Raw genomic sequence first — 56,251 nt, 5'->3', positions numbered from 1 at the left:
ACAGCGGGACATGGTCAAAGTCTTGGTCCCTCTCGAACCGAAGCAGCGGAAATTCTTCATGAAAACCTTTTCGATCTTCATTGCCTGAATTTCTCATCCTTTCCAGTCCACCTTATTTTAAGGCTTAATAATTCGACCTCCCCATTATAGACATAATTATATAATAAATTCTGGAAAACTTGTTGAAAGACTTTTATTTGACTAATTTTTCAGAATATTATTTGCGCTTTCCCTGACAAGCTATACCCCCATATTTGTCAAAGAAAATCCAGTCAGGCAAGTAATGCTTTTCTGGTTTATCTTATAAAAGTAAAAACCCGATCATTTTAAAAATAACCGAGTTTTTATCATCGTTTTTACCCCTCAAAAACTGCTCTTCAAAACTGCCGGAAAGCCTTATCCCATGCGGCTTTCGGCACGTTTTATCAGAACTACGCACTCCACATGACTAAAGTGTGCATTTATAAAAAAAGCCCGCTTTCGCAGGCTTATTTCATCGCTCCGACTGGTTCGACCACTACGATCGGACCTTCTCCACGCTTGAGCATCTTGGGGTAGGCTTTCTCCGGTTTCAGGACCGAGATCATGTAATCCATCGCAATTTGAGGATCCACGGTCTCTCCGCAGGTGTAGCAATCCAATGCCGCAAAACCTTTCTCCGGGTAGGTGTGGATTGAGATGTGGCTCTCCGAAAGCAAAACCAGAACGGTTGCTCCTTGAGGCTCAAATTGTTTGGATTGAACGGATAGAACCGTTGCACCGCACTTCTCAGCAGCCTTTACCATCATTTCTTCCAAAAATTTGGCGTCATTGAGCATGTTAAAGTCAGCACCCCACGTGTCGACAGCAACATGTCTCCCATAAGTTGAATACACCTCTTGGGTCATGAGCTTTCGGCCCCCTTCCTAAACGAAAAATTGGTGTTGCTCGATTTTTCGCATAGGACCTACGTCATTCACCACGGGGGAAAGTTAGTCCGGAGAGGTCCTAACCCTTTAAGTGAATCCTGGTTCCTAATCCGATTTCGTTTGCTTCGATTTATTTTTAACGAAGATTAAAATATCACAGATTGAATATGGTTTCAATACTTTTTGCAAGTTTTTTGTGAAACCTCTCAGAAACCTGGTAGAATCGATCAACAGCAAACCCGCTGACTGTTACCGGCGGCTGCTCTTGTAACCAACCCCATAGGGTCCTTCATACGATATGTTCTTCGTGGTTATTTGGTACCTGTCAAAACACCCAAACAGCAAGGCTCAATGAACCAACAACGCCTTCCACCGCAACTTCATGACAGTCTTCCGGCTTTGACTCCTTCCAGAAATTCTTCCAACCATGCCAGTTCGGTCTCACTGTGCATCAAAGCGTTCTTGATGAGCATTACCACGCCATAAGGATGTCCGCAAGATTTGCAGCGATAAAGTTCACGAAGAAACTCCACATTCTTGCGGGCAATCTGCAGCCGCCATTCCATAGCCGCAGCCACTTCTTCAGTATTCGCCAGGTGACCGTTCATCAAAGCGGGATATAGCGGGTGAAATATCTTGGCCTCACTGCGAAAGGCTTTGTGAAGTAGTTTTCGGAATTCCTCCCGTCCTGTTTCGGTGATGCGGTAGACCCTTTTTTCCGGGCGCTTCTCCTCCTGGATCACTTCCTTTACTGCGATCCAGCCATTCTTCTCCATCTGGTCGAAAGCATAATACAGAGTTCCATAATTGACCTTAATGTAATCGTGTACTTGGCGTGTTTTCAGAATCTGCAGGACCTCATAAGGATGCAGGTCATGTTCAGACAGTAACCCCAAGATCAGAAGCCGCAATTCCATTCCGGGTTCCTCCTAGGCCGTGCCGTCGGGTATGGCTTTGGTCTGAACGGGTTTTCTATGAATTTCCAGTTTCGACTTGCCAAGAAACGCCGAAATCACCAACCCCGCAAGTGCTGCTCCCAGGCTGAAGAGGAATACATTGGAGATTGCTTGTGCCAGGCTGTTTTGCAAAATTGTCAAAACCGGTGCGGGAATCGCCATTCTTGCTGCCGGTTCCAGCAGAACCTGAGGGTCCTTCAGCAACGCCTCATTCACAGGCAAACCTGTGATCTGTTGAGCCAGGGAATGGGTCATGGTCATAGTGACGATGGTGCCCATAATGGCCACCCCGACCGTTCCCCCAATGGAGCGGAAGAAAGTGACACTTGATGTGGCAACCCCCCGTTGTGTCGGTTCCACCACTCCCTGCACCGCTGTGGTGGTAACCGGCATCAAGGGTCCGGTCCCCAAACCGAAGATGATCATATACAGGATCACTTCAAATGACGATGAAGTCATGTTGAGACGGGTCAACAGGAAAGCGCCCAGCGACATGACGGCCATGGCTGTCAAAGTGATGGTCCGATAGGTATACTTCCGCATGACCAATCCGCCAACCGTGGAGCCCACCACCAGCGACAGCATCATCGGGGTCAGGATGTTACCCGCATTCGCTGCACTTCCGCCGAGAACACCCTGCACAAACAGAGGAATATAGGTGGCTCCCCCCATCATCGCGGCCCCCTGCAGAAAAGTAACAGCACTGACAACTGCAATCACCCGTTTCCTGAACAGGGAAAGAGGCAGCATGGGTTCTTTGGCTCTTCGTTCCACCTGCAGGAAAAACCCTAGAAACAGCAGTGAGATCGCAAATAGCCCCAACACTTGCCATGAAGACCATTCGTATTCCTTGCCTCCCAACACAAGCGCCAGAAGCAAGGTAATTACCGACACCGCCATCGTGCCGGCTCCCAGGTAATCCACCTTCGGCGAATGGCCGGCCGCTTTGGTTTCCACCAGTGAGAACATAAGAATACCAAAGGAAACAATACCCAGTGGCAAATTAATGTAGAAAATCCATTCCCAGGAGAAGAATTCGGTAATGTAGGCACCAAGCGATGGTCCAAACACTGACGAAATTCCGAACACGGTACCGAAAATCCCTTGCATGCGGCCTCTTTTTTCCGGCGGGAAAATCTCAAAGATAATTGTGAAAGCGGTCGGCATGATGGATCCTGCGCCCAGCCCCTGAAGGCCCCGGTAAATCACCAGCTCAAACATGGAATCGGCTGTACCGCAAAGGGCTGACCCTGCCATAAAGACTCCCAGCCCCAACAGGAAAAAGAGTTTACGCCCATACATGTCAGATAACTTCCCGACAATAGGCATGATGGTGGTCATCGTCAACATATAGGAAGTGAAAACCCATGAATAAATCTCCATTCCCTTCAATTCCGCAACAATTGTCGGCATCGCGGTCGCCACAATCGTTTGGTCAAGCGATGCAAGAAGGAGTGCCAGCATCATGGCGGCTACTGTCCATTTCACATTTGTTTGCTTCATAGATCCTCCTTGGACAATATATTCAAATTGTAGTACACAAATTATAGTACTCAAATTGAAGCTGAAATGCAATCCATATTCAGCATAACTTTTGTTTGATTTTGCAGATAATTTCTGCTAGACTCAAGGCATACCTTGGAAAAAGGTAAGTTTGTCAGCTTTCCAAAGCTCTAGGAGGTATTCTTTAATGCAAGGGATTGTTAAGTGGTTCAGTGCGGAAAAAGGCTACGGATTTATCCAGCGCGAAGACGGCGGCGACGTGTTCGTCCACTTCTCCGCTATCCAGACAGATGGTTTCAAAACCTTGGAAGAAGGCCAAAAAGTTGAATTTGACATTGTAGAAGGTGCACGTGGACCACAGGCTGCCAACGTTGTAAGAATCTAACCCTGGTGATATTCCCCGGATGAAGCTGCTGCTTTGACCGGGGTTTTTATTTTCCTGCAGACTCACCGGGCCAAACAAAAAGCCGCGCGGCTTCCGCCACACGGTTTTTTGTCGGAATCAAATGTTTGTCCGGTTTATTCCATTTCCTTTTCCTCAAGTGATCTCAACGGTACTTCAAACATCTTCACTGCCAACTTGTTGTCCTCTCTGGCTCCTATGGCAAACAGGTAAAGGGTGCCATTGGATCCGATGGCATGCTCAATATTCTTTACATTATATCCCTTGTGCAAATCCAAGTGAATCCCGTAAGTCTTTCCTTTTGCTGTCTTATCGCCTTTTGCTGCGATCACTTTCAGATTGATCGCCTGGTCAAGGCGGGGTTCAATTTCAAACAAGTGAGTCCCGTAAGCAAAATCCGCCTTTTCATAGAACTTTTTCTTCGATTTTCCACTGAGCAGGTACTCGTGATTCTTGATGTCAAATATATAACCTTCCTGCGTATAGATGAATCCGTCCTGCGAATGAACGGGAGTCTCTTTCCCCGGCAGCTTGAATTCGTCCAGTACAACCCGTGCCCTTTCCATTTCAGACTTGTCCACTTCCGAATAATGGAAACTGTCCACGTTTAGTTTGATCACCGAATTGCCCTTGTATCCTATGTAAAGAATCTTGTTGTTGAGAATCGCTTTTTTCAAGTCGTATCCCTGGAAAGATTCCTGTTTGACAGTTCCGTCTTTGTTTACAATCAGCAGCTTAACCGTGCCATCACTTTCCTCATATACGAAAACCGGCCTGTCATCGTCTGTCACAAACGCGAATCGATTGGCATCAGGATCGAAAACACCTTTTATCTCAGCCAGGACTTTGCCCTCAAGAGGATCTCCTTGCGTGTGCTTCAAAACATCCTCAAATGTTTTTTGCTGCTGCTGTTTTTTTTCCGGCTGAGCCTGCTTCAGAAAATTAGGGGTCCATGCCGCGTTCGATTGACAACCGACAGTGACTGCCGCCAACGCAATCATTATTACAAACTTTCCAAGGTTCACACGATCACCTCAAAGTCTACTCTCTATTTACTCTAGCATAAGAAGTGAAAGGGAACCACAAAAATAGCTTTTTTTCAACACAGGAAAAGTTTAGGGATCCCACTAGAAACCATGCGTGGCTGTTATTTGCCTGGACCGGCGTCTGCGGAAAAAGGGACCGGAGACGGCAAACAGGGCCAACATGCCCCCCATGACGGCAAACATCGAGCCGGGCCAAGCGGAATCAAGCAAGACACCGTTCAGGTTGGGTGCCAAAATGCTGGCCAAGCTGAAGTTCATGCTCGCAATGATTCCGGCTGTGGGAACCATGCCCTGTGGCAAGATGTCTGCCACAAACGCCAGACCCAATGAGTAGAAAGAGCCCACCGTCGCCCCGGCAAGAGCCAGAAGCGCCATCATGGCCCACACATTGTCCCCCGCAAAGGGAAACGCCACAAAAGCGGCAGCTCCTGTCACCGCACAAAGCGTCATGACCTTTTGCCGGCCTGTTTTATCACTCCACTTGCCAAGAGGCATTTGCAAAGCCAGACTACCCACGACAAAAGCCGGAAGAATGACTGACACCCATTCCAGAGCAATGCCGTTTCGAACCGCATATACCGGAAAGTTAACATTCAAAGACGCTTCCATGTATCCGAACAGAAAAGACGGGATTAAACTCCTTACAGGAGCGCTGCAAGTACCAACTGCTCGTGAAATATTGTCCGTTAAGGTTCGTTAGATATATATGTTACACTTTCAAATGCTGCTTGACGATGGCTTTCGGATGAATCGTGATCGATTCTTTATATTCCACCAGTTCGATTTTACACTTAGGGCCGATTGTTACCTTGTCTCCCCTTACGGTCTTGGCGTTTGTATGTTCCAATGAAATCGTCGTGCCCTCGATCAGTTCTGCCGTAAGCTGATTGTACCCTCGTTTGAACAAACGAAGTACAGGTTTGACCAACAGATTCCCGAACAGTCCAAAAATGTTGGAATCGGAAAATGAGACTTGAATCTCCTCACCACCCAGTTCCTTCGTAAAACACATCCCCTTGATTTTTATTTTGATACGGTGTCCATTCAGCAAGCCGCCGACTTTCAGCGAACCGTAAGAGTCGAACTCCTCTGTTTCAACGCCTCCTCCAACTACCAGCCTCCCGACAGACCGTATCCGTTCCGCTTTCAGATGTCCGCGGACTAACGAACTTCCGCTGTTTGTAAACTCCATTGCCCGGGACTCTCCTACAACCTTCAGTCGCCCATTGTTTCTTACAATCCCGCCTTCCAGATTCCCGCGAACTGACCCGAACCCGTTAACAATATACCTTCCGGATTTCACGTTTCCGCTCATCGTTGCTGACCCGGAGATCTTAATGGCGTTCGCTTCAATGTCACCGTTGATCTTGCAGGATCCGGAAATATTGACATTGTTGAATCTGCCTCCGTTCGTGGAACCACTTCCCGAAATTGTCAAATCATCAACATACATTGCAGGGTTCATCAGTCTCCCCCTCTCACACTTATTAATCCTTTACTTCAATAGCGAGTGGCTGCTTCCCTTCTCTCGCAGCGTTTCCCGTCGGCTGTAAGCCTTTCCCGAACACTTGCAGGCGTTCATTGCTCATCAAGAACACAAACGCAAGGGTTAACAGGGCGGGTATCATCGCCCAAATAAAGGTATCGGCAATCGAAGTCGACAAGGATCCAGTGATCTTGTCAAGTACCGGCTGAGGAATCCTGGAGCGGGTTTCCGGCGCAAGGATCATGCGCGGATCATGAAGCGCTCCGCCCTGGGGTACCTGCCCCATACCCGCAAACGCTTCAGTCAATCTATTGGCAAAGAGATTCCTTTGGATGATACCGAAAATGGTGATTCCCAACGTCATGCCCAATGCCCGCAGGAAAGAACTTGTGGAGCTGGCTGAACCGCGCTGTCTTTCGTCGAAATGGTGAATGACCGCCATGCCCAGCACCGAGAAAGAAGCTCCTACACCCAATCCGACTATAATCATGTAAATCGTCACCATGTAACGCGTTGTGTCAGTCGACAATGTACTGAGGAGGAAAATTCCGATTACCATAAGTACGGTGAAAATCGCCATGACGTTGCGATAGCTGGTTTTGGCGGACAAGAATCCCCCCAGTTGTGCGGATACCACGGTGCCAAGCATCATCGGCAGCAAGACTAACCCCGAGTTGGTCGCGGTTCCACCCAGGACCCCCTGAACAAAGATCGGAATGTACACTGTCGCGACAATAAAAGTGGCTCCTGAAAACAGCCCGACCAGATTGCTTGCGGCAAACAGACGCTTTTTAAACATCTGATACGAAATAATCGGTTCAACCGCTTTTGTTTCCGCGTAAAGAAATGCAGCAAATAAAAAGCCAAACGCGGCAAACAAGCCGAGAATAATCCCGGAATCCCACTCGTATTTGTTGCCTCCAAGCTCAAGGGCGAACAACAAACTTGCTACGGCAGGGACAAGTGTAACCGTTCCCCACCAATCGATTTTTTGCCTGGCGTGCTGCAGCGATTCCCGATAGAAATACGCAACAAACGCAAATGCCAGCACCCCTAAAGGCAAGTTGATGTAAAACACCCAGCGCCAGTCGATAGAATCGGTGATATACGCCCCCAACAGAGGCCCGAAAATACTTGAAAGCCCAAACACCGCGCCGAACAAACCACCCATTTTGCCTCTCTGTTCCGGGGGAAAAATATCGTACATGATGGTAAACGCAATCGGCATGAGCGCACCTCCGCCAATCCCCTGAATCGCCCGGTAGATACTGAGTTGTTCAATGCTTTGCGCGGTGCCGCACAAAACAGACCCCAACAAAAACATAGACAGGCCAAAAATAAAAAACCGTTTCCGTCCATACATATCGGACAGTTTCCCGAAAATCGGCATGCCTGCCATTTCAGTTACCATGTAGGCGGAGGTAACCCAAACGAACTTGTCGAGTCCCCCAAGATCTGCGACGATCGTACCCATTGCGGTAGCGACAATTGTATTGTCCATAGCGGCGATCAAAATCCCCAACAACAGTCCGGCAACAACAAAACCCAACTTACTTCCGTCAGATCTTTTTGCTTTCATGAACCTTGACCCCCTTTGCCTGATGAAATGTCTCTTTGTATTCGACCAACCCGATTTCACACCCGGGCCCAATGATCACTCTGTTCCCGCGAACCACCTCGGCTTTTGTGTATTCCAGATGGATGTCGTCTCCTTCAATCGTTTCGGAAGAGAGATGATTATATCCGACAAACAATCGGAATCGAGATCGAACATGTATGGTTTCTCCTCCAATTTCCTTGACCTCGCAAGGACCGTACGGACTGATGTCAATCTTCCCGGCGTTCAACAACCCGTCAATTGTAAACCCCCCCTTTGCAACAAAGGATTCCGCATTGCAGTCTCCATTGACCGTTAAAGCGCCCAGAATCTTGATTTCGTCTCCGCTAATGCTGCCATCAACATCTGCGTTCCCGGCAATCCGGAAAAGTTTAGCCTTTACATTTCCATGAAACGTACAGTTCCCGTTGATCTTTAAGTGGGTGCAATCCAAATCCCCGGCAATTTCCGCTTCTCCGTTCACACTCACTTTTTCGTATACTCCTCCGGCTGCTGTTCCGGTGCCATAGATTTTCAAATTCCGATTCCCCCGGGCCAGATTCTCCATTTTGTTTTTCCCCCATTTACGCAAGTTTCAATTTCAATTCTTCTATGCAGTTGGCGAGGTTGAACTGAGCGACCAGCTTGGCGCCGCTCTCGAAATACACTTCACTGGGGCTGGAAACCATACAACAAATCGCAACTCCCAGTTTCCTAACAAAAATCAAATCACAGTTTTTGCCATGAAATTTTGGGTAATGATCTGCCAACGCCTGCACTATGATTTTTGTTTCATCCAGACTGATTTCCCCTGTCTGAAGCATCTTTTCAAGAATATAGACGTATAGGAGTTGTTCAAAATCAAAAACTTCAGTTTCCCCCTGATATTTCTCATACATTGCGAGGACTTCTTTCGAAACAATGTTTCGTTTCAGAAGTTCGTCTTTGGTTAAAGAAGCTTCCGCAGGATTTGGAGAGAACATATCGGCCAGTTCGTTCAAAGACAAACCTTCTTTCATGTTCAGAATCTTGTCGATCCTGTCCAAGATTTTGGCTTTTGGAAAAAAAGTCTCCTGTCCGGTGAAAGTGGACTTTCTTATAAACCAGTCTTCGGGGATCAAGTTCTTCCTTTTCCATCTGTATAACTGGCCGTAAGAAATCCCCGTCAGTTCCAGGAGTTCTTTTTTTGAGATCAGATTCTGGTCCATCCAAACACACCCTTTCTCAAGCAACAGTGTAACATAACAATGTTACGTTGTAAACAAATAATGTCATACAACGGCGGACCACAAAAAACAAATATCCCGTACCACTTATATCGTGATACGGGATAATTTTTGTCCGGCAAGATTAGTGCCAGCCACCCCCAACGGATAACGGCTGCATATCTGTTCTTTTCTTTGACGGTTCCGAAATCAGCATGGTTCCTTCGGTTGCGTATTGTATATGCCAGGACAGAGCCTTTTCCAAAACATGCGGAGTGTGTCCGCCGCGCGACAGAGCTTCCTGATAATATTCATAGAGTTGTGGTCGATACGACGGATGCGTACACTTTTCAATAATTACCGGTGCCCGTTCTCTGGGAGCCAGTCCACGCAGATCGGCCAGACCCTGCTCGGTTACGATTACATCCACATCATGCTCAGTATGGTCAATATGGGTAACAAAAGGAACTATACTTGATATATTTCCGTTTTTTGCGATTGACTTAGTTACGAAAACTGCCAAACGTGAATTCCGTGCAAAATCTCCAGATCCGCCAATTCCGTTCATCATTCGGGTTCCAAGTACATTTGTTGAATTCACATTCCCGTAGATGTCTGCTTCCAGCGCCGTATTAATGGAGATTAGTCCCAGTCTGCGAACAATCTCCGGGTGATTCGATATTTCTTGCGGGCGCAATACAATCTTGTCGCGATATTTTTCAAAACTGTTTAGCACAGAATCCATTTTTCGGGGTGACAAGGTTATGGAACATCCGGAAGCAAACCTGATTTTTCCGGCATCCAATAAATCAAATACCGCGTCCTGTAAAACTTCCGAATACACCTCAAGGTTTGAAAACTCGGAAGTCATGAATCCGTTGAATACCGCATTTGCTACAGAGCCAATACCTGATTGCAACGGTGCAAGATGGGCGGGCAGTCTGCCCATTTTCACTTCATGACGCAAAAAATCAATCAAATGACCAGCCATCAACGCCGTTTCCTCATCCGGCTGCTCAATGGTGGAAGGTGAATCTGGTTGATTGGTTATGACAATCCCTTTTATTTTATCGATATCGACCGCAATCCCGATGCTGCCTATACGCTGTTCTACGGACGTTAAAGGAATCGGCAGACGCTGGCCTTGCAAACCCGGATCATAGATATCATGTATTCCTGCAAGAGAAGATGGCTGAGCGACGTTTAATTCAACAATGACTTGTTTTGCACGTTGCACAAATATACTGGAATTCCCGACAGATGTTGCGGGTATGATTTGTCCGTCTTCTGTAATTGAAACCGCTTCCACTATGGCGAAATCAATAGGATCCAGTATGTTTCCCCGAATGGCTTCGGCAGTATGCGACAAATGTTGATCAACAAACAAGATTTCCCCACTGTTAATTTTTTGCCGCATCAACTTATCTGCCTGAAATGGCAGGCGCTTGTTGACAATTCCTGCTTCCGCCATAATCGCATCTACGTCAGAGCCCAAAGAAGCTCCGGTATAGACATTGATTTTGAAAGGTTTGTTCTCCTTTTTTGCCCGATCGGCCAGAGCTATTGGTACGACTTTGGCATCGCCCGCACGCGTAAATCCGCTTAATGCTATTGTCATGCCATCCCGGATCCAACCGGCAGCCTCTTCGGCGGACACAATCTTCTGATACAAACTTTTATCTCGTAACCGTTCGGATAACATTTACCCCCACCTACCATTCGTTTTGTTTTCTAAACTAGCACAGTTCAAAAAACTCCACATCCGATCCCAAACAAAACAGCAGATTCAGGAATAAAACAGAATTTTTCCATCTGAATCCATAAAAACAGCGATCCCTCTCCCGTTGAATTCAAAGGGAGGAATCGCCTCAAAATGCAATTCTGTTGCCCTAAAACCCAAGCAATTTCCGGAAATGACTCGCATATTTTTGACTGACAGGAATTCGAGTCCGGTTTTGATCCTTCAGCACCAGCACAAAAGTTGAGTGAAAATCGGGATGTATTTCGGCGATCGCATTCACGTTCACAAAGAAAGCGCGATGGCAGCGGACAAAATATTCTTGCGGCAGAATCTTATGCAGTTCAACGAGACTGTATTTGTTAAGATAAACATCTTTCTCTGTATGAAGCAACGTTTTTCCATTATGGGACTCTATAAAGAAGATATTCGGAAAGGAGACGGGTATCCAGCGATCTTCTTTTTTCCCTATCAAAAAATGGTGCCTGGGCAGCTTTTCACTTTCTTTTCCCAAAAAACGCGGAAAGATAACTGTAAAACATCCCTCTGTATTCCCACGGTTGATAAGGGGAATGGACATTCCGTAATAAGGAACGCCAAATACATCACTTTCTACATATTGTGAAACCTTTTGTCTGATTTTTAATGCCTTGTGTGTTACAGTGCCTTCCCTAATGGCGTCACCAGGTTTAATTTTCAAATCAACGCTATGGCTAGGCTGGTAATAGATATACCTTGAATGATCGGCAATCGCAAAAGACACCTCTTCCGGAAACACTTCGCTTATGGCCTTTAAAATCATGGGAACCGAAGCATTCTCCATCTCTCTCACTCCACCAGACAGTCTCTATTGTTATTAAAACAATTTCCGTGAATAAATTCTATCCAATCTTGCATGATATCCTGGTACAGACCCGTTCACCAAAAAAAACAATTATCCCGTACCACTTATATCGTGATACGGGATAATTTTTGTTCGACAAGAAAGGCAATCAATCAACCAAACTTGTAAGTGATGCCGTATCCGCCCTTGGGGTACACCCACTCGATGTTGTAAGTGGGGCAGCCGATACGGCAGGTTCCGCATTCAATGCAGTTCTCGAAAGCGACCGAGGTGAAGTTGCCCTCCCATGCATACACATCCGCAGGACAGAAATGCGTGCACTCCTTGGTGGTGCACTTCATGCACACATCCTGGTCTTTGATGATCAGATGCGACTGGTGATCGACTTTGTACCGGATCGTAAACAGTTTTTCTTCAATTGTAGCGCTCATCCGTTGATCGCCCTCCATCCCTTGTATCCGAGTTTCAAGAGATCCCATGTTCCGCCGGTAGCTTCCTTCAGACGCTTGATCGCGTAGCGCTGCTTCTCAGCTTTGGAGACACCATCCACAAGCAACATCTGGAAAGCGGCATCATTCAGTGCACGCGGCAAGTTTTCAAACAACACCTTCGGATCTACTTCATTCAAGAGCGAATGCAGCCCTTGGTACTTCTTCAGATCTTTATGGATAAACGACTCTTTCACTTTTGCATCATAGAGGCTCAAAGACTGGCGGGAAAAGTCGCCGCTCTTGGTCGCTTCAATGATCGCTTCCGCAGCATAGCGCCCTGAAGTCATAGCCAGGTTGGTACCTTCCCTGTGAACGAAGTTCACCAGCTGGGCAGCATCCCCGCAGATTACCCAACCGTTGCCGGACAGCGGGGGAACTGCTTTCAATCCGCCTTCCGGGATCAGGTGACCCGCGTATTCTTTGGTTTCGCCGCCCTGAATCAGCTTGCGAATGGTCGGGTGCTGCTTCACACCTTCCAGCAGCTCATAGGGCTTGACGTTGTTTTTCTTCAGATCGGACACCATCACACCGATTCCAAGGGAGATCGATTCCTTATTGGTGTAAAGGAAGCCAAGACCCGTCATGCCACGGGAGGTTTCGCCGACAAACTCGATCGTGACCCCTTCGTCGCCTTCCAGGTTGAAACGGTCCAAGATTTTCTCTTTCGGCAGGAAAATCTGTTCTTTCACTGCCAGTGACACTTGATCCGGCAGCCATTCCTTGTGCACGCCAAGTTGTTTTCCCAACAGGGAGTTAACGCCATCTGCAATGACAACAACGTTCGCGTACAGATCGCCTTGCTCACGGTCTGTTTTGACGCCGACAACTTTGTCCCCTTCACGGATCAGGTCTGTCACGACCGTTTCATATACAGGGATGGCTCCTGCCTCTTCCGCTTTCTTCGCAAACCACTCGTCGAATTTTACACGCATGCCCGTCCAGCAGTTATAAGGCTCCTTGAATGCTTCATTCCGGTGACCGAAGGTTACCACCGACTCGGGACCCAGGATCCAGAGTCTTTGTTCCACAATATGACGTTCCAGCGGCGCTTCTTTCCAGAATTCAGGAATGATGTCCTCCAACTGTTTCCGGTAGAGTACTCCCCCGAACACGTTCTTGGCCCCCGGGAATTCCCCGCGCTCCAGCAATACAACGGAAAGCCCCGCTTTGGCCATCGTCAATGCTGCTGCCGCGCCGGCCGGACCGGCTCCCACAACGATTGCGTCAAATTTGTTCGTCATACCCGGACTCCCCCTTCCTCATTGGCTGCAGATGAATTCGAACTGTTGCTGAGAAAAGAGGCGCCCTTTCTGCTGCGTACCTCTTCCGTTATGGCAGGCACAATCTGGAACAAGTCCCCTACTATACCATAATGCGCCACTTTAAAAATCGGTGCATCCGGATCGCGGTTGATGGCAATGATCAAGTCGGAATTCTGCATGCCGACAGTGTGCTGAACGGCGCCGGAGATCCCAATGGCAAAGTACAGCTTCGGGCGAACCGTATACCCGGTCTGGCCCACCTGATGTTCATGCTTGATCCAGCCGGCATCGACCGCAGCGCGGGAAGCACCTACAACGCCACCGAGCGCATCCGCCAACTCCTGAAGCATCTTGAACGGTTCCGGGCCACCAAGACCCCGGCCGCCCGCCACAATGATTTCCGCTTCTTCCAGGTTGATTTTGGATTGATCCTGGATAAAATCCAGAACTTTCGCCGCAATTTCGCTTTCTTGAATTTGAAAATCGATCTGGACGATTTCCCCCTTGCGGGACGGATCCTTTGGCAGCGCTTCAAATACGCCGGCTCGGGCAGTTGCCATTTGCGGCCGATACTGTTTGCAAAGGATGGTGGCCATCATTTTTTCCGAAAAAGCGGGACGGGAAGCCTGCAGTAAACGGCTGGGATGCGGTTCCACATCCAGTTCCGTTGTATCTGCAGTCAAACCGGTTGGTAAGTGGGTTGCAATGGCACCGGCAAGATCGCGGCCGGTAGCTGTTGCACCAAACAGCACAATCTCCGGTTTTACTTCATGAATGACTTTCATGGAAGCACGGGAATATGGATAAGTCCTATAATCTTTCAGTTCCGGCGCATCAACCAGAAACACCCGGTCTGCACCGTAAGTGATCGCCTCTTCTGCCAGTTGACCCACATTATGGCCGATTACCAGTGCCATCACTTCAACTTCCAGCTTGTCGGCCAGCCTTTTGCCTTGGCCCAGCAGCTGCCAGCCTACTTTCTTGGCAATTCCTTCGCGGTGTTCAATATAAACCAGCACTCCGCGGTACGCCGACCAATCCGGCATGTCATCGACAGCTGTTACTTTTTGTTCTTCCGTCATCGGTATGCCCCCCTACCCTTGTGCCTTCTGATCCCAACCAAAACGTGCCGGGAGATCCGTTTGCCAAAGCTTGTCAACCAATGTGCGAGCTTTCACTTTCACATCGTCGCCCTCGATCATTTCGGTGTTAGCCGCCTTCTGTTCGGGAACCCACGATCTGCCCACAATGGTCGGGGATCCTTTCAGACCGATTTTGCTCCGGTCAAGATTGGGGAAGTCCTGGGTAGTCCAAACCACCGGCTTGAACTGTGCCGCTCTCAACATGCCCGGCATGGAAGCACGACGGACTGTGTTCAGTTCTTTGAGAGCCGTCAACAGCACGGGAAGTTTCGTTTCCACCACTTCCACCCCATCTTCCAGATGACGATGGACCGTGATGCGCCTGGTTTCCATGTTAATGCCTACCACTTTCTGGACGTAGGTTAATTGTTCCAGGTCCAGGCGGCATGCAATACCCGGCCCTACTTGACCTGTATCCCCGTCAAGAGTCTGCTTTCCCGTGAAGACAATGTCAACCGGTCCCCATGTTTCTGCTATCTTCTTTATAGATTCGGCAAGGACGTAAGATGTTGCCAACGTGTCCGCACCCGCGAACCCTCTGTCGGTAACAAGAACCGCGTCATCCGCACCGAGTGAAATGCACTGCTTCAACGCCTTCTCCGCAGGAGGCGGACCCATACAAACGACAGTAATCCGGCCGCCGTATTTCTCCCTCAGCACCAGGGCTTCTTCCAAACCATGCAGATCGTAAAAGTTCACGATCGCAGGAACACCAATACGAATCAGGGTGTTGGTCTTGGGGTCGATACGGATTTCCCGGCTGTCCGGAACTTGCTTGACACACACCACAATGTGCAACATCTCTTTCTCCCTCTCCTTCCCTATACAAAGAAATCGTTCACTGCTTCTATCTCTATATTTGTGAAATTATGAACTTTTGTCAACTGATAATTCCACCTATTTTTAATTATAAAAAAATAATTGCTATTATGATTAAATAATTCTATTCTCAATGCCAATATATGCCTTTCTGTCGTTTTTGAAAATCAGGGAGTTCCCTGATTTTCGACGAAATTTTTTGCTTCCTCGCACAACCGGATCAAAAATTCGTCCCGGACCGTCTGCCAGAATGGGCTTGCCGCACCGGACATTTTGTCATTAAGCACCTCCAGTGAGAAAGACAACTGTTGGATTCGGGTATTGAGCAGTTCCCCCAGATCTTCCAGGTTGCAGCTGTAGGTTTCGCATAAGAAGGCGGCTTCGCTGCTGTCCGGCATTGACAGCACGTAGGGCCAGACGGACCGGACTTCCTGATGCATCTGCAGTTCGACCGCGAGATACTTCACGGCGCAAATCAGTTTCTCTTCTTGGGGTGCGGCCAGCAATTCTCTTGCGTACCAAACTTTTTCCAGCTTCTTCTGTTTTAGTGCCTCTGCCACTTCCTGACAGCGGGATGCAAGTGACCCGTTCATCAAGCTCACCCGACTTTCTCTCTCCTATGTAAACAAAAGCGCAGGGAAAATCCCTACGCTTTTATTTATTGCATATTTGTCATACTGCGGGAAGATGCGGTTTTGCTCCAGGCACGTCTTTATCCTTCTTAAAGATTCGCTTTGCCAGTCCCCGCATCCAAGGCACCACCCAGTAGTCTCCGCCGAAACGGCCTGCGTTGAACCCGGCAGCCAGAATGAAGAACCCAAGAAGAGCCATGAATGGATTGGAAGAAACAGTGCCGGCAAACATGAACGCGAAGTTCATCACCATTCCAAAGAATGCGGCGGCGGTGGTCAGGGTTCCGAGCAGCAGGCCGAGTCCCACCAGAAATTCTCCCCATGGAATCAGGAAGTTGAACAGATCCACATTTGGCAGCGCAAAACTTTTAAGAAAGGCTACATAATTAGGATACAATGCCTCGGTAGTGCCGGTTTCCAGAACCGGTTTGTTAACAGCGTTTTGCAAGAACTTGCTGGCGTCAAACGGCTTGTCGCCCGCAAGTTTGTGCCAGCCTGCGCTCATCCATTCCCAGCCAAGATAGATCCTCAGCAAAGCCAATACAACAGAAGCGTATACATTAGTTCTGAGCCAGTTCAACATAAGAACCACTCCTGTAATAGTATTGTAACTCCGGAGTTCGAAAGAGTTTTTGCTCTTTCTAGTTCCTATTATAAATTCAGTATCTGAAAAAACTATGGGCAACGCCACTTGTTCACTTTTTATTCCAGACTTTTAAAACAAAATGTGTCATTTGTCGGGAGCAAGTAGGAGGTGTGTCAGCATTTACTAAAGGAGAAAGCGCAAAGGGGGATTGAAGTGAACAGACAAACCGCCCTGATGATTCGCTGGCTGATTGCGTTTCTGATAATTTTTCTGCTGATCATGCTGTTGGTTTTTTCGTTAATGGCAAGAAAGACGCCCGTTCTGAACTAGTGGAACGGGCCTTTTTCTGCGGGAAACCCGATGATGAAGACGGCGCCTCCATTCTGCCCGTTGTCCGCGCGGATGGCAGCGCCGCTTTTTTCGATGATGGCTTTGGTGATGGCCAACCCCAATCCGGTATCCCCTTTATCCCCACGGAAAAACCGATCAAAAATACGGTCTTTGTCCCCTGATTGAAAACCCGGCCCGTCGTCCTGCAGGATCAGCCGGATCGCTTCCGAATCCGAGACAATTCGAATGGTCACTTTGCTTTGGGCGTGCCGGATTCCGTTTGCCAATAGATTAAGCAGCGCCTGAATCATTTTGTCGGGGTCAAGCAACAGCTTGGGTACGTCCGCATCCGCCTGCACGACGATCTCTATGCCCTTCTGGCGGGCAAGGCTTTCCACCCGGAGAATGCTCTCCTCCACTATCATCTTTAGATCTACCAAAGACGGTTCATAGATGTCTTCCATTGTCTCCAATTTGGACAGATAAATCAGTTCATCCACCAGTTTCTTGAGACGAATGCTTTCTGCCGAGATTACATCCAGCACACGCTCCGCATCCGCACCCGAGAAGATTCCATCCCGGATTCCTTCCGCATATCCCTGAATGGCCATCAGGGGGGTTTTCAGTTCGTGGGATGCATTTTGCAGGAACCTTCGCTGCCCTTCATCATAGCGTTTCAACTCGATCGTCATTTGTTGAAAGGCGTGGGAAAGATCCTCCAGTTCGTCGCCTGTTTTGATCACTTCAGGCGGAGTGAAATCCCGTCTTGCCAGTCTTCCGACCGCGTGTTGCAGCACCTTTACGGGACGGGTCAGCGATCTCATCATTACGAATGCAACCAACAGCATGATGGCCCCTGTAATCAGGAATCCCCTGACAATTACCCAGGCAACCGCTTTTGTCACATTTCTCACCTGATTGAGATCGGTAAAGAGGATCATGGCATGGGTTACCTGTTTTGACTTGTTGGCATGGACCGGGAGAGCCACATAAAGAATGTCCTTGCCCTTGAACTCTACTTGTCCGTCCGTCGGTTTCCCCTCAAGGAACACCGCCTGTACGGGAAACGGGGTACGGTTCCCCTTGTTGATCTCTCCCGTGCTTGAGTGGATCACTTCCTGATCCCCCTTTTGCACAACAATGTAATCACTTTCGATCATGCGCAGGGCCAGTTTGGTCATGACCAGCCTTTTCAACGGCAGGCTGCCGTTATTTTCTTCCGCAAGTTGGATCAGATGTTTCGCCTCTGCGGCAAGACCCCTTTTGGCTTCAGCGATCATGTATTTTTTCATGGAGGCATAAAACAACGCCCCCGACACAGTCAAAGTAATGACAATCAGGAGCAAATATGAAGAGATGAGTTTCTTCCCAATCGAGCGCTTAGCCATGATTATCCTTCCAGTTTGTAGCCGTATCCCCAAACGGTTGTGATGTCCACCGAAGATTCAACAGACTTAAGTTTTTTGCGGATCCGTTTGACCAAATCGTCAATTGCCCTTTCGTCTCCCGGATATTCATATCCCCACACCTGATTCAGCAATTGTTCGCGAGTGTATGCCTTGTTCAGGTTCGTGACAAGGAAGGAGAACAGTTCAAACTCTTTGGTGGTGAAGGGAATGTCGGTGCCGTTCCTGGTAACACGCCGTTCTTCGGACAGGATTTGGAGATCCGCCAGGCGGACACCCTGCCGGCTGTTTTCATTCGGCAAGGTGTCCTGCGCCTGCATCGCATCGATTCGGCGAAACATTGTCTTTACCCGCGCCACCAACTCACGGGGGGAGAAAGGTTTGGACAGATAATCGTCAGACCCCAACTCCAGACCCACAATCTTGTCCACCTCATCGTCCCTGGCCGATACCATAATAATCGGTACCATGCTCTGCGCCCGGATTCGCCGGCAGAATTCATAGCCATCCATGCCGGGCATCATGATATCCAGAATGAACATGTCGGGAGGTTCCTGTGTCCAGGCTTCCAAAGCGGCCGCCGCCCGATGAAAGATGCGCACCTGATACCCTTCCGTCTGCAAATAACGCGCAATAATCTCACATATTTTCTCATCGTCATCCACAACATAGATCTTTCTCGGATGGTCATTCATTTGCGATCTCGCCTTCCTGTCAGACAAATCTCAGGTTCTCGAAAGTTCCCCCAAGGATTTCCGGAGACGGTGCGTTCAGCCACTGGTCAAGCAGTGTGGAATAAAGGGAGGTGTTGAGCCCTGTTCCGATAAATTCGCCAATCAGGTTCATCTGACCTGCAAATTTGGCAACATTGCCCGTTTCGGTTTCTGCTGGTTCTGTGGAAAGTTCCTGTACCACATTATTTGCGGTAAGGGATATATCGGGGGCTGGAACAGCCCCCGGGGAACGGGATTCATGTTGTTTTCAGAGTGCTGTTACCGGTTGGATTGCAGCAATTCCTGCTTGGCCTGGATAATTTGCTTCTCCAGTTCGATTGCCTTGTCCAGCACGGTCATCAACTCCGTTTCCTTTCCTTGCTGCTTGAGTTCTTTGGCTTGCTGGATCAACTCATGTTTCTCCTGTTTCATCTGCTTCAGGGCTTTCAGCTTGTCTTTCAACCCCGGATGATTTTCTTTGAAATCCCCGATTCTGTCTTTGAACTTGGCGCGAACTTCCTTGATCTTCGCCAGATCCTCCCGGATCGGTTCTTTCTTGGCCTCAATCTGCTCATGGATGGATTTGAGCTTTGCTTTCAATGCTTCTACTTTTTCTTTTTCGTGGTTTTGTTTGGCCTGCTGCAATTCCTGCTTAATTTGCTGGACCTGCTGGTGCAGAGCCTTGATTTCCTCCAGCACGGGCTTTACCCTGTCATGGACATCCTGCCCGATTTCAGCCCGTTTGTCTTTGGCCGCTGCCCGATGTTCCTGAAACTTCTCTTTAAACTGCTGGTTCAATTGTTTTTCCTGCTGCACCAGTTCCTTCAGGGTTTGAAATTTGTCTTTGGCAGCATTGCCTTCGGTTGCAGCAAATGCGGAACCTGTGAGCAGGAGAGAAGCGATTCCTAAGCATGCGATGACCGGCTTCAGTTTCATCTTTCACACACTCCTTTAAAATGTTGTTGGGAACTCTTTACAAGTCCAAGTGTAGCCAACAATTACGGAATAATTGTGGAAAAGCTTCGGGAATTTGCGGAAATCTTCTTGACCATATCCCTACTGGCGCAGGTTATTCCACAAAGCCTATAATAATATTGGTAATTCAACTTCAATCTTGAACCTGAAGGTGGCTCCACATGTCTTTATATACCCATCTGCGCTTCAACTCCCACATCGGGCGGCAGAAGCCTGAAAGCATTCGGAACAGGTATACTCAATGCCCCTTTTGTGCCCGCGAACAACTCGATGCAGACGGGATTCTCGCGGAACAGGGGCCGATTTTGCTGGTCAAAAACAAATATCCGACGCTGCAGGATACGTTTCAGACTGTTCTGATTGAAACGGACGAGTGTGAATCGGAACTTTCCCTTTACTCCAAAGAACATTTGTACAAGTTGCTGCGGTTTGGCGTAGAAAAGTGGCTGGAAATGGATGCGACTAACGATTACAAGTCCGTGATCTTCTACAAAAACCACGGTCCCAATTCGGGCGGGTCGATACGCCATCCGCACATGCAAATCGTCGGGCTAAAGCATATCGATTACAGGGAGCATGTAAAAGAGGAACACTTTGAAGGCGTTGTGATTGATCGGCAGGACGGGGTGGAATTTAACCTTTCCACAAAGCCACGAATCGGATTTTTTGAGTTTAACGTGATCTTTGAAAGAAATGGCCCGCTTGAAAGAATGGCGGATTATGTCCAGACGGCAGCCCATTACGTTCTGAACCATTTTCACAAGGATTGCAACAGTTACAACCTGTTCTTTTATCAGGTCGGCAAAATGCTGGCTGTAAAGGCGGTTCCCCGGTTTGTCACAACGCCTTTGTATGTTGGATTTTCGATTCCTCAAGTATCCAACCGGCTCGAAGATGTGGTGAAGCAAGTTCAAGACCTCTACTTCAAATAGGGTTTGTACTATTATAAATCAGTAAAGGAGCCCTGCCTCCAATGAGGCAGGCCTCTTCTTTAAACGGTCTTCTTCCCGTGCTCTGCGGTAACGGTTGTGTAAATTCCGCCGCGGACGTTAAATTTGCCGATCACTTGCATGTAACGCGGTTCCAACGCTTTTACCAGATCATTCAAAATCACGTTGGTGACATCTTCATGGAAGTGCCCCTCATCCCGGAAGCTCCACAGATACAGCTTCAAGGATTTCAATTCCACAATCGAGGGACCGGGTATGTATTTAATCGTAATCGTCGCAAAATCAGGCTGACCGGTTTTCGGACAAAGCGCAGTAAACTCCGGGCTCTCGATTTCCACCAGGTAGTCCCGATCCGGGTGCGGATTCGGAACGATCTCCAATTCCTTTGAAGGACGTGTTGACATGAAATACCCCTCCTGAGCACACCCCATATTGATAAAAATAATGCATAATCCAGAATACCCCAGGAAAGTATGCTGGTCAAGCGATCCGGGATTGTTAATAGAGACGCTGCATGGGGTCTCTTAACCCTTGGGAATAAGGATCTGACATGACTGTAGAATTGGGACTTGGGCGGTTGGTTTGCAACATGCTGGACAGATGATCCACATGCTGTTTCAGTTGGTTTCCAATCTGCTTCATTTGTTCCAGTTGCTGCACAGCCGATTGCTCGTTGGGCATCAATTGGCCGACAGGACCGAAGGTTTGAGGACTCGTCTGTCCCCGCAGACGATCTACGTTAGATTGTTCCGCACGATGCAAAGAACCCATCATTTGCCGCAGCATGCTGACTTCCAACTGCAGCTTTGCCATTTCGCCTCGCAGTTCATTCAATCTTGCGTCCATCGTATGGCTTCCTCCAAAATATAGAATTTGTGTGTTTCAAAATAACTGTCAAGATTCTATTCTAATCATGCATATTTTGGCAGACCGTACTAAAAAATATGTGCGAAAAGGGGGATTACGCCAATGCAAAACACCAACCCGAATCAATTGGACACCGGTATCGAGACTTTGGTCAACGAACTGCAAACCATTCGCCAGGAAATCAACGAATTGAAGTCTATGACGGAGAAATTGGGTCTTCAGGAAAAGAAGAACTACGATCAGCTTGCTGCCATGCAGGGGAAACCGAATGATCTCAACGAAATGGCGGCAGGAGAACAACAGGCGGCCATACTGTTGACTCAAATGAGAGATTTGTGCAACCATATGAACCAGCACATTGCAACCATTGGCAGGCACCTCCAGATCCAGAACGGATACCCAACACAGTCACCCATGCACCCCCCCGCGCAATACCCAATGCCGGACAACATGCTGCCGCAAGGGTTTGCGCAGAATGCCAACCTGAACGAATTCCGTCCGGACCCTCAATTTGTCCGATATCCGTATAATCGTTTCACCACCTAAGAAATACCGGATTGTGCCGTGGAGAAACACGAAGCCGCCCCAGACGGGACGGCTTCGTTATATGATCACACCGGGGGAACCGGTATGTATCATTACGGTATGCACTATAAGTTTTTAACGTTCTGGAAAAAAGCTCTTATAGGCTGACAGCCGCTTGGTAACAATGGTACAATGGGAAACGGATTTTGGAAGGGTACAGGAAAGAGGGTTATCTATGAAGTTCAACATCGACGATATGGGAATCAAGGAAATTCAAAACCTTGCCAAACAGCTTCGGATTCCACCGTCCTACAAAGAAGGCGGAGTCCGGTTTCGCAAAAATAAAGCCCAACTGGTGAGAGACATCAAGCGCGCCATGCGCAAACAAGGTGAGTTGGCACAGTAAGCAAAAGACCCGATCTGCAAATAAGGTATTTTCAGGGACTTATTTCGGGATTTCTGGAGGGGCGGCGGCTGAAGAAACCCCGAATAAGCCCCCAGAATCCTTTATGTTTAAAATAGAGGCTTCCATTTACCACCTGGCCTCTTTTGTGAAAGAAGGTGTGGAGATGACCTCTCGTTCCTCCGGATTAAAGCCGATGTTACCAAAGTTTCGGAGTGCCAGATGATAACCAACATTGCGAATGATATTCCACCACAATCCGGTCTTTGATTTCCACATTCGCTCTATAATCGAAGGAATCGAATAAAATTGACGAGCCGCCCATTCAGTCCCCATTAGTAATTCTTCCGGTGACATTAGGGCTGGCTGGAAGACCACATCTTTTTTCCCATTGTATTTGGACCAGTCTTTTGTCAGAATTCTCCCTTCTGCCTCCAGTCTGCGGAAAAGCGGTGTGTTCGGAAACGGAATCAAAACGCTGATTGTAGCCGAATCAAGACCAATCTCACGGTAAAATTCCACCGTCGAACGGAAAATGGATCTGTCGTCATGATCAAATCCAAAGACGGTCCCTGCCTGAATTGCAATTCCATAGTAGTGGAATCGCTCGATAATCTCCTGATACTTTCCCACTTGATTGTGGGCTTTGTTGGCGGAGTTCAAGCTGTTCTGGGAGATCGTTTCCCATCCCAGGAAAAGTGCCTTACATCCACTCTTGGCGGCGAGCTCCATGAATTCGTCGTCGAAAGCGACTTCCGATGTTGCCTGGCTGGTCCACCATCTTTTGTAAGGGGCTATGGCCTTGAACAGTTCCTTAGCATAGACCTTATTGGCACCAATATTATCATCCCAGAAGATAAGTGCCTTTCCCGGCATATGCTGTAGCTCCTCTACAATATCAGCGATCGGTCGATATCGCATCTTCCTCTGATACATTTGCGGGATTGTACAATATTCACAAGCGAATGGGCAACCACGTGTGGCTATTGTCACTCCTTTCCCATAGGTTCGCCCCTTGATTAAATCCCATCGGGGATGTGGCATGTTTTGTAGGTCAGGTACTTCACAGGATTTATAAATGGATTGCAAGCAACCGTTCTCAAAGTCAGCCAATAGCTTAGGCCAGACCAACTCCCCTTCTCCGACCACCACCGAATCCGCATGATCCTGTACTTCATCGGGCATAAGTGTCGCATGGGGACCGCCGATCACTACTTTAATCCCTCTTTTGCGGTACTCGGCTGCGATCCAATACGCATGTGGAGCAGCAGCTGTATTTGCAGTTATTCCAACCAAATCCACCTTTTTATTAAAATCGACTTTCTGTACAATTTCATCAGTATGTGTGACCTCCCAATGGGGAGGTGTATAGGCAGCCAAAAGTGGCATTGTAAGCTGAGGAAAACGAATGATCCGCCTATATCTAATAAATCTCGAGGCTTCCGATTCAGCGGTGATAAGTTCAACCCTGTATTTCTTCTTCACTTTGTGTCTCCTATTATTTGGATGTATGTTCATTTTATCAGAACTACTTAAGTTATGGGGCAGCCCCTTCTTTATTTATGTTGGAATTCTACGGACCTTTACTTCTTGACCAAAGGGATTGATAACCAGTGGCTCACCATTAGCCACTGTTCCGGCTCCCCCGGTTTCTTCGCCATTCTCCGCAACTCCTTCAGCAGCCGCGAACTCCTGCTCCTGCTCCTCCTCGTCCTCGCTTTCCACTGAAGCGGCAAGCTGGGGCATGGTGATCGAGGAAAACAAAGCAGATCCCCTCCGGTTGAAGAGAATGATCATCCGATTCAGCACCTCCTTTTGCGTGAAACCTTCCTGTTCGCAACGCTTGGCAAATTGAAAAGCAACTTCCGCCCTGATTCTGGTCTGAATCGCCTTCTCCCTGATTTCCGTTTGCAACCCGATTCCCCCCCGGCATAACGATATACCCTGTATTTCAACGCGGCATGGAATCTGTTCCTTCGGGAAATTCGTTGTTTTTATGGAAGTTTTGTCGAACGGATGTTACCGCCTCAGGATCTGCGATCCAATAGTAGAGTCTGTCCCCTGCCAACGGGTCAAACAAAGTCTCCCCCCGGCCAGGGATTTGCATATAATTCACCTGTTTCCCTGTCATCCCTTTAAAGAGCCAGGCAAGGCTCAGCAGATCACTGTCACTGAAGTTTGTGTCCACAATGTCTTGTCTTACTTGTTCGAGCAGACCCGGCAGCTTGGGGAGAGATTCTGGCTGCAGCAGTTTCTGTGCAACCGCCTTGAGAACTTGTGCCTGGTCCGCCTGTCTCCCAAATTCCCCGTTTGGGCGGGAATACCGTTCCCTTACCACTTCCAGGGCCATCTCACCATTCAAGTGCTGCCGTCCAGCCGGGACTGTGGTATTCAGGTCGGGAAGTTCCACTGATTCCGGCAGCTCCACATCAACTCCGCCAATCGTGTCTATAAAATTTTTGAATCCCTGAAAATCGGTTTTGACATAATAGTTGACGGAAATTCCGAGAAAATCGCTGACCGCCTGCAAGGCCGCCTTCGTTCCTTCCCGGTTGCCGCCGCGCATTTCCCCCAGAATATGCGCATGATTAATCTTTGTATAGCCAATGTCCGGTATATGCACACGCAAATCACGTGGGATTGACAAAAGATTGACAGTTTTGTCACGGGGATTTACCCGGGCAACCATTATCACATCGGTACGGGAGAATTCTTCGTTCCTCGAATCAGTCCCAAGTATAAGCACGTTGAAGGCAGCCTTATTTTCCTGATGTTTCGATTCGTCAGGCGGTTCGGAAGGTTGAACCAGAACAGGATGCTTCGCTTGTTCAAAATGGTGGGACGGTTCCAGCTTCCAGAACATCCAGCCCCCTGCGCCCAAAGCGAGCAATACGAAAAACAGCGCTGAAAGGAGCAGCCATCTTCTTAATGAATTTCTTTGTCCTCCACATTTAACCGCCATTCCTACCGCACCTTATAACCGTCTGCAATGCTTCAGTATGTCCATGATCCCTGCCCGCAGGGACACTGTGGGTGTCCATCCGGTCTTATGTTGAATCTTTGAAATGTCATGCCATATCTCGATCGCTTCTTTTGCCGGTTCCCCTTCAAATTGAATCCCGCTTCCCGGGAAACCGAGTTCCGCTGCACACTCGGAGAACATCCGGGCAATGTCTATTACGGAAGTGGCACCTCCGGAAGCTAGATTGTAAGTTTCATTCCAAATACCAGCATCGGCAAAAAGCAACCCTTCAATACAAACAGCAGCGTCATGGATGTGCAGAAAGTCAAACTTGCTGGAGCCGCCGCCATGTACGGGCAGAGCATATCCCGAGATGCATGCCTGAGGATACTTGCTGGTAATAAAATTGTCTTCGTTCATGAACAAACCGGTCCCATACAACCTGGACAATCTCAATACAAGATAATTTACATGGTGCTGTAAAATACTGGAGGTCAGGATTTCACCAATATATTTTGTCAGGGCATAAACACCGGACGGGTTGCATGGCATATCTTCGCGTAAAGGCATTCGATCCTGCTTTCCGTAGACCGACTGGGAGGAGACATAGACAAATCTATTCACGTCGGCTCTTCTTGCCAGTTCCAACAAGCGCCTGGTTCCTTCCACATTGACTTTCGCGGCATATGTTGCATTCATCTCGCAGCTGGCAATGTTTCGCGCAGCAGCACAGTGAATGACAGCAGTGATGTCAGTGAGCGCCAAGTCAAGATCCAACAAATTGCCGATTACAGGCTGCACTTTGTCCGGGTCTGGGATGGTTTGCATTAGCATATCCGCTTTCGTCCGATCACGCGTCAGAAACTTTACTTGTTCGACCCGGTTGTTTTCGGCCAGTTTTTGCACCAATCTACTGCCAAGAAACCCCGCACCTCCCGTTACAAACACTTTCATAGACTTAAGGCCTTTCCTTTCGCTTCGGTTTCTCCGGAAATCCCCAGCTGTTCCACATCTGCTTTGCGCATCATCACTTCCGTCACATAACGGGCACACAACCACCCATCCTCATATTGAAGACTCTTTCTGACGGTTTGTTCGTCTTCTTCCAGCACCAGGCGCTTCACCATTGCCTCACATTCATTAAACCCCATGGCTGCCCGCATGCCTGTGATACCGGTGAATCGGGTGTTGATCTCGAAAAACACAGGCCCGTCCTCCGTCATTCTGCACTGCAAATTGCAGGGTCCGACCAGCCCGATATGTGCCAACACCAACGCCATCTTTACCCCAAGATCCTCCAGGTCATCATCCCGGAAAGGAACGACTTTCATGGGAAACCCGGCCTTCAATTCGTTCTTGCTCATAAAGACCCCTAAAACTTCTGCATTCCTGCCCAACACGATCTGAATGGAAATCTCATCCTGCTGGTTGAGCAATCCGCCTTTGTAAATGTCGTGAAGGGTTACTTCTTCCGGCCGCTTGTTCCAGCTTTGGGGAACAAGGAATTGCTGGGCGATGAACTCTTCCTGTTCCTCCTCAAAAACGCCCAGCTCTTCCAGCTTGGTAATTACGCTTACGCCCGAAGAACCTGAGCCGCCTGTGGGTTTGACGATAATCGGAAACCCGATCCGATCATGCAAAAGCTTGATATCCCTTACGTACACGGTCGGAACAAAAGGAAACCCCCGTTCCCTGAAAAAAGCGGCGCACTCCATTTTGTTGCGGACAACCCGGATGCTTTCGGCGCTTCCAATGACCGACTTGCAGCCAAGTTGTTCGAATGTATCCTTCATGTCTGCCAAATAAGGCAATTCCGTATCGGTTCCGGGAAAGAGAATATCAATTTTTTCCTTATCGATAATTTGCAGCAGCCTTTCGCCATATTCCGGGCTGTCTGCCCGAGGGACCAGATAGCCTTTGTCACAGGCATAAAGCCCGGCATTAAAAGGGGTCATGTCAACCCCGACAATCTGTATGTCCAAACCGGACATCCGCAAGGATTTGATGACGGATTGTCCGACCCCGCTTCCCACACCGGTAATAAGTGCTTGCATTGGCATTTCCTCCGCATTATTAGTAAGGTAAATCCATTTTCCCAAACCCGCTGACCGCTATTTTCATCTTTACCGGCTGTGATTCGGGCAACGGCAAGTAATCTTCCAAATCTCCGTCTGAGACAGCGGGAATTTCTCCGTATATTGGGAGGTATTGGTACGTCGGCACCAAGTTTCGCAGGAATACTTTAATCTCGTTTGCCCGTTTCTCCGCATCCAAACTGGTTGAGATTTTTTCCAAAGAAAGAATGGCGCCGCGAAGTTTCTCCCAATGGATCGGAACTGGTTTTCCGACAAAAATCCGGTTATGTTTGGTGGCGGAAATGCCCTCTTCACTGGTGAGGATTTCTTCAAACAGTTTTTCGCCCGGCCGGATGCCCGTGTATTGAATCTTGATGTCCTGGTCAGGGACAAATCCGGATAAGCGAATGAGATCTCTTGCCAGGTCTGCGATCTTTACCGGATCTCCCATGTCCAGCACAAAGACTTCCCCGCCTCGCGCCAAAGCCCCGGCTTGAATCACCAATTGCACCGCTTCCGGAATCGTCATAAAGTAACGCACCATATCCGGGTGGGTCACGGTGACAGGGCCTCCCGCCTGAATCTGCCGCTTGAAGACCGGAATCACACTCCCCCGGCTTCCCAGGACATTCCCGAAACGAACCGCTGAAAATCTGGTTGAACCGTAACTGTTCAATCCCTGAACGATCATTTCCGCTACCCGTTTGGTGGCCCCCATGGCGCTTGTGGGATTCACCGCTTTATCGGTGGAGATCAGCACAAAATGGGACGCGCCGTATTCCTGGGCAGATTCGGCTACGTTTAACGTTCCAATGATGTTGTTCTTTACCGCTTCAGCCGGATTGCGTTCCATCAACGGAACGTGCTTGTGGGCAGCTGCATGAAAGACCAACGATGGCCGGTAGGTCTCAAACACCTCCCTGATTCGAATCCTGTCCTGAATATCCGCAACAATGGTTTCAATACGTTGTGGATAATTCTTTCCCAACTCAAGTTCGATTTCGTACAGGCTGTTCTCTCCATGCCCAAGCAACAGCAGAAGCTTAGGTTCAAATGTGGAAAGCTGCCGGCACAGTTCCGATCCTATGGACCCGCCGGCACCTGTGACCAAAACCACTTGGTCCTTCAGGTAGCCCGCGGTTTCAGCCAGGTCCAACTGAACGGTTTCCCTGCCAAGCAGGTCTTCGACCCGCACTTCCCGAATTGATTTGGCGGAAACTTTCCCGTTAATCAAATCTGTGACACTGGGTAGTATTTTGATAGATGCTCTGGTGTTTTTCGAGATTTCAATGATCTTTGCAATCTCGGATTTTGGAGCGGAAGGAATGGCAAAATCATAATATCCTGGATGTTAAATTTCTCAACCACTTCAGGGATTTTCTCGCGTCCTCCCAAAACCGGAAGTCCCATAATTTCCAAATCATATTTCATTGAATCGTCATCGACAAAAGCAACCGGCAAAAAATCGGAACTCGGAGATTGTTTCAACTCCTTAACAACAAGTACTCCGGCGTTCCCGGCGCCAACAATCAGCGTATTTCTTTGATGATAACGATGGGTTCCATTCAGATCCCTTAAAATTCTCCATGTAAAACGAGATCCACCGACTCCCAAGATGATCAACGCCCAAGAAATGGGAAAAATAGAGAGAGGAACCGGCAGTTCGGGAACTATCTGGTTGATTGCCGAATGAAGGACAAAAAAGCAAATTTCAGCGACTGTTGCAGCCTTAACCACGGAAATGAGTTCCCTAACGCTGGCAAATTCCCAGACCTGCCGATACATTTTATACGCATTTAGTACGACAAGCGTAATAACCGCATGCAACAGGACTACATATGGCAACGTTTTATAGAACGCATTCGGAACTTGAAAATCAAACCGTAAAATATAAGCAAATAAAACTGCCGCCATGATAATACAGGTGTCCAGCAAGCCAAATACAAACAGCCGCTGCCCGTAATTCACATTATCACCCTCTCTCCAAGGAGAACTTAAGCCTCCTTTTTTATTCCCCATTGCACAATGGCTTTGTTTACCTAAAACACCTATTAATACAATCTACAACGCGGCTTTGTTCTTCTTCCGTCAGATTGGAGCCTGATGGCACACAAATACCTCTTTCGAATAAATCTTCGGAAACGCTGGCAGTTGCTTGATGAGGATAGTACTTACAGTTTTTGAATAATGGTTGCAGGTGCAGAGGTTTCCAAACCGGCCGGGCTTCTATATTTTCCTCGGCCAAAGCCCTGATTATATCATCTCTCGTAACTCCGCATTGGCTTGGATTCACCGTGAAAGCAGTTAACCATCGAGTAGAATCTCCATACGCTGCTTCAGGCATAAATTCGATTCCGTTGATATTTGAAAGTGCTGCATAATACCGATTAAAAACCGCACGACGAGCGGCTATTCGTTCGTTCAACACGAGTAGCTGCCCTCTCCCGATTCCGGCTAATACATTGCTTAAACGATAGTTATATCCCATCGCACTGTGCTGGTAATGTACTGCCGCATCTCGGGCCTGAGCGGATAAAAAGCGTGCTTGTTCCAAGCAGCCAATATCATTGGAAACCAACATGCCTCCGCCGGATATGGTAATTATCTTATTTCCGTTAAAGGAATAGACCCCAAATTTTCCTATCGTGCCGCTGAACTTCCCCTGATACGTCGCTCCCAAAGACTCAGCCGCATCTTCAATAATCGGAACACCGTAACGGTTACATATCTCGATCAAAGGATCCATATCCGCGCTTTGTCCGTACAAATGTACAACAATTACTGCTTTTGGCAATTGACCATCTTTCTCCGCATCGATAAATGCCTTTTCCAACGCGATAGGAGACATATTCCAGGACTGGGGCTCAGAATCGATAAAGACTGGTTCTGCCCCTTGATATAAGATGGGATTTGCACTTGCCACAAAGGTTAGGGACGAACAAAACACTTTATGACCGGGGCCGACACCGAGAATTCGAAGCGCCAAATGAATGGCCGCAGTACCGGAACTTACGGCGACTGCCCCTTCACTCCCCACATAATTGGCCAATTCACGTTCGAATGCGTCCACATTCGGACCAAGGGGTGCAATCCAATTGGTCGCAAACGCATCCGCAACAAACCGGGTCTCCAGTCTGCTCATATGAGGAGCCGAGAGATAAATGGGCGTCATTACATTTTCATCTCCTTACTCTCCCGAACACAATTTGTTTTCTTTACATAGATATCCCCGCTGCCCACAACCACCTTGATCGTTTTAAGTAAAATGATCAGGTCGAGCCATATAGACCAATTCGCTACGTACCAAAGATCAAGTTCTATTTTTTCTGGCCAACTGAGTGAGTTCCGTCCATTTATCTGCGCCCACCCGGTGATGCCAGGTTTCATATCGAGTCGCTTTCGCTTCCGGTTATCATATTTCTCCACTTGGTCCATTAATGTGGGTCTTGGACCAATCAGACTCATTTCTCCTCTAAGTACATTAATCAGTTGAGGCAATTCGTCCAAACTTGATTTTCTGAGGAACCTTCCCAGTTTCGTGATCCGGGGATCCTGTTCAAACGCAGCATACCCTCCATCCATCTTCTCCGCATTGACAAGCATTGTCCGAAACTTGTAAATCAAAAACGGTTTTCCATTCAGGCCTGCCCGTTCTTGTCGAAAAAAGACCGGTCCTCGTGAAGTCAGTTTGATTAACATCCCGATTATCAAAAGGAAACCTGACAGACAAACCAGCAGTATGAAAGCGGCAAAACGATCAATAATTTCCTTAACTAACATGAGTCACCACAACCTACAGAGGATAAGACCAACTTCTGATACACTGTATCCATTTTGGTTAAGATCTTCTCCAGAGCGTATTCATCTTCGATGATCTCTCGCGATCTGTCACCAAAGCTTTGGCGGATTTCGTCCTCCAATAACAACTTCATACAATAATCAGCCAGTTGGGCAGGATTTTTGATCGGAACGAGATAGCCATTCACTCCATGTCTGACAAGATCACGGTTTCCCCGTATATCTGTCAAAACAACCGGGATTTTCATCGCCATCATTTCCATAACCGACCGGGGAAGGCCTTCCCTCAATGACACCAAAACGCCGATATCGGTAATACTTAACAATCGGTCAATATCGCTTCGATACCCCAAAAGCCGAATATGACTATCCAAATTTCTTTTGGCAACCTCATTCCGAACGAGGGGAAAATTGGGACCGCTGCCTATAAGCAATACTACGAAATCCTGATATTTTTCTTTGATTCGTTCGCATGCCTTTACAAGATCGATTTGCCTCTTATTTTCATTAAACTCCGCAATCTGGGTTATAACCTTTTTCTCTGGCGGTAAATTTAATGCCCGTTTGAACAGAACTTTATCCTCGTCGGAAAAGCGGCTCGGACTGTACTTTTCGGTATCTACTCCTACTCCCTTCACAAAGAAAATTTTTTCCTCCGGAACCAATTTCGCCGCCGTAAGCCGATCCTCTTGATTGATTACAATTAATCCATCCGTTTTTAACCCCGCCAATTTTTCTGCTATAAAAAATAGCCTGTTTGAGAGAAAGCCGGCGTTTTCGTTTACATGAAACCCGTGCGCCGTATACAAAACCTTACAGTCGCGAGGCGCTGCAAACCTTGTAAGAAAAGACGCTATTGGGGTGTGTGCGTGAATTGCATCATACTTGTTTTCCACCAATAGCTTTCTGATTTTTCCAAACGCAACAACATTGGAAATATCGTATATCTTGCGGCTAAAAGGGATATGATGGAATTCCGCCTGATTGATTTCCTCTTGCAAATATTGCAAATCAGTAATATTTGTGGCCACTTCAACGCGATACTCCTGTTCCATCAATCGCTTGATATGCGGGATCAAAAAGGCTTTAATCGTATTCTGAATTGTCGTAACAATAAGTACTTTCTTCATCTCACCTCTCCTCGTTCAGCAATCAATAATCGGGAAAATTCGTTATTCTTAACAATTGAATAACCGGAAGCGATAAAAGCAAAAATGAGCCACCAATGACGCTGATAAAGAGCCTCGATTCCCATAGAAACCCCCAGCATCCCTATATGTCCGATGATAAAACTCAGAATCAGAAATTTTTCGCTTTCATGCACTGATTTATAGGCGTAAAATCCCTTAAGCAAAAACCATAGAAAAAAACCGATGAAGACGCTTACTCCCAATATTCCAAACTCAGCCAAAAACCAGATCAGGGTATTATGGATGATCCATCCGTACTCCAAAGCAAAAGTACCAAGTCCGACACCGAATAACGGACTATCCGAAAATCGGTCAAGGGCAGTTTGGATAAAATCCAGACGGTAATCGATTTGATCCTGTCGGGATGCCATAGAGACAATCACCTGCCAAAATTGGTTTCCGGCCAACAGCAGTACCCCTGCGATGGAAGCCCCTCCTAATATGGCGATTTTTAAGGTGATTTTCGGTTTGAAGACTGAGGCACTTACCATCAGGAAAGCCAAACCAATCCAGGCCGATCTGGAAAAAGTCAATAATATTCCGGTTATCAATGAAAGAGCTGAAAGAAGTCCCCATACTCCCTTAACCAAAGGATACTTGCCGACGGAGGTTACAATTTGAAGTGTGAATGCCAATACCAATAACCCGCCATATGCATTTGGATCCATTAACATGCCCGCCAATCGGATACCATAATTGATCCAGGTAAAATCGTAGTAGAACAGCCTCGCAATGAAATAGGTTACTATGGCAATCAGGTTATGAATCACCACCCCCCAAAAAAACACCTTTACCAACCATCTGATATGCTGCCAATCGTTACAAAACGTTGTAATGGTGCCGTAAGTACAGAAAAGCAAAAGCAAACCCAAAAGCTTTTGCACCAGAACGTATTGAGTCAGCTGTCCATGTGTTACCACCGCCACAAACGTACCCATGACAAAAACGGTAAATATGCAATAATGCCAAATGCTCCAGGCGGATTTGATCAGTCTGATACGTCCGATGCCTACGAAAAGAACAATCAGTAAAAAGAGATCCGAAGGAGCCAATCGAAAGCCAAAACCAGTAGGAAACTGCACTGGAAGGAAAAAAACGTAACCAGCCAACAACCAGCCTGCTAGCCCCCTTTTTTTCTCAGGAATCTTTACGTTCAGTTGATTCATGATATTGTGAATCATCACATTTCTCCCTAATCCGATACAGTTTAAAGACTGCCTAATTTCCATGAAATATTATCGCGAAAAGACAGGGGCTTTATTGAGTGATCCGCGAAATCTCCCATTTCTGTATTACCCCGCCTGTTTATTTCGATTTTCTTCTAGCAACCGATCGGCTATTTGTTCCATATTGAGGCTGTTCATACCGTACTCCATTCTTAATTTCCCGTAATGGGCAAGTATTTTTTTTAGAAAGGACAGATTTTTCTCTAAATTCACCCCAAAATTATACGGATGCCACCATAAGTGATAGACAAGACCGTTTTTTGCCGCATAGGTTAAATCCGATTGAATTCTTTTAAGCCTTAGGGATTCAAACATATCTAACCTGCTCCAGTAGGGTCGCAGAAATCGGCTGGCAGGGATATCAAATGGATATGCAGACTTGATCTTTTCGAATGAATGGCAATTATGTCCGGAAATATTTATATATGCATCACAAAAGCGAGCCAGTCTTTTCAACAAAGATGGATCTTCCTGGTTATTTGCCCGATAAATCCAACTGGAAGGATTTCCTCTGTAACATTTGATTCCCAGTTCCTCACAAATGGATAGATACTCCCCGTTAAATTGGTTTCTCGGAAAAACCAGACTCTCCAATCTCACGTTATATGTACTTGCGATTTGTATGGCCGATAACAGGTCGTCCCGGAAGGTTTCCATATTTTGCCCTTTTTCTAAACAGTAGTAATGGGAGAAGGTATGAGTTCCAATTGTTTGGTTTGGATAGGACAAAATTTTTTCAATCAGTGAAGGAGCAAAATGGAACGGATCCTCCTGTTCATTCATTCCAATCTCGTGTAAAGTGTGATAGGGCGAAAGGTATGGATTCACATAACGCGGTTTCTTTAAAGGGATTGCTCTGAATAATTCCTCTTTTGTACGAGCGAACAGAAAACCTACAACAGACCAAGTTGCGTGTATTTGATACTCCTGAAATAAATCCAATAGAGCCGGAACCGCCTGTCGTACTCCCAATAAGTTGTCTTTATACTCATCTATCGTTGTTTTGTCCCTAACCCCCCAATATAGTTCAAAATCCAAAGAGATGACGAACGTACCCGGTTTCGACACTTCCAACGGCCTCCTTCATCCCCTTTTTGAAGAGGTTTGACTGCTGTAAAAGTCAAATGTCTCTTCCAATCCTTCTTTTAAATTGAATTTTGGTTTCCACTCCAGATATTTCAATGCTTTATTATTATTTAAGTAACTATGTCTTATATCTCCGGCTCTTTCGGGAAGGTACACCGGTTCAATATCCGTTCCATTTATTTCATTCATCAATTGCAGGAGTTCGTTGATCGAAGTAGGTTGATTTGTGCCAATGTTGAGGATTTCACCATCTGCTGATGTGAGGGCGGCAATATTTGCGGCTGCAATATCTTCCACATAGATGAAATCTCGGGTTTGATTTCCATCTCCGTAAATGAGGGGACGTTTATTCTTCAACAAACAATCTGCAAATATTGATATAACTCCCCCTTCCCCTTTCGAATCTTGCCGGATCCCATACACATTTGCGTAGCGAAGAATGGTGTATTTTAGACCATATAAGGCTGCATAAGCTTGAACGTAATGTTCCGGAGCATATTTGGAAATCCCATAAAAGGAAGACGGCTGAATCGGGTGATGTTCGTCAATTCCCAAGTACTTCGGGTCTCCATACACCGCTGCTGAAGAGGCGTAAATCATTTTTTTTACCCTATGCCTGCAGCAATTTTCGAGCAGATTAATGGTTCCCATTATATTGATACTTGCATCCAACAGCGGATCTTTTACGGATCTTTGAACCAGGCATTGAGCCGCCAAATGAATCACACAATCAGGCTGTTCCATCAGGAAGATCTCCTGCAGTTTTTTATCAAGGATATCCTGCAAGTAAAAAGTTGCACCTTCACTTACGTTCCCTCTATTTCCCGTCACCAAGTTATCTACAACAACTACCTCATGGTTGTGATCTACAAGTCTGCCAACTAATATGGATCCTATAAAACCTGCCCCACCGGTAACGAGAATTTTCATGTATTCACCCCATCCGGATTCGTGGTGTCTGTCCATTCCTGTCGATGCGCACCCCTTTTCAGAACCTCCGACTTGTGCAAACGTGTTTTTTTTTGGTTGTTGAATCGCAGCAATTACCCCAAGCACCGGAATTCCCAATAATTCTTCAATTTGTTCCTCTGTCTTTACACTTTTATCGAGAACCTCAAGCAAAAATGCAATTCGCAACCAACCACCAACGCAAGAAAAACTGACCAATCCGGTTGTCACAACGAAAACGGCCACCAACGAAACAATCAAGGTCATTCGTTGTCTGATAATCCGCAAGAGATAAGAGATTTCGATTGTTTCCATTAAACTGTTCATTCCGCCTTCATGCCTGATACTGGTGATAAACTGTCAACAAACACCGGAACTGCCCCCTTTTATATCGTCTGCCCCCATAAAACATCAGTCTTCTGCGTAATACCTGTAATGATAGGAATTTCTTCCTTTCTCTTTCTTGTTGTTTAACACCGAGCCGATCACATTGGCGCCCACATGCTTCAGCAGCGCTATCGCTTTTCTGGCATGGTCGATTTGAACTTTGTTGCACCCCAGAACGAGAAGCACCCCGTCAATGTAACTGGCCAATAACTGACCGTCGGTAACCGGAAGAATCGGGGGTGTATCAACCAGGACCATCTCGTATTCCTCGCGCAGGGAAGCAATCAGTCTTTGCATCGGCTGGCTGCCCAAAAAATCAGCCGGATTTGGGGGAATGGATCCTGCCGGTATAACATCCAGCGGCAACTCCGGAATTCGGTGAACCACCTTGACAAATTCGGCTTGCCCTGTCAGCAGATTGGTCAATCCCAGCCTGTTTGAAATGTAAAATGTGTTATGAATGGTCGGTTTGCGTAAATCTCCGTCTACCAGAATCACTTTCTTTCCTGACTGTGCCATTGCAATTGCAAGATTTGTAACCGTCGTCGTTTTGCCTTCACCCGGACCGGCGCTTGTAACCATAAGAGTCTTGATTTGTCTGTCAACGCCTGCAAACTGGATGTTTGTTCGCAGCGTTCGATAAGCCTCTGCAACAGTTGATTTCGGATCATACAGGCAGATTAGTTTGACCTGCAATTGTTTGGATCTCACCCTGTACACCTCCTGCCGCCACAACCGGTTTCCTTTTGTTTCTCCTTACCTTTCTGTCCATCTTCGTAATGACGCCAAGCACCGGCAGCCCCAACAGCTCTTCAACCTGCTTTTCGGTTCTTACTGTTTTGTTGAGTGCTTCAAGCAGTATGGCAAATGCTGAACCCGTTGCCATACCTAGAAAAAATGCCACCGCCATGTTAAAGTATGGCTTGGGGCGAGCCGGAGACAGGATATGGCTCACCTTTGCCTCATCCAGGATGGAAACATTATCCACCTTCATGATGGAATTCAGGTTGGCTGAAAAAGACTGGGCAAATCCGTTTGCAATGGCAACGGCTGTTCGAGGGTCTTGGTCGATAACGGTGATAGTGGTAATCAGGGATTCGTTTGCCGATCTTACCTTTACTTTCTCCAGCAATTGTTCGTTTGAGATTCCCAGGTTCAGCCTGTTGATCACATCATCCGCTATCTTCCGGCTTCTGAGAATTTCCGTGTAGGTTTTGATCAATTTTTGATTGGCCATGAGTTCGGTATATGCCACCTGATTGTTGGTTTGTGGGGTTTGGACAAGGAGGATGGTGGTCGCTTCATACTCCGGTTTCAGTACGTAAAAGCTGAGAAACCCGCTGACTCCGAGAGATCCAATTGCTGCCGAAAGGATCAAAAGCCATCTCTTCCGGAGGATCTTCCAAAGCTCCAAAATACCGATTTCCTGCATATCTTTCAGAGCCCCTTTAGAATGATTAGTACTACATATTACTCAGAAACAAGCCTGATAGAACAAAACAGGTCGAGAAATGTAGAATTCAGAAGAACCAAAAATACTTCTTCCAGTCAGTTGACACCCTGGGGGTCAAAACCGTACACGTCTCTCCCCTGAGAACAGCCGATGCATTCGATTGAAACAGCGACACCCCTTCTTTCGGGACCAGCCTTGATATCACCTGATAGGCTCCTGTCAAACCAGGAGGTCTTCTGTGTGTACTATGCGCATCACTGGCAACCAGCTGAACCAGCCAGTTACGAACCATATACTCTGCCGATTGCCTGATTCGCTTCCCTATTGCACCTGTTAAACTTCCCGCAGTTATTTGAGCAATTGCTCCCAGACGGATGAGTTGTGCGAGTCGGACAGGCTGCTCTCGCAGCAATGCATTTCTTTCCGGATGGGCAATAATGGGGGTAAGCCCGTTGGCCCGCAAATCGTGTATCAGATCTTCAGTGAATGGGGGAATGGTTTGAACGGGAAGCTCCAGCAGAATATATCTGCCCATGTTTTTCAGGGTAAGCACTCTGGAAAAACATATGTTTTCCAGAAGATTGATATGAACATGGACCTCCGAACCCGGATGAATTCTCACGGGAATGTTGTGAATGTCAACCGCTTGCTGCAGGATTTTTACAGAATTGATCACTTCGAAAGCTGAATTGGAGTAGACACCATCCTCGGTATGCGGTGTGGCCACAATGTCGGTGATTCCTTCCTCAGCGGCCATCCGGACCATCGCCAGTGACTCTTCCAATGTTGCCGCCCCGTCATCAACACCTGGCAAAACATGACAATGGATATCAATCATGGCATCCTCCGGCTACCCCCCCTGTTTAATCAGACATTATGAGAAATATGACAGGTTTATGTTTTTTCACGTTGTCTTTTATCATTTGATTAAATATAATTTACTTGTTGATAAGGAATTGGGGGAATTGTGATGCCATTGCCTGATATAGGACAATTCGTATACATAAGTGTTCCCGATGGTCCGTTCAAAGGATCGTACGATTCGCGGTTGCAGGAAATTCATCAGGATCACCTTGTATTTGACTTACCGACCGCTTTAAACACCCACACCCCTAAAGTCTTCCATGAAGGCACCAGAATGGTAATTACCTATAACGATTTGGATGAAAAAGTTCCTTATTCGTTTGAAACTTTAGTGCAGTCAATTCGACCAAATCAGATGCTTGTAAAATCACCCTCGGAGATCCTAAGAAACCAGCGCCGGGATTATGTGCGGATTCAGGTCTCCCTGCCCGTTCAAGTCTTGTATGTCGACAGTGCCGCCCAGCAAATATTCAAATTCTCGGGAAAAACCGAAGATCTTTCAGGTGGAGGCATGTCGCTCTTGGTGGATGAAGGAAGTCCCCTCCAATCCGGCAGTTTTGTCGGCCTGGATTTTCCCATAAGCATGGATGGCCAAACCTATCCAATCTCATTGAAAGCACAAGTGCTCCGTATGCAACCCTCCATCAAATTCCCTGGAAAAAAAAGATGTGCGATCAAGTTTGTCGAAATCAGGGAGCAGGACCGGAAGCTGATTATGCGTTTTGTATTCAAGAAACAAATTGAACTTCGCAATCGATTAAAAGGCAAATAACTCAATTCTTTTAAAACAGGCGGGGAATCCCCGCCTTCTTTAGTGTCGTAACACTGGATTCAAATGTTTTGCATCTGCAGAATTTCCGAATTCAGGATTTTGTATTGGCCGTCTTCCTTGACCAGCGTATGAATTATTTCTACCTGATTGTCCTGGAATTCCGGACCATTCAACTTCTTTATGGTCTGCCAAACTTTGACCTTAACCGAGGTTTCCTTCACTTCGTGAAGTTGAATTTTATCAATGGACACCTTCAAATCGAACGTGCTGAACATCTCAAGGATAGCCAACCTGGTTTGTTCATAGGCTTCGGAATTTTTGGAGATGGTGGACATGTAAGATTCGAGGTCTTCCTTGTTGATGCTATCTGCGTTTCTGTAAATGACATCAAAATACTGTTTATTACGGTTCTTCTTGCGATCCCTGTCCCGGTTTTCGTTGGATGGCTCAAACATGACTTCCAGACTGCTGGTCATCCGGGTCTTCAGACTGTCCATAACTTCCTGGGCCTTCACCGAAATGGTTGCCTTCACTGTGCCCCAACTGAATTTCCTGTTTGCGGTTTCCTCCAAATCGACTTTTCCATTGTCGCCAACGGTGTAATCCCAGCTAACTACACGGGTTTCGTTTTTCCCCACAAAGAGTTTGTGGATGATTTTCAGTATAAAATTGGAATCCTTCTTCTGAACCTGCAAAGAATTGTCAACCAAAACATTTGCTTCGCCTTGAATTGGCGCTTGACCGGGTTGAACCTTTTCCCCACCTAACTCAGCCGTTTGAACTTGGACCATTTCAGCGGACCCAGCCGTCGTAACATCTTGAGTCTGTATCGCATTCACGGCTGTGCCTTGAGTTTGCGAGGACGGAACTACTATGGACGTGCTCAGGTTTTGTGTTTGATCCACACTGACTGTGGAACCCTGAACTTGTACAGCACTGCCGCCTTCGGACAGGTGAACCATTTGTGCCTGCCCAACGGTTACATTGGTTGTCTGCGTTTGGGAGGTCGGTGTTGGTGTCTCTGTTGTCGGCACGGGAGCCATGATGATTTGCGCTTGACCTGCCGCAACACTTGTTGCCTGAGCTTGTGCGCCTGTACCATCGCCAGCAGTACTAAACGCCTGCCCTTGAATGGCAACTACATCCGTTCCCTGCGTCTGGGATGCGGTGGTTGCTGCTGTTTGAACCGGGGGAGTCGTTCCAGAACCGCTGGTGCTTACACCTTGAAATTGAACGGCTCCAATTTGTGTATCCTGGTTCTGGCCGGCCGGGTTGGAACCCGATGTGGCGACAGACTGTTCTTGAACTGTCTCAATTTGTGTTTCCTGTGTTTGGGTGGTTGTACCCGTTTCGGGCGTGCCGGTTGATTGGCTTTGCGGCAAACTTGTCTCAGTTGTCTGGGTTTGGGTGGCTTCTTCCGCATGAGCAAGTGGAGAACCCATACTGAAAGCCATAACCAATGCGGTTACTGCACTTTTTCTAATCATTTTGCTATCCTGCTCCCTCATGTAATCTCGGTCTTCTTACGAGTTTTTTAGATGTATATGTAGTTGGCTGATAGAAATTAACTCCATCCTTTTCCGGGATGGAGTCAATTTCTTCTATGCTGTGACCAGCTTTATAGCTCTTAATCGATCAAGTCACCTGTTGTAGAAGCACTTTGAGATTGTACAACAGTTACATCCGAATTTTGTTTTTGGTTGATATCATGACCTTTCGCAACAGAACCTTGTTGGGTAACATTGGCAGATTTTTGTTTTTGATCGATTAATCCGCCTTCAGCAGATTGATCTTGCTCAGTCCAGTTGTCCGATTTTTGCTCCTGTGAGTTGTTGCGTCCCTTTGCCTTGGAGAACTGGTCTGTGCTGTTGGAAGATTTTTGTTGCTGACCGATAAATCCGCCTGCAGCAGATTGACCTTGCAGAGTCCAGTTGTCCGATTTTTGCTCCTGCGAATTGTTGCGTCCCTTTGTCTTGGAGAACTGGTCTGTGCTGTTGGAAGATTTTTGTTGCTGACCGATAAATCCGCCTGCAGCAGATTGACCTTGCAGAGTCCAGTTGTCCGATTTTTGCGATTGGGAACCCGATACCGGGCGACGGTATGTACCGTTGGCTATTTGGTATTGTTCGGTCGATTCTCCGGATCGTTGTTCTTGGCCCACAAAGAATCCTTCAGCCTCTTGGTACTGATCGTTGTACTGGTCAGCTTTCTGGGATTGCTCCAGACCGTCAGCTTGGTTCGCTATTTGTTGTTGCCCGAAAAATGCAGGTGCTTTTTGGGTTTGGCCCACCATGGCACCAACACCGTACTGGCTGCTGTAACTTTCCCTGTCAACTTTCTGCTTCTGGTCCACGGATGCGAATGCGGAACCTGCGCTGGCCATTACCATAGAAGTGATCACTGCTGCACTGATTGCAAACTTTTTCCTCATTTTCCTTACCTCCTAGTTTTTCTCGTTCGATTTGTCGAACAATAGTTTCAGTATGTACCTAATCAAAATAGGTTTAAACCTTCTTCGCGAGCCCGCTTGTTCGTTTTATCGAACCCGCATTCAAAGTATAATCGGCTTTTATAGAAAACAAAAATCGTAAATTCTTTCATTTTTCGTTGTATAGAACGGTTTTTGTTCATTATAGTGCACAAATCTTGTCCAATCTTTTATTTTGTTAGTTATATAGAACGTTTGTTGTTTCTTATAATGAACATAACCTGAGACACCAACAAGCGTCGAACAAAATCGAAATAATTCGAATATTTTTAATTGATAATTACTATAATTTAAATTAGAATTTTACTGGGGTAAAGCTTCCGGATAAAGGCAAACCTGACTGAAAGGCAGGGGCGCAAAGCCACAGGTCTAAGGTTTCCATACTATGATGGCTGGGCTGCCAATTGGAAAGCAATTTGAGCTGACCATTGGAGGGGTAAGGGGAAATGGTATCCATCGAGGAAGCTGTCAGTCTACCGTTGGATCCGGAATGGGTAGACCTGATGAAAACTGCGCGAGAGATGGGCATTACACCGGAGGAAGTAAGAAGTTTTCTTGTACAGGCCTCATTGGAATTATCGGGATTCAAAAGCTGACCGGATGATTAGGGACAGAAACAAGGCGACAGTCTTCACTGTCGCCTTTTGCTGGGTAAGCCTACAAAAATGTCAACTATATGATATAATGAACGAAACAATTATGAAACCTGATTGAGGAGGCAAGTCAGTGATCGGGAAACGAATCCAACAATTGCGTTTAGAAAAGAATCTCTCATTAACTGAACTTGCTGACCGGGCAGGTGTGTCAAAGTCATATCTCAGTTCCATTGAGCGGGATATTCAAGCCAATCCATCCATTCAATTTCTTGAGAAGATCTCCGCCGTCCTGAATGTGGATATCCAGACCCTGATTCTTTCCAATTCTGCTAAAGATTCCGATGCATTGGATCGCGAATGGCTCACCCTTGTCCGGGAGGCAATGGATTCTGGAATCAGCAAAGAGCAATTTCGTGAATTTCTTGAGTTTAACAAATGGCGGCTGCAGAATAAACACAATGAATCCCAATAGAGGGAGTACCCTGGAAGTGCTCCTCTTTTCTTTTCCAGCCCTTGCCCTTTATTCGTAAATATTGTTCAATCTTTGCGCTTAACCTGGTTTTTACAATGTGAATGAAACTCTAATAAACGCATAGAATCAATTGTGGGGAATTCTATGGCAGTGGAGGGGTAAGGGAATGATTGTAACGGGTGAGGCATTATGCAATTCCACCTTGGATGATGAATGGATCCAACTGCTGTTCATCGCCAGGGAAATGGGTATCCAACCTGAAGAAATAAGGGCTTTTCTGACACAAGCCTTACAACGGCCCACTGATTAGTCAAATGTGCAATTGCAGTTACTAGCGACATTGGGGATGTCGCTCTTTTTTTGTGATTGCCATGCCCGCGGGGGGAAGATCAAATACTTTCTCAAATACGGCAAACATGATATCATGACGTAAAGCTCCATATCCTATAGAAAAGGGGGCTGTCTATGAACCGCTTTCTTAACCTGAAATCTCTGTCCGGGGAACTGAAACGAACCGAAATTCGGAAAGGAATCGGTTACAAACTGACAACCAAAGAGTTTATCCTGCAGCGGGAGGACCAGACCTACCACATTCTGTTCGAAGATATTCTCGGTCTGATTCAACGGGAATCGATGGACGGACGCCCGGACGAAAAAGGAACGCACAAGATTATAACGAACAGGATACGTGTTTATAACCGAAGCGGAGTGTTTGAAAAAGGAGCTGCCACTCTGTACGCGTCCCTGTCCGACAATTTCTGCAAACTGTTTCTCGATTATCTGGAGCGGTCCCACCGTTCCGCCCCAGGTACGTAAAAAGAAAGCACCGATGGCAAGTGTTCACACCGGTGCTTTTTCTGACTCTATATCATTGGAGGGTGAAGACCGTGCAAGCTCCCAAGAAGTCCGACAAGAAAGACAATCCGTGGCAAGCGTTGGGGTTGGTGTCAGCCATTGGAGCCGACTTGGCCGGTTGCGTGCTCGGCGGCGTCTACCTGGGAATGTGGCTGGACGGACAGATTGGCACCGCCCCCGTTTTTCTGATTGTGGGTCTGGTTACGGGTCTTGCCGCCGGAATCTATGGTATTATGCTGTTGATCAAGAGGTTCATGTAGAATCAGGAACGATTCTGGGATTTCAGGATTTCGTCCACTTTGGCCAGTTCCTGCACAAACCCCTGCAGCACTTTCACATACTCCTCCTCCAGTGTCCTGTCCCCGCTGGTTCTGGCCTGCATATATTTGTCCATAATCAGGTAGATATGCCCCATTAATGCTTCCCGAGTGATCCTCAAGTCAAAATCAGCCGATAGTTTGCGTTCCACATACGGCCCTTCGTCCATAACCAATCCGTTTACATACAGGGTTCTCCACAGCTCGCTGCGGCCCGTGCCGAATTTCTCCGCCCGGAGACCCGAAGTCCGGATCAACCAGTCAATGGCTTGCACCAACCGGCCGTCCCCTTTTTTCACCCTCAGATAATCGATGTGCAGCTGATAGTAGGAAACCTGCTCGTAAATGTAAAAAGTGATTGTCTCATCATTTTGCAAAATGGAGATGGCCGTCATCTTCCCCCGAATCTTTTCATCCAGAATGAGCCCCAGTTTCTGCACATACTTCTTCCAGTCCACCAGATCATCCCGAGAAACTTCACCAGCGACATTCCGATAGATGATGATTTCTTCCGCCACAGCCTCTCCCCCCTTTTGCTTATCCAGAGGCTGAATTTGTATATCATATGAGGCTGGGACAGAAAAGTGATATCATACAAGCCCATTGCTCGAATAATGGACGGAAAAAACTGCGACGCTAAGATCATCGGAAATGAAACTTCAAGTTATTGCCGGAGGGACTCATGGAGAAATTGACCTGGATGACCTATGTCATGCTCATATTGGCCAGCTATCGGTTCACCCATTTGATCGTGTTTGACAAGATTACGGAGTTTCTGCGAGACCCATTTTTGCGGAAAAAAAGAATCGTTAACAGCGAAGGCCATCCGTCAACGAAAAAGGTGCCGACTTCCATGTTCGGTTATTTGCTTAACTGCTATTGGTGCGCGGGCGTTTGGAGTGCCATCTTTCTGGGTGGCGGCTACCTTCTGTTCCCCAGGATTGCACTGCCTTTTATCTTCATCTTCTCCATTGCGGGTGCACAGGCCATTCTGGAGACCTTTGTCGGTGTGGGAACCAAGGCGATTCAGGCATTGGACAAGGCAAGCAAGGAGTGAACGAAATCACCGCGACAATATCATCCTTAGGGAAGTGCCCAAAGCAAACGTTCATTTTCTTCCCGACTGCGTATGGCAATGCGAAAATAGGTGCCGTCCAGTCCCGCGAATGATCGGCAATCGCGGACAAACAGCCCCTTGCCGGCCAACTGGGGCCACAACTGTTCGATATCAATGTCCGGTCGCCAAACAAGCAGAAAATTTGCATCAGAAGGCACAACTTCGTATCCCCGGCTGACCAATTGTTCCATTAGATACTGCCGCTCAATTGCCAGCCATTCCAAGGTTTTCAGGCGAAATCCCTCGTCCGACAGCGCTGCCACTGCAGCCGCTTGTGCCAGAGAATTGACCGACCACGGCACCTGCAACTGCCTTAACCGCTTAATCAGGTGCCCGGCTGCCGCCAGGTATCCGATCCGGATACCGGGGATCGAGTAGAATTTGGTCAAGGACCGGATCACGATCAGTTTATGGTGGCTGTCGATATGGGGAATTAGACTTCGCTTCTCGTCATCTGGGAGAAAATCCAGAAACGCTTCATCCACCAGCATCCAGGTTCCCGTTTTCTTTGTGGCTTGAAGCAACTCCCCCAGTGTATCGGGCGGCACACAGCGTCCCGTGGGATTGTTGGGGTTGGCCAGCACCAGCAGGTCCGCTTTTGCAAGAACCGGGAGAATCTGATCCGCTTCGGGCAAAAATCCGTTCTCTGCCCGCAAGGGAATGCGGAGAATCTCAGCGCCTTCGAGTCTCGCTGCCTGTTCATACTCCCGGAAGGCGGGAGCCAACGTGGCGATGGTTTTCGGACGAAGGAGCCGCATCGCCAAAAAAATAAGCTCAGCAGCCCCGTTTCCCAGCAGGAACCTGTTCTCCGGCAGGTGCCATTCGGCTGCCAGCGCTGACAAGACGCGGTTACCATGGGGATCGGGATAGTCCGCAATTGCTGAGAGCGCCTCTCGGATGGCCTGCATGACCGAGTGAGGCGGACCAAGCGGGTTCAGATTGGCACTGAAATCGGCCAGATCTTCCCGCCTCCAGCCCCACTCGGCCTGGTATCGGGTAATGTTGCCCCCATGCTGCATGTTTTGTCCTCCCCTCCTGTCTGTCCTTCGACTAAACCAATACCACCGTACAAACCAGCAAAAACACCACTTCCGTCAGCTCGCAAACCGCACCATACACGTCTCCCGTGAGTCCGCCCAGCGACTGGTTGACTCTCCTGCAATACCACAGGAAGAAACCGCAAGTGATCACAAGTATAACAAGGCCTTTGACAAGCCAGAAGAAAATGGGAAAAATGATTACCAATCCGGCTGTGACAAGTTGTGATGCATCGACCCTTCCGGCGAACATTGCGCCCATGCCTTCCGCTCTGGCGGGCGGATACTTGGCAATGGCCCATACTACTGCGATTCTGCCAATTGCCGGCATCAGCAGCAGGATTGGGAAATGAAGGGATTCATGGGAGGACCCGAGTGCGGCCAACAGGGAACCTTTCAACGCAAACAGGCTGACAAATACAATCACGCCCATAGACCCGACCCGGCTGTCCTTCATGATGGCCAGCTTCCGTTCCCGGTCCCGTCCGCTTAACAGGCCATCTGCTGTGTCCATCAAGCCGTCCAGGTGGAGTCCTCCGGTCAAGGCGATCCCCGAAACCACCAGCAGCACGGCTGCTGCGCCAGCAGGGAACCACCGGAAAAAAAACAGGGATAGCCCCGCCAGAATAGCCCCCAGGAGTAACCCTACATACGGATACCATCTTACACTCCGGACAACGGTTCTTTCATCAAAGGGGCGACGCAGGTACTTCGGAACCGGGATTCGCGTAAGAAACTCTATTGCCGCAAGCCATTCGTTCAGGATGTTTCGCAAGTCTCATACCTCCACCCGGTTATTAACACAAATTCGTAAACCTGCCTTTGATTAACATAACATAACGATCGCAGGAATTAGACTTGTTTTCAGGCCTATTATTGATTTTCTGATTGTCACTTCAAGAATAGATCTGATTGTCAGTCTTATTCAGGGGGGATCTATACGTGCCAAGTAAAAAACAGCATAGAAGCCGTAAAAACAGTCCTAATTCTTGAAGTATCCCAGGATTCGGCATAATTAGACTGAAAAACAGTTCTACTTCGACTTACCTACAACAGCCAGTAGATAAATGTGGTGATTCCTCCAAGGAGCAGCATTAGCGCTGAAGCTACATACAAGACGTGAATGGTATGCTTGATATGTACCGGACTCAGTTCTTTGAGGGACTCTCCCATGTACGCTCTGAAGGATTCGCGTCCGTGGTAGATGTTGACTCCACCTAACCGAATGCCCAGGGCACCGGCAACTCCCGCTTCCGGGATGCCGCTGTTGGGACTTGGATGTTTGGCCGCATCCCGCCGAATGGTTTTCCATGCTCCCGCGGGGGAATACCGCAATATCCAAGCGGATGCAACAACCAGCAGGCCCGAAAGTCTTGCCGGGATCCAGTTCAAGAGATCGTCCAGCCGGGCGGATGCCCAGCCAAAATAGAGGTACCGGTCATTCCTGTAACCGACCATTGAATCCAGAGTATTGGCCGCACGATACGCCATGGCAAGGGGGGCGCCGCCTATCATTGCGTAAAAAAGGGGTGAGATGACCGCATCCACAATGTTTTCCGCCACACTCTCCACTGCCGCCCGTGCCACCTCCGGTCCCGGCAAGACTGTCGTATCACGGCTCACTATCCAACCGGCCCGTTTCCTTGCTTCTTCCAAGTCACCCTGCTCCAAAGCCTTTCGGATCCCGTTTCCCGCTTCCGCCAGGCCTCGGGCAGCAATGGTGGTTGAAATGAACCACACATTGAGACAGACTGCAAGCCAAGGATGAAGCTGAAAAGCCGCCCAAAGAACAACTGACGCAATTCCCGTGCTGGTTCCCACCACCAGAAGTACCAATAGGATGCCGGCCCATCGCTCGCGGTACTGTCTTTGTTCCGGGCTTAAAGAAACTACCGCCTCTCTGGAGTTGTCCGGAACCGAAGATACCGGTTCGCCGATGTTGACAGGAATTCGGAAAATCTTTCGCAGCAGAGATTCCAACCCGGCAATCATCTTTCCGATCATAATCACAGGATGTGGAATCCACCGGGGGTCGCCGATCAGCAGATCAACCAAGAAAGCCGCATAGACCTGAATCATAGCCGTGCCTGAATCTCCTTCAGGTTGACCGGAATGCCGGCAATGACCGCGTAAACGGCACTCGCAAGCCTGGCTGCCACCTGGTTGATAAGCCCCAACTGATCCCGGTACAACCGGGCCGGTTTTGATTCCGGAACAAGTCCCGCTCCCACTTCACTGGTAACTATGATAACCGGATGAGGATAGGACAAACAGGCTTCCATCAGCTCGACGGTTAGCTGTTCCACCGTCAGGTCAGGCAAGGGTTCTCGCCCGTTGGACTCCGCTTCCCAAAGCCAGTTGTTCAAGAGGAGGGACAGGCAGTCCAGCAGCAGGATACCTGCCGATTCGTTCAATTGCCTTATCCGGTCCGCAACATGGATCGGTTCCTCAATACAGCCCCATTCGGCGGGTCTCCGCTTAATATGGGCATCAATCCTTGCCTCCATTTCCTTGTCGAAGCGAGGACAGGTTGCCACATAGGTGACAGGGAGTCCTGTTCGCATCTGCAGTTTCTGGCAGTATTCCTCGGCAAACCGGCTCTTTCCGCTGCGGGAACCGCCAATTACAAGGATTATGTTTGAGCCGTCCAATCTATCACCTTTCTTCCTCCCAGATATCAAGTGCCTGATGGAGAGCTTTCGATACTGCACGGGCAATCAGCGTTCCCGCGACGGTGCCCGGTCCGGCATACTGCAGTTGCTCCCCACGATCTGTACATGCGACCACTACGGCGTCCGTCGTTGTGCCGGTGGCAATTGCGCCGCTTTGGCGGCAGCGAATGTTGCGTTCGTGGAAGACAGCGGTTTTGGCTTCCGTACCGGTCATGACCGCATTGACCATCGCCGCTTCCGCCAGCCCCCCATCCACCAATACGATAATGTTAACCGTACCTGGGGGATAAGGGTTGAGATCAGACGGCAGGGACTGTCCCAAGTAGGACGGCCATGTGCCTACCCGCCAGGCATTGCTGATCCCAGCGGTGACGATGGCTGCCACCCGGAGGGAATCGCATCCCGTCCCAATGGAACCTCCACTATCATTGGTATAGGCTGTCTCAATAGCCACAGTTGCTTTACTCACGTCAACAGCCGTCATCATCCCAACGGTTTGCGGGGGGAGTCCCAACTTGTCCACTTCATGCTTGAGATCTGCAACAGGATCTCTGCAGTTATACCCTTTGTCCACCGTCATGTTCAGAATGCACCGGACTTCAGGCTGCAGCCCGCCCATCAAGATGGCGGAACTGACTGCCCGCATTGGAACTTTACTTGCAACAACCAGTCTTTTCTCACCGAAACGCAGTGTCAGGTCCGGAAGCAATTCAGTTTCTTTATGATACGCCATCCGAGACTCCCGCCTCCGCAAAGGTGGCCATTTCCTTAAGCACCCGGGCCGCCCCCTGCAAGACAGGCAATGCCAGAGAAGCTCCGGAACCTTCCCCGAGACGCATGGAAAAATCAAACAACGGCTGCAAGTCGAGAGCTTCCAGCAGAATCCGATGCCCGGGTTCCACCGACTTGTGGGATGCAAACAGATAGGGTTGCACTGCGGGTTCGATCCGGACAGCTGCAATCGCAGCAGCGCTGGCAATAAAACCGTCCACGACTACCGCAACCCTATGTGCGGCACAGGCCAGGGTCAATCCGGTCAGACCCGCGATCTCCAAGCCTCCCACTTTTGCCAACACGTCTACAGGATCCTGAGGATCCGGCGCATTGGTTGCAATTGCCCTTTCAATCACTTCACTTTTGTGCCGGATGCCTTCTGTCGAAAGTCCTGTTCCTGCACCAACCACTTCCGGAACCGGCTTGCCCGTAAGGACGCTGGCAATGGCTGCGCTGGCAGTTGTGTTGCCAATGCCCATTTCCCCAAGGGCAATCACTTTGTACCCTTGGACACTTAGCTCCCGACCGATTTTCCATCCGACACTCAACGCCTGCTCCGCTTCGTCCCGGGTCATGGCGGGCTCCTTGGCCATATTGCCCGTCCCATACCGGACCTTCTCAATCCACAACCGGTTGCCGGAATTCCCGGCTTGTACCTGTTCCAGCGGAATGTCCGCTTTCACTCCAATATCGACCACATGCACATCGGCACCGGCATTTCGCGCCAGCACGTTAATGGCCGCTCCGCCCGCCATGAAATTCAGTACCATCTGCACCGTCACCTCGGACGGAAAAGCGGAAACACCTTCTTCCGTTACTCCATGATCTCCTGCCATTACAACAACGGCAGCCGGTTCAGCCGTGGGAATGGTTGCTCCCTGAATACCCGCCAGCCGAATTCCGATCTCTTCCAACATCCCCAGACTCCCAGGCGGTTTCGTCAATTGATCATGACGCATCCGAGCCTGCTCAATGGATTCTTGGTTGAGCTGTTCAATTTGCTTTGGCAACTTCCACATGTCTGATTTCCTCCCCTGTCTGTCTTGGCGACTACCATTCTCCGGATAATCCGCTATTCCAGAAACCCGCTAAAAAAATAAAGCTGTACCAGTAAGCAGGCAATCTGCTTTCGGGACAGCCCTTCACAACGCACTCACATGCGCATACCAGCCCCTTTTTTCCTCGAAAAGCAGCTCTCCATAACACCCGCAGGCAGGTCTCCTGGCTCAAGTTCATCGCCAACGTTCGTCTTCCCGCCAACAGGCGGTGACATGTGAACGCGGCTCCCTCATACAGTGGCGGGACCGCACCGGATTTGCACCGGTTTCCCTATTCTCCGTGTTCTCCAAACGGCACCTGCAGGTATAATAGGATATAAGAGTTACATTTCCATGATGCAACAAGGAGAAGGATATGACAAGATTGATTTTGATCCGGCACGGGAGTACGGATGACAACCTGCTTTACCGCTTGTCCGGTTGGACGGACAGCCCGTTGAATGAGGCAGGCATCCGGCAGGCGGAATGTGCGGGGGATCATCTACGACGGCTGGCAGACAGGGATTGGAAGGTAGCCGCCATTTACGCAAGCCCGTTGCTGCGGGCGGCAAAGACGGCAGAAATCATAGCGGAACGGTTGCAAATGCAGGTCAATTATCTGGATGAGTTGAAAGAAATGCATTTTGGGGTATTTGACGGATTGCCGATCATGGATCTCTATGAGACTCATAAAGAAATGGTGGACGCTGCCCTGAATCCTGGTGATGACGAATTCGGCTGGGAAGGCGGTGAGACAAGACCGGAATTCTTCCGTCGCATTCACTCTGCTGCCGTTACCGTTGCAGAGCGACATCCGGAACAAACGGTGGCGGTTGTCACCCATGCAGGAGCAATCGCTTACTTTCTGGCAGGTATTCGGGGAGAACCGTTGTCCCACTGGAATCGGTATCATGTGGCCAACTGCAGCCTGACAACGGTCCGCTACCGCAACGGAGAGTTTCGGCTGGAAGCGCACAATCTTACGGGGCATGTACCGCAGGAGGAATTTGACGAGCTGTTTCAGTCCGCGAAAAAGAGGCTGGGCATCAACCCGGCACCCCTGGCCCGTAAAGAAAACTAGGGGCTGTCTCAAAAGTCATAAGACAGCCCGCTCAGGGTACCCTTTTGAAATAGCGGTGTTTTTCACCGCTATTTTTGTCGAATGGTTGCCATCATCATGGCTTCTGACCTAACCAGGAAGTTTCCAAAATCAATTTTAGGACAGCCTCTTCTTATGGATTCATCTTTACATACTCACCGAAAATGTATCCTTCCGTTCCGTTTTGTAGCTTCACATGGTACCAGCCGCCCTGTTCATCCAGGATCAAAACCTCATCGCCCCGGGCAGCGCTAGTCAGAATCGGATGGGTAGTGCCGGGGCCTTGCCGCACATTGACGCCGTCTGTCACTTTCCCGATCCGTTCATTGGCAAAATGCCCTGAATCCGCGGCCACATTGAAACCGCCCGGGCTGTTCGCCGAAGTTCCGGCCCCGTTTTTCGACTCGGCAGGCGGTTTAGCCGGATTATCCGATGGCTTCGAGGTACCGGAGGCGGGAACCGTCCCTTGTGTGGAGTTTACCGGAACGCTCGAACTCGTGCCCATCTTCTCCCGCACAAACTTTTGCACCGCCTTTACATCCGGTTGCAGAATCGCTTCTCCCATTTGGTTGAAAGTCTCTGTCAGAAGTTCATCGGGCGGAATCTGGAAACTATTGATTGATCCCGAGTTCAGAGCAAGAACGTCAGTCGACAAACGCATTACGTCAGTTGCCATCATGTTGGTCTGCACATAAGGCTCCGCTTCTTTCAGCATGCTCGGGAAGCGAACCAGTGTGAGCGGTGTCTTCAGCTCTTCCAGCACGGCTTTGACCAGTTTGCGCTGCCGTTCCGTCCGGGCAAAATCAGCCCGGGCATCCCCACGATACCGGACATATTGGAGTGCCTCCCGGCCGGTCAGATGCTGCGGACCTTTTTTCAGATCAATGTCATACACGCCGTCATCCGTATACTTCATGGGGATTTCGACATTCAGTTGAACCCCGCCGATCGCGTCAATAACCCCCTCAAACCCTTTAAAGTCGGTTACCACATAATAATGTACGGGAACCTGCAGGAATTCCCCGATGGTTCGAACCGTCAGACTGGGACCGCCAATGGCGAATGCCGTGTTGATCTTCCCCATTCCGTGACCGGGAATCTTCACATAGGTGTCCCGCATGATCGACATCAGGTCCGCCCTGTCGGTTGCGGGATCGATCGACAGCAACAGCATGGTATCCGACCGGGGCGCCTCGTCCTTGTCCCGGTTGTCCACTCCAAGAAACAACACGTTGACTCGCTCGCTTCCGGACCATTCGGATGCCGTGACCGTGTTCCCCACATTTGCGAAACGATTCTGGTTTGCCTTGTCCAGGAATTTCAATACAGCCACAATGTTGTAGGCTGCCAGTCCGATGAAGAAAGCGGCCAGCAGCAGCAAGAGATTCCTGAAACGTTTTCTTTTCCGTTTGGGAGGTTTGGCAGAGCTTCGCCTGAGTTCCTGATGCTGTTCGGTTCCGTTGTCTTGTTCAAAGTCCATGCTACCGCTCCTTTGTTCCTACCCCTGTACATCCACCTTTTCTAGGATTCATTGTACCATGCATCCCCATATCTGGGGAATATTGCGCAAGGGTTGCTGTACTATTTGCCGGCAAAAGGCTAAAATAGTACCTGTCAGGAGGGAACCGCATGTTTGAAACAATCTGGCACAGCATTCGTAAACCGTCAGGTTACAAGCAACTGGCGCAAAAGAAATTCTGGCGTCTGCTCCTTACGCTGCTGGCCTTCTTCGGCATTGTCACAGCTGTTCACGGGTATGTTCTGGCCAGTGCCATGAACCCGTTTTTAACCTTTATGGAGCAAGAGTTCCGGCAGAAAATGCCCCCTTTTACATATGACGGAACCCAGCTTCAGGTAAACGCGGCCACTCCCCTCACCCTGTCCCAACAAAACGGATATCAAGTGGTGGTGGACGTTACCTCTCCGTTCCCGAAAGATACAATAAATAAACTGAATTCGGGCGTAGTGGTCGGCAAAACAGATTTGTATATCATTGACCGGGGCGTTCCCCAGAGTTTTTCCTACAGGCAATTGATGCTGCCTCCGCTGACAAAAGACGATGTTGTCACAGGGATTCCCCTGTTGAGGCCCCTGTTTTATGTCGGGTTGGTTATATGGGCATTCTTCATGGTGTTCTGGAGCTTCCTTCAGATCACATTGTTCTCCTTTGTGGCGATGTTGGCTGGTTCCTTGCGCAGGGTACGTCTGCATTACCGGGATGCCTGGCTGGTGGCTGCATTTGCCTTCATACCGGCATCGCTCATCGGAATCCTGAACCTGTATCTGCAATCCCCTTATGTGGGTCTTGCTTTCTGGATAGCTGTTTTTACTTATATTTACCATGGAGCAGGGAGTTTCCGGGAAAGGATTGACGTGGAATAATGGCAATGAATATGGAAAATCGCAAGCTGCTTGAACAGGGGATTCAGGAGTTGGTCATTCCGGCCGACAATGTAGCCCATGTTCAGGTAGGGAATTCGTTGGAGCATGCCCTGTTGGTTCTTACTCGATCCGGATATACCGCCGTACCGGTACTGGATTTGCACTTTCGGATTCACGGGTTGATCAGCACCCCGATTATCTTTGACTCCATTCTTGGCATCGAGCGGATTGAGCATGAAAAATTGACGGAACGCAAAGTGGAAGAAGTAATGAACAGAAAGGTTCCTCTGCTGAAAGAAAGTGACAGCTTTCTCCGTGCCCTGGAGTTGTCCATTAATAACCCGTTTATCTGCATCGGAAAAGAAGATGGCGTGTTTGCAGGAATCCTCACCCGACGTTCGATTCTTGCGTCGGTATACAAGAATTTCCGGAACTTTCGCGAGAAAAATTGAAGGGCTGTTGGGCAGCCCTTCCCTATACCAGCCTGATCGTGCATTCACCGAGCGTATCTTCACCCCAGACAAGCCTTAAGTTGTCACCGTCCGCCACAGGACCCACACCGGCAGGGGTTCCCGTGTAGATCATATCGCCCGCGCCCAGGCCGAAGTTGGCAGCAATGAACTCGATGATGGTTTGAAGATCAAACAGCATGTCTTTGATATTGCCGCGCTGAACTTGTTCCCCGTTCCTGATCAGGGAAAAATCGGTCGACCGGCAGGCTTCCAATCCAGGGAATGTAAGGAACTCTGTGACAATGGCCGAATTGGGGAACCCTTTGGCCAGCAGCCACGGATGTCCTTTCTTCTTCAATTCGCTTTGTACATCCCGCAGCGTAAAGTCGATCCCCAGGGCCATGCGATTCACCAGGTCCTTGACTTGCAGCCCCGGTTCATAATCGCGTCCAATATGTATCACAAATTCGGCTTCGTAATGAACTTCCCCGCGATTTCCTGGCAGTGCAATCTCTTGCCCGTTGGTCTGTACCAACGCATGGGTGGGCTTGGAGAAGATCATTGGGGATTTGGGCACTTCGTTTCCGAGTTCCTCTGCATGCAAAACATAATTTCTACCGACACAATAGATGTTGCGAACCATTTCTACCATTAGAATCCTCCAGTCAAAGATGAAAAGTCAGCTGCCAAATCTTATATTACAGGTAATGCTGGTTATTGGGCTACCTTTTCCGTCTCCAACGCACCGGAGTTCATACGGATCGTTTCCTCTTTTTTTAAGGCCGAATGGTCACTTGCGTGCCCAACGGCACCTTTTTCGCAAGTTCCACCACATCATGGTTGTGCATCCGGATGCATCCTCTTGAAACTCGTTTCCCAATGGAAGAAGGGCGGTTGGTTCCATGAATTCCGTAATGTTTCTTTGATAGCCCCAACCAGTAAGCTCCATAAGGCCCTCCCGGATTCGGAACTTTATTGACGATCATGAACTCCCCATGCGGGGTTTTGGCTGCCACCCGTCCGATTCCAACCGGGTAGGTCTTGACCAGTTTGTCCTTGTCGTAAAGGTAAAGCTTGCGCTCCGACAGATCGACCGTTAACCGGTAAGCCATTCCCAACATCCTCCAAACCCCTTTTTTGCAGGGTATGCAGTTGCCCAGTTCCTTGCCACATAAAAAACTACGGCGGACAAATTAACTAACAATGCTTTCCAATGCCTCTGTCCAAGTAATTTATGAAATGATTTTAGGGAAATTTTCTTAAGCCATTACCTAAAATTCGTATTGTCCCACCCACAAAGTTTACATTCGTTCTATCCTGAAAATTAAAGGCCACAGACTCACGTAAAAAGGCAATACCAAACTAAGCCCCCTAAGCCCATTGTTAATAAATGGTTGGTGGGTTA

General features: G+C 48.3%; 65 protein-coding genes, 1 pseudogene and 2 riboswitches (1 of these 68 cut by a window edge). Of the genes and pseudogenes, 14 read left to right on the top strand and 52 right to left on the bottom strand.

The annotated features are described in order from the left end of the window. From EFBL_RS20890 to EFBL_RS05345, 4 genes are all read right to left on the bottom strand, one after another. On the bottom strand, nt 1-97 hold the beginning of the coding sequence (locus tag EFBL_RS20890; protein ID WP_207907613.1) for a UvrD-helicase domain-containing protein. Its footprint begins 509 nt before the window's first position; 97 of the gene's 606 nt are visible here — the first part of the coding sequence; its start codon is at nt 95-97; its stop codon lies off the left edge, out of view. Between the two features lie 391 nt (nt 98-488). Further along, complete coding sequence (gene speD / locus EFBL_RS05355) at nt 489-887, bottom strand: adenosylmethionine decarboxylase (protein WP_096181113.1); 399 nt, start codon at nt 885-887, stop codon at nt 489-491. Between the two features lie 401 nt (nt 888-1,288). Then, nucleotides 1,289-1,825: a PadR family transcriptional regulator gene (locus EFBL_RS05350; RefSeq protein ID WP_096181112.1), complete on the bottom strand. Its 537-nt coding sequence runs from the start codon at nt 1,823-1,825 to the stop codon at nt 1,289-1,291. 12 nt (nt 1,826-1,837) lie between these two features. Further along, a complete protein-coding gene (locus EFBL_RS05345) occupies nt 1,838-3,367 on the bottom strand; it encodes an MDR family MFS transporter (protein ID WP_096181111.1) in 1,530 nt (509 codons plus the stop codon). A gap of 187 nt (nt 3,368-3,554) precedes the next feature. Between EFBL_RS05345 and EFBL_RS05340 the strand changes: the two genes are divergently transcribed. Continuing rightward, nucleotides 3,555-3,752 (top strand): cold shock domain-containing protein, encoded by a 198-nt coding sequence (locus tag EFBL_RS05340; protein ID WP_096181110.1) that lies wholly within the window; start codon nt 3,555-3,557, stop codon nt 3,750-3,752. Nucleotides 3,753-3,886: 134 nt separating this feature from the next. Here EFBL_RS05340 and EFBL_RS05335 read toward each other — a convergent pair whose 3' ends face one another. The 18 genes from EFBL_RS05335 to EFBL_RS05250 all read right to left on the bottom strand — a co-directional run bounded on the left by EFBL_RS05335 (nt 3,887) and on the right by EFBL_RS05250 (nt 20,003). Beyond that, nucleotides 3,887-4,795 carry a hypothetical protein gene (locus EFBL_RS05335; protein WP_096181109.1) on the bottom strand — a complete coding sequence of 303 codons (909 nt, stop codon included), beginning with the start codon at nt 4,793-4,795 and terminating at the stop codon, nt 3,887-3,889. Between the two features lie 102 nt (nt 4,796-4,897). Further along, nucleotides 4,898-5,437 carry an MFS transporter gene (locus tag EFBL_RS05330; protein WP_269432679.1) on the bottom strand — a complete coding sequence of 180 codons (540 nt, stop codon included), beginning with the start codon at nt 5,435-5,437 and terminating at the stop codon, nt 4,898-4,900. An 88-nt stretch (nt 5,438-5,525) separates the two neighbouring features. Beyond that, nucleotides 5,526-6,281 carry a hypothetical protein gene (locus tag EFBL_RS05325; RefSeq protein ID WP_096181107.1) on the bottom strand — a complete coding sequence of 252 codons (756 nt, stop codon included), beginning with the start codon at nt 6,279-6,281 and terminating at the stop codon, nt 5,526-5,528. A gap of 22 nt (nt 6,282-6,303) precedes the next feature. Beyond that, complete coding sequence (locus EFBL_RS05320) at nt 6,304-7,881, bottom strand: MDR family MFS transporter (protein ID WP_096181106.1); 1,578 nt, start codon at nt 7,879-7,881, stop codon at nt 6,304-6,306. After that, nucleotides 7,862-8,467, bottom strand: coding sequence for a polymer-forming cytoskeletal protein (locus tag EFBL_RS05315; RefSeq protein WP_096181105.1), 606 nt, complete (start codon nt 8,465-8,467; stop codon nt 7,862-7,864). The genes EFBL_RS05320 and EFBL_RS05315 overlap by 20 nt, the downstream gene beginning before the upstream one ends. A 16-nt stretch (nt 8,468-8,483) precedes the next feature. Then, entirely contained in the window at nt 8,484-9,107 is a 624-nt protein-coding gene (locus EFBL_RS05310; RefSeq protein WP_096181104.1) for a YhbD family protein, read from the bottom strand. Nucleotides 9,108-9,249: 142 nt separating this feature from the next. Continuing rightward, entirely contained in the window at nt 9,250-10,806 is a 1,557-nt protein-coding gene (gene scpC, locus EFBL_RS05305; RefSeq protein WP_096181103.1) for a succinyl-CoA:acetate CoA-transferase ScpC, read from the bottom strand. Between the two features lie 187 nt (nt 10,807-10,993). Then, the gene (locus EFBL_RS05300; RefSeq protein WP_369690093.1) at nt 10,994-11,605 is read right to left on the bottom strand and encodes a LytTR family DNA-binding domain-containing protein; all 612 of its coding nucleotides are present in this window, start codon (nt 11,603-11,605) and stop codon (nt 10,994-10,996) included. A gap of 233 nt (nt 11,606-11,838) precedes the next feature. Next, nucleotides 11,839-12,117, bottom strand: coding sequence for a ferredoxin family protein (locus tag EFBL_RS05295; RefSeq protein ID WP_172899644.1), 279 nt, complete (start codon nt 12,115-12,117; stop codon nt 11,839-11,841). Then, nucleotides 12,114-13,418: an FAD-dependent oxidoreductase gene (locus EFBL_RS05290; RefSeq protein ID WP_096181100.1), complete on the bottom strand. Its 1,305-nt coding sequence runs from the start codon at nt 13,416-13,418 to the stop codon at nt 12,114-12,116. The genes EFBL_RS05295 and EFBL_RS05290 overlap by 4 nt, the downstream gene beginning before the upstream one ends. Then, on the bottom strand, nt 13,415-14,521 hold the full coding sequence (locus EFBL_RS05285) for an electron transfer flavoprotein subunit alpha/FixB family protein (RefSeq protein ID WP_096181099.1): 1,107 nt from the start codon (nt 14,519-14,521) through the stop codon (nt 13,415-13,417). The genes EFBL_RS05290 and EFBL_RS05285 overlap by 4 nt, the downstream gene beginning before the upstream one ends. Before the next feature lie 12 nt (nt 14,522-14,533). Further along, a complete protein-coding gene (locus EFBL_RS05280; RefSeq protein ID WP_096181098.1) occupies nt 14,534-15,382 on the bottom strand; it encodes an electron transfer flavoprotein subunit beta/FixA family protein in 849 nt (282 codons plus the stop codon). 185 nt (nt 15,383-15,567) lie between these two features. Further along, on the bottom strand, nt 15,568-16,002 hold the full coding sequence (locus tag EFBL_RS05275) for a hypothetical protein (protein WP_096181097.1): 435 nt from the start codon (nt 16,000-16,002) through the stop codon (nt 15,568-15,570). A gap of 70 nt (nt 16,003-16,072) precedes the next feature. After that, the gene (locus tag EFBL_RS05270; protein WP_096181096.1) at nt 16,073-16,615 is read right to left on the bottom strand and encodes a DoxX family membrane protein; all 543 of its coding nucleotides are present in this window, start codon (nt 16,613-16,615) and stop codon (nt 16,073-16,075) included. Between the two features lie 329 nt (nt 16,616-16,944). Further along, entirely contained in the window at nt 16,945-18,336 is a 1,392-nt protein-coding gene (locus EFBL_RS05265; RefSeq protein WP_096181095.1) for a sensor histidine kinase, read from the bottom strand. Nucleotides 18,337-18,338: 2 nt separating this feature from the next. Further along, the gene (locus tag EFBL_RS05260) at nt 18,339-19,049 is read right to left on the bottom strand and encodes a response regulator transcription factor (RefSeq protein ID WP_096181094.1); all 711 of its coding nucleotides are present in this window, start codon (nt 19,047-19,049) and stop codon (nt 18,339-18,341) included. Between the two features lie 19 nt (nt 19,050-19,068). Further along, nucleotides 19,069-19,200, bottom strand: a complete 132-nt coding sequence (locus EFBL_RS21620) for a hypothetical protein (protein ID WP_269432678.1) — start codon at nt 19,198-19,200, stop codon at nt 19,069-19,071. Between the two features lie 146 nt (nt 19,201-19,346). Further along, a complete protein-coding gene (locus EFBL_RS05250) occupies nt 19,347-20,003 on the bottom strand; it encodes a hypothetical protein (protein WP_096181092.1) in 657 nt (218 codons plus the stop codon). A 200-nt stretch (nt 20,004-20,203) separates the two neighbouring features. Between EFBL_RS05250 and EFBL_RS05245 the strand changes: the two genes are divergently transcribed. Beyond that, nucleotides 20,204-20,974, top strand: coding sequence for a DUF4931 domain-containing protein (locus EFBL_RS05245; RefSeq protein WP_096181091.1), 771 nt, complete (start codon nt 20,204-20,206; stop codon nt 20,972-20,974). Between the two features lie 71 nt (nt 20,975-21,045). Here EFBL_RS05245 and queF read toward each other — a convergent pair. Together queF and EFBL_RS05235 are read right to left on the bottom strand one after the other, a co-directional pair. Continuing rightward, a pseudogene (gene queF, locus EFBL_RS05240) lies at nt 21,046-21,423 on the bottom strand (preQ(1) synthase); the annotation flags it as partial. A 67-nt stretch (nt 21,424-21,490) separates the two neighbouring features. Further along, nucleotides 21,491-21,838, bottom strand: coding sequence for a hypothetical protein (locus tag EFBL_RS05235; protein WP_096181089.1), 348 nt, complete (start codon nt 21,836-21,838; stop codon nt 21,491-21,493). Nucleotides 21,839-21,961: 123 nt separating this feature from the next. Here EFBL_RS05235 and EFBL_RS05230 point away from each other — a divergent pair, with 123 nt between their 5' ends. Both EFBL_RS05230 and EFBL_RS20455 read left to right on the top strand, forming a co-directional pair. Further along, nucleotides 21,962-22,405: a hypothetical protein gene (locus EFBL_RS05230; RefSeq protein WP_096181088.1), complete on the top strand. Its 444-nt coding sequence runs from the start codon at nt 21,962-21,964 to the stop codon at nt 22,403-22,405. Between the two features lie 214 nt (nt 22,406-22,619). Further along, the gene (locus EFBL_RS20455) at nt 22,620-22,790 is read left to right on the top strand and encodes a hypothetical protein (RefSeq protein WP_165912699.1); all 171 of its coding nucleotides are present in this window, start codon (nt 22,620-22,622) and stop codon (nt 22,788-22,790) included. Nucleotides 22,791-22,916: 126 nt separating this feature from the next. On the opposite strand, the gene EFBL_RS05225 is transcribed toward EFBL_RS20455, so the two are convergent. The 16 genes from EFBL_RS05225 to EFBL_RS05155 all read right to left on the bottom strand — a co-directional run bounded on the left by EFBL_RS05225 (nt 22,917) and on the right by EFBL_RS05155 (nt 38,750). Then, on the bottom strand, nt 22,917-24,272 hold the full coding sequence (locus EFBL_RS05225; RefSeq protein ID WP_207907614.1) for a B12-binding domain-containing radical SAM protein: 1,356 nt from the start codon (nt 24,270-24,272) through the stop codon (nt 22,917-22,919). 75 nt (nt 24,273-24,347) lie between these two features. After that, nucleotides 24,348-24,701, bottom strand: a complete 354-nt coding sequence (locus EFBL_RS05220; protein WP_096181086.1) for a hypothetical protein — start codon at nt 24,699-24,701, stop codon at nt 24,348-24,350. Nucleotides 24,702-24,738: 37 nt separating this feature from the next. Then, nucleotides 24,739-25,749: an LCP family protein gene (locus tag EFBL_RS05215; RefSeq protein ID WP_096181085.1), complete on the bottom strand. Its 1,011-nt coding sequence runs from the start codon at nt 25,747-25,749 to the stop codon at nt 24,739-24,741. Between the two features lie 12 nt (nt 25,750-25,761). Continuing rightward, nucleotides 25,762-26,703: an NAD-dependent epimerase/dehydratase family protein gene (locus EFBL_RS05210; protein WP_096181084.1), complete on the bottom strand. Its 942-nt coding sequence runs from the start codon at nt 26,701-26,703 to the stop codon at nt 25,762-25,764. Further along, on the bottom strand, nt 26,700-27,803 hold the full coding sequence (locus EFBL_RS05205) for an ATP-grasp domain-containing protein (RefSeq protein WP_165912700.1): 1,104 nt from the start codon (nt 27,801-27,803) through the stop codon (nt 26,700-26,702). Before EFBL_RS05205 ends, EFBL_RS05210 begins: the two co-directional genes overlap by 4 nt. A gap of 19 nt (nt 27,804-27,822) precedes the next feature. Next, a complete protein-coding gene (locus EFBL_RS21110) occupies nt 27,823-29,058 on the bottom strand; it encodes a UDP-N-acetylglucosamine 4,6-dehydratase family protein (RefSeq protein ID WP_231705688.1) in 1,236 nt (411 codons plus the stop codon). After that, the gene (locus tag EFBL_RS21105) at nt 29,055-29,792 is read right to left on the bottom strand and encodes a nucleoside-diphosphate sugar epimerase/dehydratase (protein ID WP_231705687.1); all 738 of its coding nucleotides are present in this window, start codon (nt 29,790-29,792) and stop codon (nt 29,055-29,057) included. The genes EFBL_RS21110 and EFBL_RS21105 overlap by 4 nt, the downstream gene beginning before the upstream one ends. Before the next feature lie 67 nt (nt 29,793-29,859). Then, on the bottom strand, nt 29,860-30,996 hold the full coding sequence (locus EFBL_RS05195) for a DegT/DnrJ/EryC1/StrS family aminotransferase (RefSeq protein ID WP_096181082.1): 1,137 nt from the start codon (nt 30,994-30,996) through the stop codon (nt 29,860-29,862). Further along, nucleotides 30,996-31,604 carry a sugar transferase gene (locus EFBL_RS05190; protein WP_096181081.1) on the bottom strand — a complete coding sequence of 203 codons (609 nt, stop codon included), beginning with the start codon at nt 31,602-31,604 and terminating at the stop codon, nt 30,996-30,998. The genes EFBL_RS05195 and EFBL_RS05190 overlap by 1 nt, the downstream gene beginning before the upstream one ends. After that, nucleotides 31,598-32,752: a glycosyltransferase family 4 protein gene (locus tag EFBL_RS05185; RefSeq protein ID WP_096181080.1), complete on the bottom strand. Its 1,155-nt coding sequence runs from the start codon at nt 32,750-32,752 to the stop codon at nt 31,598-31,600. The genes EFBL_RS05190 and EFBL_RS05185 overlap by 7 nt, the downstream gene beginning before the upstream one ends. Further along, the gene (locus tag EFBL_RS05180; RefSeq protein ID WP_165912701.1) at nt 32,749-33,993 is read right to left on the bottom strand and encodes an O-antigen ligase family protein; all 1,245 of its coding nucleotides are present in this window, start codon (nt 33,991-33,993) and stop codon (nt 32,749-32,751) included. The genes EFBL_RS05185 and EFBL_RS05180 overlap by 4 nt, the downstream gene beginning before the upstream one ends. A 111-nt stretch (nt 33,994-34,104) precedes the next feature. Then, the gene (locus EFBL_RS05175; protein WP_096181078.1) at nt 34,105-35,106 is read right to left on the bottom strand and encodes a polysaccharide deacetylase family protein; all 1,002 of its coding nucleotides are present in this window, start codon (nt 35,104-35,106) and stop codon (nt 34,105-34,107) included. 15 nt (nt 35,107-35,121) lie between these two features. Then, entirely contained in the window at nt 35,122-36,054 is a 933-nt protein-coding gene (locus EFBL_RS05170) for an SDR family oxidoreductase (RefSeq protein WP_096181123.1), read from the bottom strand. A 429-nt stretch (nt 36,055-36,483) separates the two neighbouring features. Beyond that, nucleotides 36,484-37,170 carry a CpsD/CapB family tyrosine-protein kinase gene (locus tag EFBL_RS05165; RefSeq protein WP_096181077.1) on the bottom strand — a complete coding sequence of 229 codons (687 nt, stop codon included), beginning with the start codon at nt 37,168-37,170 and terminating at the stop codon, nt 36,484-36,486. Next, nucleotides 37,127-37,891, bottom strand: coding sequence for a YveK family protein (locus EFBL_RS05160; RefSeq protein WP_096181076.1), 765 nt, complete (start codon nt 37,889-37,891; stop codon nt 37,127-37,129). The genes EFBL_RS05165 and EFBL_RS05160 overlap by 44 nt, the downstream gene beginning before the upstream one ends. Before the next feature lie 88 nt (nt 37,892-37,979). Continuing rightward, nucleotides 37,980-38,750 carry a tyrosine-protein phosphatase gene (locus EFBL_RS05155; RefSeq protein ID WP_096181075.1) on the bottom strand — a complete coding sequence of 257 codons (771 nt, stop codon included), beginning with the start codon at nt 38,748-38,750 and terminating at the stop codon, nt 37,980-37,982. A gap of 132 nt (nt 38,751-38,882) precedes the next feature. Here EFBL_RS05155 and EFBL_RS05150 point away from each other — a divergent pair, with 132 nt between their 5' ends. Next, on the top strand, nt 38,883-39,548 hold the full coding sequence (locus EFBL_RS05150) for a flagellar brake protein (protein ID WP_096181074.1): 666 nt from the start codon (nt 38,883-38,885) through the stop codon (nt 39,546-39,548). Nucleotides 39,549-39,607: 59 nt separating this feature from the next. Here the strand turns inward: EFBL_RS05150 and EFBL_RS05145 are convergent, their stop codons facing one another. Further along, nucleotides 39,608-41,035, bottom strand: a complete 1,428-nt coding sequence (locus EFBL_RS05145; protein ID WP_096181073.1) for a hypothetical protein — start codon at nt 41,033-41,035, stop codon at nt 39,608-39,610. A 140-nt stretch (nt 41,036-41,175) separates the two neighbouring features. After that, nucleotides 41,176-41,979 (bottom strand): hypothetical protein, encoded by an 804-nt coding sequence (locus EFBL_RS05140; RefSeq protein ID WP_096181072.1) that lies wholly within the window; start codon nt 41,977-41,979, stop codon nt 41,176-41,178. A 376-nt stretch (nt 41,980-42,355) separates the two neighbouring features. Beyond that, nucleotides 42,356-42,441: riboswitch (cyclic di-GMP riboswitch) on the top strand. A gap of 41 nt (nt 42,442-42,482) precedes the next feature. Between EFBL_RS05140 and EFBL_RS05135 the strand changes: the two genes are divergently transcribed. The 5 genes from EFBL_RS05135 (at nt 42,483) to EFBL_RS05115 (ending at nt 44,219) form a co-directional block, all read left to right on the top strand. After that, nucleotides 42,483-42,632 carry an anti-repressor SinI family protein gene (locus EFBL_RS05135; RefSeq protein WP_096181071.1) on the top strand — a complete coding sequence of 50 codons (150 nt, stop codon included), beginning with the start codon at nt 42,483-42,485 and terminating at the stop codon, nt 42,630-42,632. Between the two features lie 130 nt (nt 42,633-42,762). Further along, on the top strand, nt 42,763-43,104 hold the full coding sequence (locus tag EFBL_RS05130; RefSeq protein ID WP_096181070.1) for a helix-turn-helix domain-containing protein: 342 nt from the start codon (nt 42,763-42,765) through the stop codon (nt 43,102-43,104). Between the two features lie 166 nt (nt 43,105-43,270). Next, nucleotides 43,271-43,414 carry an anti-repressor SinI family protein gene (locus tag EFBL_RS05125; RefSeq protein ID WP_096181069.1) on the top strand — a complete coding sequence of 48 codons (144 nt, stop codon included), beginning with the start codon at nt 43,271-43,273 and terminating at the stop codon, nt 43,412-43,414. A 155-nt stretch (nt 43,415-43,569) separates the two neighbouring features. Then, the gene (locus EFBL_RS05120; protein WP_096181068.1) at nt 43,570-43,920 is read left to right on the top strand and encodes a hypothetical protein; all 351 of its coding nucleotides are present in this window, start codon (nt 43,570-43,572) and stop codon (nt 43,918-43,920) included. 62 nt (nt 43,921-43,982) lie between these two features. Further along, nucleotides 43,983-44,219, top strand: a complete 237-nt coding sequence (locus EFBL_RS05115; RefSeq protein WP_341769656.1) for an AtpZ/AtpI family protein — start codon at nt 43,983-43,985, stop codon at nt 44,217-44,219. 2 nt (nt 44,220-44,221) lie between these two features. Here the strand turns inward: EFBL_RS05115 and EFBL_RS05110 are convergent, their stop codons facing one another. Further along, the gene (locus EFBL_RS05110; RefSeq protein WP_096181066.1) at nt 44,222-44,794 is read right to left on the bottom strand and encodes a hypothetical protein; all 573 of its coding nucleotides are present in this window, start codon (nt 44,792-44,794) and stop codon (nt 44,222-44,224) included. 164 nt (nt 44,795-44,958) lie between these two features. Between EFBL_RS05110 and EFBL_RS05105 the strand changes: the two genes are divergently transcribed. After that, nucleotides 44,959-45,333 carry a DUF1360 domain-containing protein gene (locus EFBL_RS05105; protein WP_096181065.1) on the top strand — a complete coding sequence of 125 codons (375 nt, stop codon included), beginning with the start codon at nt 44,959-44,961 and terminating at the stop codon, nt 45,331-45,333. Between the two features lie 26 nt (nt 45,334-45,359). On the opposite strand, the gene cobD is transcribed toward EFBL_RS05105, so the two are convergent. The 6 genes from cobD to cobT form a co-directional block, all read right to left on the bottom strand. Then, complete coding sequence (cobD, locus tag EFBL_RS05100) at nt 45,360-46,412, bottom strand: threonine-phosphate decarboxylase CobD (RefSeq protein WP_096181064.1); 1,053 nt, start codon at nt 46,410-46,412, stop codon at nt 45,360-45,362. Nucleotides 46,413-46,443: 31 nt separating this feature from the next. Next, on the bottom strand, nt 46,444-47,205 hold the full coding sequence (cobS, locus tag EFBL_RS05095; RefSeq protein ID WP_096181063.1) for an adenosylcobinamide-GDP ribazoletransferase: 762 nt from the start codon (nt 47,203-47,205) through the stop codon (nt 46,444-46,446). Between the two features lie 272 nt (nt 47,206-47,477). Then, on the bottom strand, nt 47,478-48,509 hold the full coding sequence (cbiB, locus tag EFBL_RS05090; protein ID WP_096181062.1) for an adenosylcobinamide-phosphate synthase CbiB: 1,032 nt from the start codon (nt 48,507-48,509) through the stop codon (nt 47,478-47,480). Further along, complete coding sequence (cobU, locus tag EFBL_RS05085) at nt 48,506-49,081, bottom strand: bifunctional adenosylcobinamide kinase/adenosylcobinamide-phosphate guanylyltransferase (protein WP_096181061.1); 576 nt, start codon at nt 49,079-49,081, stop codon at nt 48,506-48,508. Before cobU ends, cbiB begins: the two co-directional genes overlap by 4 nt. Nucleotides 49,082-49,085: 4 nt before the next feature. Then, nucleotides 49,086-49,835, bottom strand: a complete 750-nt coding sequence (locus EFBL_RS05080) for an adenosylcobinamide amidohydrolase (RefSeq protein ID WP_096181060.1) — start codon at nt 49,833-49,835, stop codon at nt 49,086-49,088. Then, nucleotides 49,822-50,895 carry a nicotinate-nucleotide--dimethylbenzimidazole phosphoribosyltransferase gene (cobT, locus tag EFBL_RS05075; protein WP_096181059.1) on the bottom strand — a complete coding sequence of 358 codons (1,074 nt, stop codon included), beginning with the start codon at nt 50,893-50,895 and terminating at the stop codon, nt 49,822-49,824. The genes EFBL_RS05080 and cobT overlap by 14 nt, the downstream gene beginning before the upstream one ends. A gap of 175 nt (nt 50,896-51,070) precedes the next feature. Continuing rightward, nucleotides 51,071-51,251: riboswitch (cobalamin riboswitch) on the bottom strand. A 38-nt stretch (nt 51,252-51,289) separates the two neighbouring features. Between cobT and EFBL_RS05070 the strand changes: the two genes are divergently transcribed. Further along, nucleotides 51,290-51,994 carry a histidine phosphatase family protein gene (locus EFBL_RS05070; RefSeq protein WP_096181058.1) on the top strand — a complete coding sequence of 235 codons (705 nt, stop codon included), beginning with the start codon at nt 51,290-51,292 and terminating at the stop codon, nt 51,992-51,994. A 151-nt stretch (nt 51,995-52,145) separates the two neighbouring features. On the opposite strand, the gene EFBL_RS05065 is transcribed toward EFBL_RS05070, so the two are convergent. Continuing rightward, nucleotides 52,146-53,492 carry an LCP family protein gene (locus EFBL_RS05065; RefSeq protein ID WP_096181057.1) on the bottom strand — a complete coding sequence of 449 codons (1,347 nt, stop codon included), beginning with the start codon at nt 53,490-53,492 and terminating at the stop codon, nt 52,146-52,148. A 149-nt stretch (nt 53,493-53,641) separates the two neighbouring features. On the opposite strand from EFBL_RS05065, the gene EFBL_RS05060 reads away from it, so the two are divergent. Next, nucleotides 53,642-54,394, top strand: coding sequence for a DUF1189 domain-containing protein (locus tag EFBL_RS05060; RefSeq protein ID WP_096181056.1), 753 nt, complete (start codon nt 53,642-53,644; stop codon nt 54,392-54,394). A 5-nt stretch (nt 54,395-54,399) separates the two neighbouring features. Further along, a complete protein-coding gene (gene cbpB, locus EFBL_RS05055; RefSeq protein WP_096181122.1) occupies nt 54,400-54,846 on the top strand; it encodes a cyclic-di-AMP-binding protein CbpB in 447 nt (148 codons plus the stop codon). Nucleotides 54,847-54,868: 22 nt separating this feature from the next. On the opposite strand, the gene EFBL_RS05050 is transcribed toward cbpB, so the two are convergent. Then, nucleotides 54,869-55,498, bottom strand: a complete 630-nt coding sequence (locus EFBL_RS05050) for a fumarylacetoacetate hydrolase family protein (protein WP_096181055.1) — start codon at nt 55,496-55,498, stop codon at nt 54,869-54,871. A gap of 124 nt (nt 55,499-55,622) precedes the next feature. Continuing rightward, the gene (locus EFBL_RS05045; RefSeq protein ID WP_096181121.1) at nt 55,623-55,958 is read right to left on the bottom strand and encodes a L,D-transpeptidase; all 336 of its coding nucleotides are present in this window, start codon (nt 55,956-55,958) and stop codon (nt 55,623-55,625) included. Nucleotides 55,959-56,251 lie beyond the last annotated feature (293 nt).

The sequence above is a fragment of the Effusibacillus lacus genome (assembly GCF_002335525.1).
GTDB classification, from domain to species: Bacteria; Bacillota; Bacilli; order Tumebacillales; family Effusibacillaceae; genus Effusibacillus; species Effusibacillus lacus.
Note: the sequence above shows the minus strand (reverse complement) of the source record. Positions and strands in the feature narration are given on the sequence as shown.

Coding starts and splice junctions, on each gene's coding strand:
- cobD (WP_096181064.1), bottom strand. CDS start 46,412: ATGCAGCATGGGGGCAACATTACCCGATACCAGGCCGAGTGGGGCTGG.
- scpC (WP_096181103.1), bottom strand. CDS start 10,806: ATGTTATCCGAACGGTTACGAGATAAAAGTTTGTATCAGAAGATTGTG.
- EFBL_RS05295 (WP_172899644.1), bottom strand. CDS start 12,117: ATGAGCGCTACAATTGAAGAAAAACTGTTTACGATCCGGTACAAAGTC.
- EFBL_RS20455 (WP_165912699.1), top strand. CDS start 22,620: ATGAAGTTCAACATCGACGATATGGGAATCAAGGAAATTCAAAACCTT.
- EFBL_RS05205 (WP_165912700.1), bottom strand. CDS start 27,803: ATGCAAGCACTTATTACCGGTGTGGGAAGCGGGGTCGGACAATCCGTC.
- EFBL_RS05045 (WP_096181121.1), bottom strand. CDS start 55,958: ATGGCTTACCGGTTAACGGTCGATCTGTCGGAGCGCAAGCTTTACCTT.
- EFBL_RS05245 (WP_096181091.1), top strand. CDS start 20,204: ATGTCTTTATATACCCATCTGCGCTTCAACTCCCACATCGGGCGGCAG.
- EFBL_RS21620 (WP_269432678.1), bottom strand. CDS start 19,200: ATGAACCTGATTGGCGAATTTATCGGAACAGGGCTCAACACCTCCCTT.
- EFBL_RS05065 (WP_096181057.1), bottom strand. CDS start 53,492: ATGGACTTTGAACAAGACAACGGAACCGAACAGCATCAGGAACTCAGG.
- EFBL_RS05070 (WP_096181058.1), top strand. CDS start 51,290: ATGACAAGATTGATTTTGATCCGGCACGGGAGTACGGATGACAACCTG.
- cbpB (WP_096181122.1), top strand. CDS start 54,400: ATGAATATGGAAAATCGCAAGCTGCTTGAACAGGGGATTCAGGAGTTG.
- EFBL_RS05260 (WP_096181094.1), bottom strand. CDS start 19,049: ATGAATGACCATCCGAGAAAGATCTATGTTGTGGATGACGATGAGAAA.
- EFBL_RS05190 (WP_096181081.1), bottom strand. CDS start 31,604: ATGTTAGTTAAGGAAATTATTGATCGTTTTGCCGCTTTCATACTGCTG.
- EFBL_RS05145 (WP_096181073.1), bottom strand. CDS start 41,035: ATGATTAGAAAAAGTGCAGTAACCGCATTGGTTATGGCTTTCAGTATG.
- EFBL_RS05290 (WP_096181100.1), bottom strand. CDS start 13,418: ATGACGAACAAATTTGACGCAATCGTTGTGGGAGCCGGTCCGGCCGGC.
- EFBL_RS05120 (WP_096181068.1), top strand. CDS start 43,570: ATGAACCGCTTTCTTAACCTGAAATCTCTGTCCGGGGAACTGAAACGA.
- EFBL_RS05160 (WP_096181076.1), bottom strand. CDS start 37,891: ATGCAGGAAATCGGTATTTTGGAGCTTTGGAAGATCCTCCGGAAGAGA.
- EFBL_RS05105 (WP_096181065.1), top strand. CDS start 44,959: ATGGAGAAATTGACCTGGATGACCTATGTCATGCTCATATTGGCCAGC.
- EFBL_RS05180 (WP_165912701.1), bottom strand. CDS start 33,993: ATGATTCACAATATCATGAATCAACTGAACGTAAAGATTCCTGAGAAA.
- EFBL_RS05270 (WP_096181096.1), bottom strand. CDS start 16,615: ATGTTGAACTGGCTCAGAACTAATGTATACGCTTCTGTTGTATTGGCT.
- EFBL_RS05135 (WP_096181071.1), top strand. CDS start 42,483: ATGGTATCCATCGAGGAAGCTGTCAGTCTACCGTTGGATCCGGAATGG.
- EFBL_RS05345 (WP_096181111.1), bottom strand. CDS start 3,367: ATGAAGCAAACAAATGTGAAATGGACAGTAGCCGCCATGATGCTGGCA.
- cobT (WP_096181059.1), bottom strand. CDS start 50,895: ATGTGGAAGTTGCCAAAGCAAATTGAACAGCTCAACCAAGAATCCATT.
- EFBL_RS05350 (WP_096181112.1), bottom strand. CDS start 1,825: ATGGAATTGCGGCTTCTGATCTTGGGGTTACTGTCTGAACATGACCTG.
- EFBL_RS05265 (WP_096181095.1), bottom strand. CDS start 18,336: ATGGCTAAGCGCTCGATTGGGAAGAAACTCATCTCTTCATATTTGCTC.
- EFBL_RS05325 (WP_096181107.1), bottom strand. CDS start 6,281: ATGAACCCTGCAATGTATGTTGATGATTTGACAATTTCGGGAAGTGGT.
- cbiB (WP_096181062.1), bottom strand. CDS start 48,509: ATGATTCAGGTCTATGCGGCTTTCTTGGTTGATCTGCTGATCGGCGAC.
- EFBL_RS05230 (WP_096181088.1), top strand. CDS start 21,962: ATGCAAAACACCAACCCGAATCAATTGGACACCGGTATCGAGACTTTG.
- EFBL_RS05050 (WP_096181055.1), bottom strand. CDS start 55,498: ATGGTAGAAATGGTTCGCAACATCTATTGTGTCGGTAGAAATTATGTT.
- EFBL_RS05280 (WP_096181098.1), bottom strand. CDS start 15,382: ATGTTGCACATTGTGGTGTGTGTCAAGCAAGTTCCGGACAGCCGGGAA.
- EFBL_RS05320 (WP_096181106.1), bottom strand. CDS start 7,881: ATGAAAGCAAAAAGATCTGACGGAAGTAAGTTGGGTTTTGTTGTTGCC.
- EFBL_RS05195 (WP_096181082.1), bottom strand. CDS start 30,996: ATGACGCCCATTTATCTCTCGGCTCCTCATATGAGCAGACTGGAGACC.
- EFBL_RS05185 (WP_096181080.1), bottom strand. CDS start 32,752: ATGAAGAAAGTACTTATTGTTACGACAATTCAGAATACGATTAAAGCC.
- EFBL_RS05170 (WP_096181123.1), bottom strand. CDS start 36,054: ATGAAAATTCTCGTTACCGGTGGGGCAGGTTTTATAGGATCCATATTA.
- EFBL_RS05315 (WP_096181105.1), bottom strand. CDS start 8,467: ATGGAGAATCTGGCCCGGGGGAATCGGAATTTGAAAATCTATGGCACC.
- EFBL_RS05210 (WP_096181084.1), bottom strand. CDS start 26,703: ATGAAAGTGTTTGTAACGGGAGGTGCGGGGTTTCTTGGCAGTAGATTG.
- EFBL_RS05155 (WP_096181075.1), bottom strand. CDS start 38,750: ATGATTGATATCCATTGTCATGTTTTGCCAGGTGTTGATGACGGGGCG.
- speD (WP_096181113.1), bottom strand. CDS start 887: ATGACCCAAGAGGTGTATTCAACTTATGGGAGACATGTTGCTGTCGAC.
- EFBL_RS05060 (WP_096181056.1), top strand. CDS start 53,642: ATGTTTGAAACAATCTGGCACAGCATTCGTAAACCGTCAGGTTACAAG.
- EFBL_RS05150 (WP_096181074.1), top strand. CDS start 38,883: ATGCCATTGCCTGATATAGGACAATTCGTATACATAAGTGTTCCCGAT.
- EFBL_RS05125 (WP_096181069.1), top strand. CDS start 43,271: ATGATTGTAACGGGTGAGGCATTATGCAATTCCACCTTGGATGATGAA.
- EFBL_RS05140 (WP_096181072.1), bottom strand. CDS start 41,979: ATGAGGAAAAAGTTTGCAATCAGTGCAGCAGTGATCACTTCTATGGTA.
- EFBL_RS05250 (WP_096181092.1), bottom strand. CDS start 20,003: ATGAAACTGAAGCCGGTCATCGCATGCTTAGGAATCGCTTCTCTCCTG.
- EFBL_RS05310 (WP_096181104.1), bottom strand. CDS start 9,107: ATGGACCAGAATCTGATCTCAAAAAAAGAACTCCTGGAACTGACGGGG.
- EFBL_RS05235 (WP_096181089.1), bottom strand. CDS start 21,838: ATGGACGCAAGATTGAATGAACTGCGAGGCGAAATGGCAAAGCTGCAG.
- EFBL_RS05340 (WP_096181110.1), top strand. CDS start 3,555: ATGCAAGGGATTGTTAAGTGGTTCAGTGCGGAAAAAGGCTACGGATTT.
- EFBL_RS05285 (WP_096181099.1), bottom strand. CDS start 14,521: ATGACGGAAGAACAAAAAGTAACAGCTGTCGATGACATGCCGGATTGG.
- EFBL_RS05080 (WP_096181060.1), bottom strand. CDS start 49,835: ATGGCGTATCATAAAGAAACTGAATTGCTTCCGGACCTGACACTGCGT.
- EFBL_RS05215 (WP_096181085.1), bottom strand. CDS start 25,749: ATGGCGGTTAAATGTGGAGGACAAAGAAATTCATTAAGAAGATGGCTG.